At 56.9% G+C, this 57,671-nt stretch carries 46 protein-coding genes and 1 tRNA gene (1 of these 47 running past the window's edge); 20 read left to right on the plus strand and 27 right to left on the minus strand.

All coding sequences use genetic code 11. The features are described from left to right. Window positions 1–19: 19 nt before the first annotated feature. The 4 genes from BLQ12_RS17995 to BLQ12_RS18010 all read right to left on the minus strand — a co-directional run bounded on the left by BLQ12_RS17995 (window position 20) and on the right by BLQ12_RS18010 (window position 3,165). Window positions 20–95: transfer RNA gene (locus tag BLQ12_RS17995), tRNA-Val, on the minus strand. Between the two features lie 240 nt (window positions 96–335). Next, entirely contained in the window at window positions 336–1,151 is an 816-nt protein-coding gene (locus BLQ12_RS18000; RefSeq protein WP_092212644.1) for an SDR family NAD(P)-dependent oxidoreductase, read from the minus strand. Between the two features lie 68 nt (window positions 1,152–1,219). Further along, complete coding sequence (locus tag BLQ12_RS18005; RefSeq protein ID WP_092212646.1) at window positions 1,220–2,155, minus strand: glycyl-radical enzyme activating protein; 936 nt, start codon at window positions 2,153–2,155, stop codon at window positions 1,220–1,222. Between the two features lie 104 nt (window positions 2,156–2,259). Then, window positions 2,260–3,165, minus strand: a complete 906-nt coding sequence (locus tag BLQ12_RS18010; protein ID WP_092212648.1) for a sulfite exporter TauE/SafE family protein — start codon at window positions 3,163–3,165, stop codon at window positions 2,260–2,262. Between the two features lie 154 nt (window positions 3,166–3,319). On the opposite strand from BLQ12_RS18010, the gene BLQ12_RS18015 reads away from it, so the two are divergent. From BLQ12_RS18015 to BLQ12_RS18025, 3 genes are all read left to right on the plus strand, one after another. Then, the gene (locus tag BLQ12_RS18015; RefSeq protein WP_092212650.1) at window positions 3,320–4,369 is read left to right on the plus strand and encodes a TOBE domain-containing protein; all 1,050 of its coding nucleotides are present in this window, start codon (window positions 3,320–3,322) and stop codon (window positions 4,367–4,369) included. Window positions 4,370–4,460: 91 nt separating this feature from the next. Next, complete coding sequence (locus tag BLQ12_RS18020) at window positions 4,461–5,150, plus strand: DsbA family protein (RefSeq protein ID WP_092212652.1); 690 nt, start codon at window positions 4,461–4,463, stop codon at window positions 5,148–5,150. 443 nt (window positions 5,151–5,593) lie between these two features. Further along, on the plus strand, window positions 5,594–5,941 hold the full coding sequence (locus tag BLQ12_RS18025; protein ID WP_092212654.1) for a hypothetical protein: 348 nt from the start codon (window positions 5,594–5,596) through the stop codon (window positions 5,939–5,941). A 6-nt stretch (window positions 5,942–5,947) separates the two neighbouring features. On the opposite strand, the gene BLQ12_RS18030 is transcribed toward BLQ12_RS18025, so the two are convergent. Next, a complete protein-coding gene (locus tag BLQ12_RS18030; RefSeq protein ID WP_175469915.1) occupies window positions 5,948–7,081 on the minus strand; it encodes an amidohydrolase in 1,134 nt (377 codons plus the stop codon). Between the two features lie 271 nt (window positions 7,082–7,352). Between BLQ12_RS18030 and BLQ12_RS18035 the strand changes: the two genes are divergently transcribed. Continuing rightward, complete coding sequence (locus tag BLQ12_RS18035; protein ID WP_092212658.1) at window positions 7,353–9,278, plus strand: AMP-dependent synthetase/ligase; 1,926 nt, start codon at window positions 7,353–7,355, stop codon at window positions 9,276–9,278. Here BLQ12_RS18035 and BLQ12_RS18040 read toward each other — a convergent pair. The 11 genes from BLQ12_RS18040 to BLQ12_RS18095 all read right to left on the minus strand — a co-directional run bounded on the left by BLQ12_RS18040 (window position 9,248) and on the right by BLQ12_RS18095 (window position 22,519). After that, window positions 9,248–9,742: an Lcl C-terminal domain-containing protein gene (locus BLQ12_RS18040; RefSeq protein WP_092212660.1), complete on the minus strand. Its 495-nt coding sequence runs from the start codon at window positions 9,740–9,742 to the stop codon at window positions 9,248–9,250. The genes BLQ12_RS18035 and BLQ12_RS18040 overlap by 31 nt on opposite strands. 122 nt (window positions 9,743–9,864) lie before the next feature. Beyond that, window positions 9,865–10,659, minus strand: coding sequence for a DUF3786 domain-containing protein (locus BLQ12_RS18045; RefSeq protein WP_092212662.1), 795 nt, complete (start codon window positions 10,657–10,659; stop codon window positions 9,865–9,867). 189 nt (window positions 10,660–10,848) lie between these two features. After that, a complete protein-coding gene (locus BLQ12_RS18050) occupies window positions 10,849–11,751 on the minus strand; it encodes a universal stress protein (RefSeq protein ID WP_175469916.1) in 903 nt (300 codons plus the stop codon). 466 nt (window positions 11,752–12,217) lie between these two features. After that, the gene (gene hmcF / locus BLQ12_RS18060; RefSeq protein ID WP_092212668.1) at window positions 12,218–13,603 is read right to left on the minus strand and encodes a sulfate respiration complex iron-sulfur protein HmcF; all 1,386 of its coding nucleotides are present in this window, start codon (window positions 13,601–13,603) and stop codon (window positions 12,218–12,220) included. Between the two features lie 43 nt (window positions 13,604–13,646). Then, window positions 13,647–14,324, minus strand: coding sequence for a sulfate respiration complex protein HmcE (hmcE, locus tag BLQ12_RS18065; RefSeq protein ID WP_092212670.1), 678 nt, complete (start codon window positions 14,322–14,324; stop codon window positions 13,647–13,649). Between the two features lie 148 nt (window positions 14,325–14,472). Next, window positions 14,473–15,411: a cytochrome c3 family protein gene (locus BLQ12_RS18070; RefSeq protein WP_092212672.1), complete on the minus strand. Its 939-nt coding sequence runs from the start codon at window positions 15,409–15,411 to the stop codon at window positions 14,473–14,475. A gap of 628 nt (window positions 15,412–16,039) precedes the next feature. Then, on the minus strand, window positions 16,040–17,425 hold the full coding sequence (gene hmcF / locus BLQ12_RS18075; RefSeq protein ID WP_092212674.1) for a sulfate respiration complex iron-sulfur protein HmcF: 1,386 nt from the start codon (window positions 17,423–17,425) through the stop codon (window positions 16,040–16,042). 91 nt (window positions 17,426–17,516) lie between these two features. Then, on the minus strand, window positions 17,517–18,194 hold the full coding sequence (gene hmcE / locus BLQ12_RS18080; RefSeq protein WP_092212676.1) for a sulfate respiration complex protein HmcE: 678 nt from the start codon (window positions 18,192–18,194) through the stop codon (window positions 17,517–17,519). Between the two features lie 55 nt (window positions 18,195–18,249). After that, entirely contained in the window at window positions 18,250–19,188 is a 939-nt protein-coding gene (locus tag BLQ12_RS18085; RefSeq protein WP_092212678.1) for a cytochrome c3 family protein, read from the minus strand. 677 nt (window positions 19,189–19,865) lie between these two features. Continuing rightward, on the minus strand, window positions 19,866–20,489 hold the full coding sequence (locus tag BLQ12_RS18090; RefSeq protein ID WP_092212680.1) for a hypothetical protein: 624 nt from the start codon (window positions 20,487–20,489) through the stop codon (window positions 19,866–19,868). Window positions 20,490–20,707: 218 nt separating this feature from the next. After that, window positions 20,708–22,519 (minus strand): acyl-CoA dehydrogenase, encoded by a 1,812-nt coding sequence (locus tag BLQ12_RS18095; RefSeq protein ID WP_092212884.1) that lies wholly within the window; start codon window positions 22,517–22,519, stop codon window positions 20,708–20,710. A 274-nt stretch (window positions 22,520–22,793) separates the two neighbouring features. Here BLQ12_RS18095 and BLQ12_RS18100 point away from each other — a divergent pair, with 274 nt between their 5' ends. Next, window positions 22,794–23,615, plus strand: a complete 822-nt coding sequence (locus BLQ12_RS18100; protein ID WP_092212682.1) for an SDR family NAD(P)-dependent oxidoreductase — start codon at window positions 22,794–22,796, stop codon at window positions 23,613–23,615. 276 nt (window positions 23,616–23,891) lie between these two features. Here the strand turns inward: BLQ12_RS18100 and BLQ12_RS18105 are convergent, their stop codons facing one another. Together BLQ12_RS18105 and BLQ12_RS18110 are read right to left on the minus strand one after the other, a co-directional pair. Continuing rightward, entirely contained in the window at window positions 23,892–24,680 is a 789-nt protein-coding gene (locus BLQ12_RS18105; RefSeq protein WP_092212684.1) for an alpha/beta fold hydrolase, read from the minus strand. A 500-nt stretch (window positions 24,681–25,180) separates the two neighbouring features. Further along, window positions 25,181–28,009, minus strand: a complete 2,829-nt coding sequence (locus tag BLQ12_RS18110) for an FAD-binding and (Fe-S)-binding domain-containing protein (protein ID WP_092212686.1) — start codon at window positions 28,007–28,009, stop codon at window positions 25,181–25,183. A gap of 458 nt (window positions 28,010–28,467) precedes the next feature. Here BLQ12_RS18110 and BLQ12_RS18115 point away from each other — a divergent pair, with 458 nt between their 5' ends. After that, complete coding sequence (locus BLQ12_RS18115; protein ID WP_092212688.1) at window positions 28,468–29,748, plus strand: 3-dehydroquinate synthase; 1,281 nt, start codon at window positions 28,468–28,470, stop codon at window positions 29,746–29,748. A gap of 473 nt (window positions 29,749–30,221) precedes the next feature. Here the strand turns inward: BLQ12_RS18115 and BLQ12_RS18120 are convergent, their stop codons facing one another. Continuing rightward, window positions 30,222–30,662, minus strand: a complete 441-nt coding sequence (locus BLQ12_RS18120; RefSeq protein WP_092212690.1) for an acyl-CoA thioesterase — start codon at window positions 30,660–30,662, stop codon at window positions 30,222–30,224. A gap of 416 nt (window positions 30,663–31,078) precedes the next feature. Here BLQ12_RS18120 and BLQ12_RS18125 point away from each other — a divergent pair, with 416 nt between their 5' ends. The 9 genes from BLQ12_RS18125 to BLQ12_RS18170 all read left to right on the plus strand — a co-directional run bounded on the left by BLQ12_RS18125 (window position 31,079) and on the right by BLQ12_RS18170 (window position 42,088). Continuing rightward, window positions 31,079–32,872: a sigma 54-interacting transcriptional regulator gene (locus BLQ12_RS18125; RefSeq protein ID WP_217640349.1), complete on the plus strand. Its 1,794-nt coding sequence runs from the start codon at window positions 31,079–31,081 to the stop codon at window positions 32,870–32,872. A gap of 477 nt (window positions 32,873–33,349) precedes the next feature. Continuing rightward, a complete protein-coding gene (locus BLQ12_RS18130; protein WP_092212692.1) occupies window positions 33,350–34,783 on the plus strand; it encodes a hypothetical protein in 1,434 nt (477 codons plus the stop codon). A gap of 108 nt (window positions 34,784–34,891) precedes the next feature. Then, window positions 34,892–35,602, plus strand: coding sequence for a nuclease-related domain-containing protein (locus BLQ12_RS18135; protein WP_092212694.1), 711 nt, complete (start codon window positions 34,892–34,894; stop codon window positions 35,600–35,602). 23 nt (window positions 35,603–35,625) lie between these two features. After that, the gene (locus BLQ12_RS18140; RefSeq protein WP_092212696.1) at window positions 35,626–35,985 is read left to right on the plus strand and encodes a hypothetical protein; all 360 of its coding nucleotides are present in this window, start codon (window positions 35,626–35,628) and stop codon (window positions 35,983–35,985) included. Between the two features lie 752 nt (window positions 35,986–36,737). After that, a complete protein-coding gene (locus tag BLQ12_RS27095) occupies window positions 36,738–37,049 on the plus strand; it encodes a hypothetical protein (RefSeq protein WP_139164022.1) in 312 nt (103 codons plus the stop codon). A 150-nt stretch (window positions 37,050–37,199) separates the two neighbouring features. Next, window positions 37,200–38,651 carry a 4-hydroxyphenylacetate 3-hydroxylase family protein gene (locus BLQ12_RS18150; protein WP_092212700.1) on the plus strand — a complete coding sequence of 484 codons (1,452 nt, stop codon included), beginning with the start codon at window positions 37,200–37,202 and terminating at the stop codon, window positions 38,649–38,651. Beyond that, on the plus strand, window positions 38,644–38,991 hold the full coding sequence (locus BLQ12_RS18155) for a hypothetical protein (RefSeq protein WP_092212702.1): 348 nt from the start codon (window positions 38,644–38,646) through the stop codon (window positions 38,989–38,991). Before BLQ12_RS18150 ends, BLQ12_RS18155 begins: the two co-directional genes overlap by 8 nt. A 9-nt stretch (window positions 38,992–39,000) precedes the next feature. Next, complete coding sequence (locus BLQ12_RS18160; protein ID WP_092212704.1) at window positions 39,001–40,299, plus strand: acetyl-CoA hydrolase/transferase family protein; 1,299 nt, start codon at window positions 39,001–39,003, stop codon at window positions 40,297–40,299. Between the two features lie 634 nt (window positions 40,300–40,933). Next, window positions 40,934–42,088: a uroporphyrinogen decarboxylase family protein gene (locus BLQ12_RS18170; RefSeq protein WP_175469917.1), complete on the plus strand. Its 1,155-nt coding sequence runs from the start codon at window positions 40,934–40,936 to the stop codon at window positions 42,086–42,088. 103 nt (window positions 42,089–42,191) lie between these two features. Here the strand turns inward: BLQ12_RS18170 and BLQ12_RS18175 are convergent, their stop codons facing one another. Further along, window positions 42,192–43,556: an acetyl-CoA hydrolase/transferase family protein gene (locus tag BLQ12_RS18175; RefSeq protein WP_175469918.1), complete on the minus strand. Its 1,365-nt coding sequence runs from the start codon at window positions 43,554–43,556 to the stop codon at window positions 42,192–42,194. A 308-nt stretch (window positions 43,557–43,864) separates the two neighbouring features. After that, a complete protein-coding gene (locus BLQ12_RS18180; protein ID WP_092212710.1) occupies window positions 43,865–44,467 on the minus strand; it encodes a hypothetical protein in 603 nt (200 codons plus the stop codon). Between the two features lie 528 nt (window positions 44,468–44,995). Between BLQ12_RS18180 and BLQ12_RS18185 the strand changes: the two genes are divergently transcribed. From BLQ12_RS18185 to BLQ12_RS18200, 4 genes are all read left to right on the plus strand, one after another. Beyond that, on the plus strand, window positions 44,996–45,196 hold the full coding sequence (locus BLQ12_RS18185) for a cold-shock protein (RefSeq protein WP_092212712.1): 201 nt from the start codon (window positions 44,996–44,998) through the stop codon (window positions 45,194–45,196). Between the two features lie 571 nt (window positions 45,197–45,767). Continuing rightward, window positions 45,768–45,968 (plus strand): cold-shock protein, encoded by a 201-nt coding sequence (locus BLQ12_RS18190; RefSeq protein WP_092212714.1) that lies wholly within the window; start codon window positions 45,768–45,770, stop codon window positions 45,966–45,968. A gap of 347 nt (window positions 45,969–46,315) precedes the next feature. Further along, the gene (gene dctP / locus BLQ12_RS18195) at window positions 46,316–47,344 is read left to right on the plus strand and encodes a TRAP transporter substrate-binding protein DctP (protein ID WP_092212716.1); all 1,029 of its coding nucleotides are present in this window, start codon (window positions 46,316–46,318) and stop codon (window positions 47,342–47,344) included. Between the two features lie 302 nt (window positions 47,345–47,646). Next, window positions 47,647–48,207: a rhodanese-like domain-containing protein gene (locus tag BLQ12_RS18200; protein WP_175469919.1), complete on the plus strand. Its 561-nt coding sequence runs from the start codon at window positions 47,647–47,649 to the stop codon at window positions 48,205–48,207. A gap of 49 nt (window positions 48,208–48,256) precedes the next feature. Here the strand turns inward: BLQ12_RS18200 and BLQ12_RS18205 are convergent, their stop codons facing one another. The 4 genes from BLQ12_RS18205 to BLQ12_RS27525 all read right to left on the minus strand — a co-directional run bounded on the left by BLQ12_RS18205 (window position 48,257) and on the right by BLQ12_RS27525 (window position 54,198). Next, window positions 48,257–49,099, minus strand: a complete 843-nt coding sequence (locus tag BLQ12_RS18205; RefSeq protein ID WP_254782078.1) for an HAD family hydrolase — start codon at window positions 49,097–49,099, stop codon at window positions 48,257–48,259. Between the two features lie 507 nt (window positions 49,100–49,606). Next, window positions 49,607–50,506: a DUF302 domain-containing protein gene (locus tag BLQ12_RS18210; protein ID WP_092212720.1), complete on the minus strand. Its 900-nt coding sequence runs from the start codon at window positions 50,504–50,506 to the stop codon at window positions 49,607–49,609. Window positions 50,507–50,938: 432 nt separating this feature from the next. Continuing rightward, window positions 50,939–52,174 carry an McrC family protein gene (locus BLQ12_RS18215; RefSeq protein WP_092212722.1) on the minus strand — a complete coding sequence of 412 codons (1,236 nt, stop codon included), beginning with the start codon at window positions 52,172–52,174 and terminating at the stop codon, window positions 50,939–50,941. 2 nt (window positions 52,175–52,176) lie between these two features. After that, window positions 52,177–54,198 carry an AAA family ATPase gene (locus BLQ12_RS27525; protein WP_254782082.1) on the minus strand — a complete coding sequence of 674 codons (2,022 nt, stop codon included), beginning with the start codon at window positions 54,196–54,198 and terminating at the stop codon, window positions 52,177–52,179. Between BLQ12_RS27525 and BLQ12_RS28055 the strand changes: the two genes are divergently transcribed. Continuing rightward, complete coding sequence (locus BLQ12_RS28055; protein WP_254782083.1) at window positions 54,094–54,870, plus strand: hypothetical protein; 777 nt, start codon at window positions 54,094–54,096, stop codon at window positions 54,868–54,870. The two genes, BLQ12_RS27525 and BLQ12_RS28055, sit on opposite strands and share 105 nt — an antisense overlap. Before the next feature lie 710 nt (window positions 54,871–55,580). On the opposite strand, the gene BLQ12_RS18225 is transcribed toward BLQ12_RS28055, so the two are convergent. Together BLQ12_RS18225 and BLQ12_RS18230 are read right to left on the minus strand one after the other, a co-directional pair. Continuing rightward, window positions 55,581–55,970, minus strand: a complete 390-nt coding sequence (locus BLQ12_RS18225; RefSeq protein ID WP_092212724.1) for a hypothetical protein — start codon at window positions 55,968–55,970, stop codon at window positions 55,581–55,583. A gap of 142 nt (window positions 55,971–56,112) precedes the next feature. Beyond that, window positions 56,113–57,671, minus strand: the 3' end of a protein-coding gene (locus tag BLQ12_RS18230; protein ID WP_092212726.1) for a reverse transcriptase domain-containing protein. Its footprint extends 2,287 nt past the window's final position; 1,559 of the gene's 3,846 nt are visible here — the last part of the coding sequence; its start codon lies beyond the right edge, outside the window — the gene reads right to left on this strand; it ends in the stop codon at window positions 56,113–56,115.

Below are 57,671 nucleotides of genomic sequence, written 5' to 3' on the forward strand. Positions count from 1 at the left end.
ACTGAGTTAACGACCCGGGTGGTGGGCGAAACAGGGCTCGAACCTGTGACTTCAACCTTGTAAGGGTTGCACTCTTCCAACTGAGTTATTCGCCCGAAGAACGAGGAAACTTTTACAGGACCATCCCATGCATGTCAACACCTGAAAGCCATATTTGTCGATGCTTTCAGCCTCAGCGGACTATGGGACCGGAATATCACCTGATATTGTACCACCATTTTAAAACGGTTGATAATCGAAAATGGGTTTCGCCCGCCAACACCCCTGTCGGGGACGTGTTGAGCCCTCCTGGGACCGGCTGGAACCCCCCTTTTTGTTGCCGGGACAGTTCCCTGTCAGCTCCCCCTGGTGGCCCCCACCATGGCGGTGAAATCCGCCCCAAAGCGATACAGGGGGCCCGGCACGAGGCGACGCACCCAGTAAAGGAGCTTGGTGCGCACACCGGGGACAATGAGGAACCGCCCTTTTTCAATGCCCCTGATCAGTTTTTCGGCGGCCACACCCACAGGCAGGACACCGGCAAAGTCTTTCAGGGCCCGGGTCTCCTTGGGGATGGTGGGCTTTTCCCTTTCCAGCATGGGAGTATCCACCTCCGACGGGCAGAAAAGGCTGACCTGGACGCCGAAGCGTGTCAGTTCGCAGCGCAGCACCTCGGCAAATCCCATGACGGCAAATTTTGAGGTGCTGTATGCCGAGTACCCGAAGACCGGGATAAACCCCGCGGATGAGGCGATGAGAACAAGGGCCCCCTTGTTCTTTTTCAACCAGGGCACGGTGGCCGCGGCGACATTGCGACTCCCGGAGACGTTGATGGCCAGTACCTTGTCAAAGGCCTCGGCGTCGATGTTCTCGAAATGGTCGGCAATGCCCACCCCGGCACAGTTCACCACCACGTCCGGTGCCCCGAATGTGGTGACGGTCGTACCGATCTTGCGGTGGACATCCGCCCAGTCGGACACATCCATGGGCAGAGAAAACACCTCGGGCTGATCCGATCGTGCACTGAACGCCTCGGCCACGGCGGTCAAGGCCTGCTCCCCCCGGGCAAAAAGCGCCACCCGGGCCCCCTTGTCGAATAGCTGCCTGGCCGTCTCCAGCCCGATACCGCTTGAACCGCCCGTCACATATACCGTGATGCCCTTCCAGTCCATGATCGTCTCCTTCTATAGTAAGTGGGTTGTTACAGGTGGCCTGCGTGTTATCCCTTCCTTAATACAGATTACAGTGTCGTAAGCCCGCGCTCTTCAAAATACCCGCGCCAGTGCTTTACCTCCCCGTTGTCCATGAACCTGCCCAGGGATTCAGAGGGTGCCGCCCCATGGCCCCCCATTTTTTTGATTTTTCCGTGCCAGAGGGGGTTGTAGGGCAACACCTGAACCGTGTGGGCGTCCAGGGCGTTGAGATGATCGGCGATGGCCGTGATGTTCTCCACGGTTGCCGTGATTCCCGGAACCAGTGGGACCCGCGGCAAAACGTCAAGGGCCCCAGACCGGTGCAGCGTTAGAAGCTTTTCGAGGTTGGAGAGAATATTTGAATTGCTCACCCCGCAATGATGCCTGTGGGCCTCAGGGCTCATGAGTTTGATATCGCAGTAGACCGTGTCCGTGTGGTCAAGGATGTGGGATTCAAATGCCGACCAGGAAAAGTGGCCGCAGGTCTCAAGGAGGGTGTGCATGCCGCGGGCCTTGAATTGCCTCAGGAGATCGCCGCAAAACGTGGGAAAGAGGGTCGGCTCGCCCCCTGAAAGGGTGACCCCGCCGCCCGAGGCATCGAAAAAAGGGAGGTCCCTGGCCACCGTTTCCACCACCTCCTCCGGGGTCATGGCCCGTCCCACCGGCTCCAGGGCCTTTGCCGGGCACACCTCGGTGCATGCAAGGCAGAGGCTGCACAGCGACCGATCCGGCCCCTGCCCCGGTGTAACGGCGCCTTCCCCGCACACCCTGAGGCACTCGCCGCAGCGGATGCATTTGCCTGCATCAAAGGAGAGCTCCTGGCCCACGGCCTTGCTCTCGGGGTTATGGCACCAGGTGCAGGAGAGGGGGCATCCTTTTATAAAAACCACCGTCCTGATGCCCGGGCCGTCATCCAGTGACGCGCCCTTGATCTCCAGAATCAGGGGCGCGTCGGGTGGGGCAGCCGTAGATGGGGAATTCATGGGGCACCTTCATGTATGGGGTGAATCCATCTGTTTTTATGTCGAATCGGCCATATCGGGCCTGGATCACCGTAACGATGTTTACAAAGGCGGTCAATCTTTATCTACGCGAGGAGATGCAGGACAAACCCGGCAATGTATTTTCCGGCGGTGCCCAGAAGAACCAGGCAGAGGAGCCACTTAAGCCCCCGCTCAGGCATGAACTTCTGGCACCGGGCGCCCATGTAGATCCCTGCGATACCGCCCAGGCCGAAGAGAAGCCCCAGGCCCCAGTCCGGTGCGATGTGCATGGTGGGAAAAAAAGGGGCCATGCCCTGGTAGAAAAGCACCCCGGTAACGGAGGTCACAAAGGTGCCCATGAGGGTGGCACCTGCGATGGTGTAGATGGGAAGCCCGTAAAACGAAACAAAAAACGGTGCGATGATGGCCCCGCCGCCGATGCCGTATATGCCACCGATGATGCCCACGATGAAACTCATAAAGGAGATGCCCGGCACCGAGAACCGATGGGTCCTGCCCCGGAACGTGTAGGCCATTTCACGAAGGTTCCAGAAAAGAACCGTGGTCGTAAAGTCGTCCCCTTCCCCGTTGGCCCCTTCAGCAACGTCTTTCTTTGGGCCCAGGAGTTCCCGAATCATGCGGAACCCGATGTACAGAAGTACCATCCCCACAAACACCTTGAAGTGAAGTGGGTCCGGCAGGTAGAGCACACGGATCACCGCCCCGATGATCACCCCGGGCATGGTGCCGATGACCACCACCATGGTCAGGGGCCAGACCATGCGCCCCTCTTTGATGAAACGCCACACCCCCGAAGGAATGGCCACGATGTTGAAGAGCTGGTTGGTGGCGCTCACCGAGGGGTGCACATAGCCCAGCACGGACATTTGAAAGGGAAGAAGGAGAAACGCGCCGGAGAGTCCGGCCATGGAGGCGACAAATGAGACGGCGAAGGCCACGAGGGGGGGAATCCAGGGGGCCACGTCGATCCCTGCGGTTTCGAAAAACATGGTCACCTCCTAATGGAAATGTGGGGTTGTCACGGGCATGCCGATGAAGCTGACACGGTTTTTATAATTTTCATGTCATACGTAGCATTCGCATTCCCGTAGTGTCAACCCGATTTCCTTTGATTTTAATGGATCTATCGCTATAATGCCATCCATGAAAACACAGGCACACGCATCCACCAACCCCTCCTCGATCCTCGCACCCTCGGAAGAGGACCGGTACCTTGACCCTGTTCAACTGGCAGAGCTGGAAACGGCCTTCCGGGACTGGCTCACGGCAGCCGGGCGGCCCGATATCCGCAGATCGCGGGAGAGAATTTTCTGTATCTTCCTGCTCATTCGTTACACCGGTGCCCGCCTGGGGGAGATCCTGGGTATCGCCTCGACCCGCCAGGTGGATTTTAAGGGGCACACCGTCCGCATCGGAACGGAGGCCGCCGGGTTCAGGGAGGTCCAGATACCTCCCCATGTGGCCGATGAAATCCGTACCGCCCTGCCCTCCTCAGCCGCCGATCCCTTTGCGGTGGATGCCGGCCATGTGAGGCGAAAGTTTTATGAGCGGGCCGAGGCCTGCGGCCTGCCCAAGGGCATGGGAAGCCCCAACGTTATCCGTCGGTCCCGGGCCGTGGAGCTGTTGCGTAGCAACCTGCCCCTGCCTGTGGTCCAGAAGATGCTCGGCCACAGCACGGCGGGCCTCACCGCCTCCTGGCTCGATTTTTCCGATAAAGACATGAAACGGGTGGTGGCGCATGTCACCCGTCGTGAAAGCAGGATCAAAACAAGTGCGCGCAACAGCTTCACCGGCAAAGTGTCCCGCATGATCCCCGGGGACATCCAGACCGTGGTCACCCTGGACACCCTGGGGGGATACCCGGTCACCGCCATCATCACCAACGAGAGCGCCGAACGCCTTGCCCTGGGTCCGGGAACCCTTCTCACCGCCGAGGTCAAGGCCCCCTGGGTCCTCGTGGCCGCCGGTCCCGTGGCCCCCGTCACCAGCTGCGCCAACACCCTTGAAGGGACGGTCACCCGTATTATAAGGGGGGCGAGCACCACCGAGGTGATCCTCACCCTCAAAGACGGCACCGAGGTCTGCGCCCTCATGACCCGATCCGGGGACGATACCCTGGAGCTGCACCGGGGTGATGCGGCATGGGCCCTCATCGATGCGTTTTCCGTGATTCTCCGTATGGGGGATGCGTAAGTGGATTGATGTATGGTATAACGGCCCCTGCGATCATGAATCAAGGGCAGCTATTTAGCTTGCCACGATACAAAACCGGAGGATGTAACGCGTGAGCCGGACGACGGACAAAGAGATCATTTATGTGGGCGACCCCATGTGTGCCTGGTGTTTCGGATTTGAACCGGTCCTTGATGCCCTCATGGAGCGTTTCGAGTCGACGGTTCCCTTTCGGTTTATCATGGGGGGGCTCCGGGTGGAGGATCCTTTTCCCATCACCGAGGCCTTAAAGCCCAAACTCCTGGAAAACTGGCAGGGCGTCACCCGGACCACCGGCCAGACCATCAACGGGCACCTGCTGGCGGACGCTCCCGGATTTCTCTACGATTCCGCACCGGCCAGCCGGGCCTTTGTGGCTGTCAGGCGCCTGAACGAAGCCCTTGCCCTGCCCTACTACCGCGCCCTGCACCACGCGTTTTACCTTGAAATGAAGGATATCACGCAGGCCGGGGTCCTCTGCGGGCTTGCCGCAGGGATAGGTGTCTCCCCGGATCAGTTTACGCGCCTTGCGCAAAGCGAGTCCGTCCGCCTCGAAGCCCAGAATGATTTTGACCTGGCGCGGGATTACAATGCCCAGGCCTTTCCCGCCCTGGTGCTCAAGGAGGGCCCCCATGCATCGGTTCTCAACCAGGGGTACAAAGAGCTCTCAGCCCTCACCGGGATCCTTGATGACTGGATCAAAGGGGACCTTCCCACCTCCGAGATCACCCCGGCCCTTCTCATCTTCGGTCGCGCGTCCTGACATGCCGGGCCGCCATGGCCCGGGGGCCTGTCCCGAGGCAATTCGCGGCGGTGCCGCACCGTCGCAACGTCTCAATATTCATATCAATGTTCATAAAAATAACGCTTCATATTCATCCCGTCCCATGACATAATTCAATCATCCGTAAAAGGTCAGACACTCCCTCGCCTCGACATCCCTTTGCGTTTTTCAAACAAAACCAACCTCACCAAGCCCTCAGACCGGAGGCGTTCGGGCCAGGGCCCGACAACCCCGACAACAAAACAGCCCACCAATCGGACCACCCACTGTGCGTTTCCTGTCGGCACAGGGACCCTGGGGTGTGATCCGGCCTGAATCGGATCGGATAACGTATCGGTTTTTTCCTTGAGACCCATGGGGTTTCAGGGGTGCAGGATGGGTTGCGAATCGCTGTTTTTCACCTTAAAGACCAGGAGAATTCCATGCTCAATCCATTTTCAACAAACCATGACATCGAGCGCGAGGAAACGGATTTTTCCGTGACAAACAGCGAAAGCAAGTCTCGCGGATTCGCGCTCTTGGACAAGGACATGTCCGGGCAGACCGAAGGCAGGCACCGCACCTGCTTTGTCCGTGCCCCGTTTTCCCTTCTGTTCAAGGGGGCGGAGTGCACCTGCTCGTCCCGGGGAGCGGTGGCCATACACCACCCGGAGAGAGGGGACGACCCGGGTTTTAAGCCCGAAGAGACCCCGGAGGCGGCCGGCGACCAGGGCCAGCACCTCCGCTTCCAGGCTGTTTTCAACTCCCGGTCATCACTCTGGAGCACCTGACACGCCTTACATGGGTGTGCTGCGTAAAAAGTGCCGGACAATGGCGGAAAACAGGACGACCCCCGGCTCAATGAGGGCATCGGGGAAGTTGTAGTCTGCATTGTGAAGCTGGGGGCCCTCGCCTGCCCCCAGCCCCACCATCACCCCCGGGTACCGGTGGGTGAACCATCCAAAATCCTCACTCCACCGCATGGGCTCGGATAGGGATGCCACGTCGAGGCCGACACGGCTGGCCGCCTCGACAACCTCGGCCGCCACCTCCGGGTCCACGGGCGTGCCGGGAAATTCATTGGTCACCATGACCTCGCAGCCCAGCCCCAAAAGCCCGGCCCTTTCTCCCATCTTTTTTTTGATCAGGGACATCCGGTAATCCAGGTATGCGTCGGCCTCCGCCCTCAGGGTGAGCTGGATCCTCGCCTCCCCGGGACTCACCCCGAAGCCCGGGCTTCCCATCTGCAGATGGGTGACCGTGGTCATGAAAAACGGTCCCCCCTGTTCCCGGCCCAATAGCTCTTCATCGGAAAGGAGTGCCTGGACGATGGGCATGGGAGAATGCCCATGCTCCGGCCAGGCCGCATGGCTCGGGGTACCGGACAGGTGGATATCCATGCCGAGGGAGGCGCAGGCAAAGAGCCTGTCCGGCACGCACACCTGGCCCAAGGGCTTGCCCGGCAGGTTGTGCAGGGAAAAGACCCGGTCCGGGATAAACCCCTGGAACCGCGGGTCCTGAATCACGGCGTCGGCACCTGCGCCGGTCTCTTCGGCCGGTTGGAACAAAAGCACCACCCGTCCCCGAGCCGGAGGAACCTCGGAGAGTGTCCGGGCCAGGCCGCAGAGGATGGCCATGTGTCCGTCGTGGCCGCAGGCATGGGCAAGCCCTTTATGGGTCGAGGCATAGGGACTCCCTGTCATCTCGGCCACAGGCACCCCGTCAAGATCGGCCCGGAAGAGAAGGGTCTCCCCTGTGGCCGGCCCGTCAAAAAACACCGCCACGCCGTGGCCCCCCACATCCGTCACCATGCCGTGGTGATCGCACCCGCCGAGCCACTCGGCCACCCGCGCCGCCGTTTTTATCTCCTGCCCCGACGCTTCGGGTATACGATGCAGCTCATGCCTGAGGCGTATCAGTTCATCATCCATGTTCATGACATCCTAAAATAAAACGGACACCCCGTGGTGTCCTCGTTGATCTCCCCGGAGAAAAGGAGCGCCATGCCCCTTCAGGAAGGAACAACCGGTTCGCATCACCCGAAAAAACAGACCGGAGGGCGCAAACATCTGGACGCCCACCCCCGGATATGCAATGAAAATATACGCGCAATCGCCAGAATTTGTAACCATTCAATTCGCCTTCATAGTGACCAGGATGTCAACCGCCGTTTGACCCGCCACTGCACACCCGGGAGATTCCATGACCAGCACATCCGATGAAAAATGGTACATCACCGAGCAGACCTTTCCCGAACTCCTGCACCGAAACGTCACCCAATTCGGACACCGCACCGCTCAGCGGTGGAAAAGCCACGGGTCGGGGGAGCTCTCCTGTCTTACCTACGGTGAGCTCGGGGACGTCATTCGGGAGATCAGTTGCGGACTCATGGCCCTTGGCGTTGCCGGGGGCGACCGTGTGGGGATCATGGGAACCACCTCGCCCCAGTGGATGCAGGCGGATTATGCCATCCTTTGTGCCGGGGGCATCACCACCTGTGTCTACCCCAGCCTCACTGCCGGGGAGCTGGCCTACCTCATCAACGACTCAGGCAGCACGGTGTTGTTTGTGCAGGACGCCTCTTTTCTGGAAACGGTCCGCGCCGCCCGGAGCCAGATGCCCGACCTGTCCCAAGTCATTCTCCTTTCCGGGGACGAGGCACCGGACAAAACCGGGGCCCTTACCCTTGAAGGCCTTAAAAAACGCGGGCGGGCCTACCACGAATCCTCACCGACAAACTGGGAGGCAAGGTGGCGATCCGTGGCCCTTGGGGACCCCATGACCATTGTCTACACCTCGGGGACCACCGGCAACCCCAAGGGGGCCGTCCACACCCACGCGTCCGTGAACGCGGCCTGCAGAAGAGACCTTAACGCCATTCCCGTCCTCACGGACCAGGACCTCCTGCTCTCCTTTCTGCCGCTGTCCCACACCTACGAACGCGAGTGCGGCCACGGCATCGCCATGCACGCGGCCCTGCCCATCGCCTACTCTTCCCCGAAAAACCTGGTGGCGGACCTTTCGGTGTTCCGCCCCACCCTTTTCATGTCCGTGCCGCGGATTTACGAACGCATCTACATGGCCATGAAAGAAAAGGCTTCGGCCTCTTCCCTTAAACGCCGCCTCTTTTTTGCGGCCATGGAGACCGGGCGGCGCGTGGTGGATGCCCGGGCCGACGCCAAGGGGTTCGTGGACATGTCCGAAGGCGCCGACCTTCTCTCCGGGGCCGGGCCCCTTCTCTCTTTTAAATACAGGCTCTTCGACCGGCTGATCTTTTCAAAGGTCCGCAAGCGCCTGGGCGGACGATTCCGCTTCGCTTTTTCCGCGGCAGGGAGCCTTTCGGCTGATTTGTGCAAGACCTTCATGGCCATGGGGGTGCGTATCTTTGAAGGGTACGGCTCCACCGAAACCTGCAACACGGTGAATTTAAACACCCCGGGGGCCATTTTACCCGGATCGGTGGGGGCCCCTTGCGCGGGCGTTACAGGGCGCATCGCGGACGACGGGGAGTGGCAGGTCAAAGGGGACAATCTCTTTGTGGGCTACTGGAACAACGAAGAGGCCACCCGGGCGGCCTTCACCGAGGACGGATTCTACCGAACCGGAGATATCGTGGAAAAGGTGGCTGGAGAGCACATCCGCATCGTGGATCGCAAAAACGGGCTTCTTGTCCTGGACACAGGAAAAAACGTGCCCTCGGCCAAGGTGGAGAGTCTTTTTGCCCTCTCTCCCTACATCGACTCGGTCATGGCCGTGGGCAGCGGCGAAAAGTTCATCACCGCCCTGGTCATTCCCGATTTCGACGCCCTGCTCTCGGTGTTGGCTGCCGAAGATCCCGAGGCCGAGCAATACGCCCTCTCCTACGCAGACGGCCTCTGCACGGAGGTGGTGCGGGAGATGCTTGAACGCCCTTCGATCATGGACCTCATCCAGGGCGAAATCGATGCGGCCAACCACCACCTGGAGCCCCACGAACAGATCAAGAAATTCCACGTCTCCAACCGACGGCTCACCGAAGACGCAGGGGAACTGACCCCCACCTTCAAGGTCAAGCGCAAGGTGGTGATGGCTCATTACGCCCGGGACATGGAGGCGCTTTACCGCAGGGTGCGCACGGCCCGAACATAGTAGTGGTTGGCTTTGTTGCTGATGTTGACGTAGCCGACGTAGTAGAAATCAATGCGCCAGGCGTAACCGGGGTTGGCATCGTAGGTTGTGGCGGACCAGTATCCTGAAGAGGCTGTGTCCGGAAAAATCCGGGGATCGACAACGGGGTTGTAGCTCTGGTGGTGGACAATGCTCTGGAGTTCCAGGGAATGGGGAAGGCGCCAGTCGTCAAACCCGGCAAGGTCAAGCTTTTTGCAATAGGCCACCGCTTCGTCCCAGGTCAGGGCTTCGCCGTTGTTGCCTGTCTGACGTTGCCACATGAGCCCTGTGGCCGTGTCGGTCACAATGCCTTTTTCTTCATCGACCTTAAACTCCGCCAGGGCGACTCCCTGAAGCACCAACATCAGAAACAGCATCCCCCCCAGGGCTTTTCCAAGGGCTTTCAGGTTTTTCCCCGTCTCTCTTTTTTCTCCTTTTCCTGTCATGGCTCACCTCCATGCAGCTGCATTGCAGGAAGGGGCCCTTTCCCCTCGACCACCGGAAGGAAACGACCTCTCCCATCCTTATAAACTATCAAAGGCCCCTTGATCCGTCAGCCTTTTTCCTGTCACGATCCATGGCGAAGGGCCAGGCGCTCCAGCATGTAGGTGAACCCCACCCCCAGGTAAAACAGGGATTCGGCGTCCACGTTTTCGATGGCGGTGCGGTCGTAAAAAACATTCAGCGAAGACCCCAGGCCGTCCTGATCGTTGCAGTAACAGATCATGAAAGGAACCGTGGGAAAAAAGTGGAGAACCACCGAGATGTCCGACTGGAACTGGGGCGGTACTTCCCTGGCATTGAACAGATGCACCAGGTCGTCAAAGAGACCGGTGTGGCCGTCGGCAAGGCGTTTGAGGTTTTCTTCACATCGGCGGTGAAACAGGTTGTACTGCTCGCGTCCCCCCGGGATGTCCCGGTAGGAGACCCACTCCCCTTTGGCCGGGACCCCCTTGCCATGGAGCACGTGGTTGAGAAAAGGAACCCCAAGGTAGGGGGTCACATGCAGGGTCGTGTGAAACTTCCCCTCGCGGTCCACCCCGAAATCCTTGCCCAGGACCTTGAGAATCAGCGTCTCTTCGGACACCGTGCCCCCGATGCGGCGGGACGCTTCGGCAAGGTCGCACTCTTTCATCTCCTGCTGGAGGGCGGAAAGGTAGATGTCCCCGTTGTCCCCCGTCTCACCGGCCCCGCCTTTAAACAAGGCGCGTGTGGCGTCGTCCACCCTGGGGCAGGCATCGATGGGCTTGGCGCCGGTAAACACGGCACCGGCAAAGGCCAGGCAGCTTTTTTCGCCGCACTCCCGGCAGTTGGATTTTTCCAGGTGCTTAAATATCTCCATAGCGTTTTTGGGACGGGACACAGGTATACCTCCGTGTTGTGGGTCTGCTGATCAGGAAAGGCGCAAATGGGCTCGGACAACACAAGACGACAGAAACGGCCGGGCGGCAGCAGGCCGCCCCGAAAAAAAGGGCCTTCTTCATTCATAGCCCAAAGGCGGACGATAACAAACCAAAATATGAACCATGCCGGTGATTCCCGGCTCGCCGGTTTACCCCTTGTCGTGGTGGTTGACGCTCACCACCGGACAGGAGGCCCGAATCACCACCTGTTCCACGGTGCTTCCCATGTCGGGATCCTCTCCCGAGGCTTTGCCGTGGTGGGCCATGACGATGAGATCACCGTTGCAGCGGCGGGTCAGCTTTAATATTTCCACGTAAGGGACCCCTTCGCACACCTCAATGTCCAGGTCGGTGAAGGTCCCGGCCCGGGGCAGGAAGCGGCTTTTCACGGCTTGCCGCGCCTCCTTCAGGCGAATATCCATGGCGGCGGGGTCCTCCGGGGTGCCGGGTATATCAAGGGCGTGGAACAGGTGAAGCCTGGCCCCAGATTCCCGGGCGATCTTCACGGCAAAGTCAAAGGCGGCATCGGAAGCGCGGGAAAGATCGGTGCCGAAGACGATGTGCTTGAAATCCCAGTGGTGCAGGGGGCAGAAGCGGTTGATAATAAGAACCGGTGCCCTGGCACTCTTGGCCACCTTCTGCATGGTGTTGCCCACGATGTTTCGAAAGGCCAGGGCCGCCCCGGTGCAATCCAGCCGGGTGTGGGTCCCCATGACGATGAGGTCACTCCCCCATGCCCTTGCCACCCGGAGAATTTCCGTTGCGGGAATCCCGGGTTTGACCACCACCTCTGAGTCCATGGAGCTGTCCGCAAGGTGCTTGTGGGAGGCCTGGATCTCCCGGGCCAGGAGCGTTTCGTAATCCGCATCCGGGACCTCCTCGCCTTCGGATCGAAATGCGTTGACATGGGCCGTAAACCCGTGGGAGGGCAGCCCGTAGACATGGAACACCTTTAACCCGGAGTCGTACTTTTCTGCCAGGTTATAGGCAAACCGGGCGGCTTCGTCGCAGATGGGGGACGCAGTGGTGGTAAAGAGAATGTTTTTGAACATAAGGAACCTGCCTGTCTGAGGTGTCAACATCGAACTCTCTGTTGAGAGTATCGCCGGAAGAGGTCAGGGAAAACGGGAAGAGAGAGGCAAAGGGGTCGTGGTGCAGAAAGATCAGGGACCCAGGGGTGCGAAAGGGCCCGCTAAAAAAAGGGGAGACCGAAAAAACAGCGGCGTTGGCCCGGCACAGCATCGCGGATCGGAGGGAGGATCCCCCGCAGACCGGCACGTCCGATGCTGTCGCTGCCATTGGCTTCATGTCCCTGGCTCCTGATTTTAGATGCCATGCCGTTGCGTCCCCCGGATGTGGTGCCCACAGCCGGGGGACGCAACGCATAACTAACTACTAACTAAAGCAGTTATTTTTTCAAAGTTCAATCAATTAGCGCGCAGGGCGTGTTTTTTCCTTAATAGAGGGGCGGATCCCCATGCAAAAAAGGGTAAAAAACCGAAGTCCAGACACCTGTTTTTACTCTTCAATGTGCTTCAAATGGTCCGGCACCACCACCATGGGAATAAGAAGAGGTTTCAGGAAGGACCAGCGGATCCCGATGTGATAGACCTCTTCCAAGTCCCGGATGGCATCCCAGCAGTTGTGGCAGGGAGAGATCACCAGTTTGGCCCCGGTCTCAAGGATCTGGTCTCGCTTGACTTTCAGGCCGATGTTTCTCTGCTCCCTGTACCTGCCGATGCCGTTCATGCCCCCTCCCCCGCCGCAGCAGTAGTTGTGCTCGCGGTTGGGGGTCATCTCACGAAAATCCTCGGCGATCTGACTCATGATGTACCGGGCGTCGTCGGCCAGACCCGCGTTTCTAATGTAGTTGCAGGAGTCCTGGAAGGTGACGGGTTCCTTGATGCGTTTGGCCGGATCGATCTTGAGCTTTCCGGTGCGCAGGGCTTCGGCCACCCACTCCACATAGTGCAGGCTGTCCACCGGGACCTTGCCCGATTTGATCCCTGCCCAGTAGGGCCCTTCGGTCACCGTGGCCCGGTACGCGTGGCCGCACTCGGTGACCACCATGCGCTTGGGCTTCAAGCGATCGATGGCAGAGTAGACGGATTTCACCTGCATGGTCGAAGCTTCCCAGTCCCCTGCGAACATGGCCAGACTGGTCTCTTCCCATCCTTCCGAGGGCACGGTCCAGTTTTCGCCTGCCAGGTGAAAGAGCACGGCGGCATCGGCCAGGTCTTCGGGGTAGTGCTTGGCCTCCCGGGCGTTGACCGTGTAGATGATGTCGGCGTTTTCCTTGTCCACGGGGATCTCAAGGCCCGGCCACTCCTCCTCGGTCTCCTCTTCCATCCACTGACAGGTATCCACCCAGTCCTCGGTGGTGATATCCATCTGGGCCCGGTAGACCCGGTGCATGCCCGAGCCGATCTTCATCTCCCACGGAACAAACCCCTGGGAGAAGAGCACGCCGCGCAGGTAGGAGAACATCACCCCCATGTCGATGCCCATGGGGCAGTACATGGCGCACCGGTTGCAGCAGGTGCACTGGGACCAGGCCACGTCCATGCAGTGCATCATGAACTCGGTGTCCACCTCCCCTTTCCGGCGAACCAGCTCGCCCAGGGTGGACTGGATCTTGTAGGAAGGCACCTGGGCGGGGTCTTTGTCGTTGGCGATATAAAGAAAACAGGAGTCGGCACAGAGTCCGCATCGCATGCACGAGTTCAGCCAGGTCTTGAGCCGAGACTTTAAGGTTTTTTTCAAGAGGGCCTTTAAAGCGGGGACGTCCACGTCCAGGCTCTCCATCTCTTTGTAATACTCAGCGCCGCCTTTGTCCCCCAGGATCTCCTGAAGCTGCGCCTTGGTTCCGACGGGTATTCTGTTGCACAATTTTCCTTGCTTCATGGTCTTGTTTCCTTACGCACTGTGGTCAAAAAATAATGGGTGTTTACCAGGGGAACCCGGGGGCTTTCAGCCCGCCGCGCTTGATGCTGAAGTCCATGCCGATCTGGATGCGCGAGCAGAAAAAAAGCACGATATGGGAGAGCTTGGTAAAGGGCACGGCCACGAGGAACAACTCCCCGCTGAGGATGTGCGCAAGGGTCCAGAAGGTCACATCACCGATCTGGTGATAGGCCATAAGCGCGGTGGCAAAGGGAGCCACGGAGATGAAAAGGACCCCTATATCCCGGGGCCTTGTCAGCTGACGCACCTCGGGGAGCACCATGCGGCGGATGAGCAGACCGCAGGCCCCTGCAAGGACGCAGATGGTGAGCACATCGGCCACCGCATCGGGCATGGACGGCAGGGAGATGCCCCATCGGTACTTCAGGAGAATCCCGTGGGCCGAGACAAACAGCGGAGCGGCCACGGCCCCCACGTGAAAGAGGTAGAACAGCAGGGTATGGACAGGGTTCTGTCGCCAGCAGCGGGTCCCGAAGGGCGTCAGCCAGAGCACAATGGAACGAATGGCCCCTTTCAGCCCGCTGGCGATGCATGTGTTGTAGGCCACCCGGTCCAGGCGGGCGTCAAGATCTTTGATGTAAAGGCCCACATGGACAAGGCAACCGATGAAAAAGATGCTGAGGGAGAGCCACAGCAGCGGTCCGGTGATAAATTGATACATGGTGTTTCCTCATTTGTTCATTCCGGTGAGAATGCAGCGCCCCGCTGCTCTCCCCCGACAGGTCCGCCATCGGGGATAAAAAGCTCGGGGACCCGGGCAGACAGGGTCATCGTGACACCCGGGTGGTGTCCGTCCGAATCGTTTACGCTTAAGGGGTACCGCCGCTGAACGGGGCATGGCAGCCGGTGCAGTCATCCACCTCACCTGCCCCCATGGCATCGTGGCACCCGATGCAGCTTTGCTCTGCTTTCCGGTTGTGCATGGCCGCGTACAGAGAAACCCCGCCGCCCTCGGGGGCGTTTGCACCTGTGTGGCATTCGGCGCAGGCCGTATCGGGTTCTTTGTGGTGGCAGACGTCGCACGACACGTCAGCGCCCTCATGGAGGTCGTGGTCAAAGAGCACCTCACCGCCATGTGTGGCAACACGCGGCATGGAGGAGGTGTCGGACGGGTCGTTGTGACAGGCCGTGCAGGTGACGGGACCGCCGGGTTCACCGGAGTCCAGGGTGGAGACATGGCAGTTCACGCACAGGTCGTGGGAGACGCTGCGTTGCGACACGGCCGGGCCGCCCGCCGCATCGTTCCCATGGAGCCGGTCGTGGCAGGTCCGGCAATCCAGGGCTGCCGTCTCGGAGTGAATGCTGTGCAGGGTGTCGTCGAAAGGGACGTCGTGGGAAGAAGGGGGTGCGGTCTCGCCTTTGACGTGGCAGCCGCCGCATACCTGGGGACCTGTGGACTGTTTTTCCGCAGCGGCATCGGCATGGCACTGGATGCACTGGGCGTGATAATAGTCCCTGGCCTCCATACCGGAGAGCCCCTTGCGCTCTTTAAACGCCAGGGAGATCCCGCCGTCGGGCCGCGCTTCGTGGCACTTACGGCACGTGGCCTTGTCGGCAACGGGCACATGTTTGTCGTGTGGGAATTGTACCTTGGGACGGTCAAGCTGACCGTACGGTACGATGGTGTCCATGGAGATGACATCCGCCCCTTGGCTTTGTCCGCCGGTGTCCCCGGTATTTGCAAGACACAGGCCGAAAAACAAAAGTACAAGGAGAAATGCCAGGCTTGCCCCGACTCGTTTGTGCATAACTGCTCCTTACCAAACCCTCAAGTTAACAGAAAACAATGGCTATATCCGTACCGGGTCGTTGCGACGCCGATTACAATACCGCGCAATTATTCCTAAAAATAAATTTAGAAATAGTGTCTCTTTGTTTTCCTGCCATATGAGAGCCGGCACCTTGGTGCAGAGGGTGCAGTCTGTCAGGGCGTGGGGAATACTACCCCCACCGCAGGCGTAATAACGCCCGCTAATATGTTACACTTTTTACTAGATAATAACTCCAAGCTCACTGCGTATGAGCAAACGCACTTTACCATGAGACGGTTTATTGTCAAATATTTTTTAACGATAAACCGTGAGCATGCTCTGGGATCACCATTTTTTTACACATAAATTACAATATATTACACTCTTAAAAATTTTCGTATTTCGTTTACTATACCATATCAGTATAGATCATTATGGTCTGTTAAATTTTATTGAAGACATTGCTCAGTTAGACTTTTGCGTACCCTTTCATCACTTCAGCTGATCGTTATGAGCAAAAAAAACCGGCGGGCGAACATCTCGCCTGCCGGTTTCAGCCCGGTGTGCTCCATGGAAAATCAAAGGGTGCTCAAATCAAACACCCCCGGGCCAGCCATGCCCCCGCCTACTCTTCCACGTGGGTCAGGTGCTCAGGGACAACCACCATCTTGATGAGCAGCGGCTTGAGAAACGACCACCGAATCCCGATCTTGTAGACCTCTTCAAGGTCCCTGATGGCATCCCAGCAGTTGTGGCAGGGCGTGATCACCAGCTTGGCCCCGGTGGCCAGGATCTGGTCCCGCTTCACCTTCATGCCGGTGTTTCGCTCCTGGCGGTAGCGCCCGATGCCGTTTAGGCCCCCTCCCCCACCGCAGCAGAAGTTGTGTTCCCGGGTGGGCGTCATTTCCCGGAAATCCTCTGCGATCTGTGCCATGATGTACCGGGCGGCGCTGGCCAGGCCTGCGTTGCGGATGTAGTTGCAGGAGTCATGGTAGGTCACCGGCTCCTTGATCCGTTTGGCCGGATCAATTTTCAATTTACCGGTTCGAAGGGCCTCTGCCACCCATTCCACGTAGTGGAGGGTCTCCACCGGAGGTTTTCCGTCTTTGATCCCGGCCCAGTAAGGCCCTTCGATGACGGTGGCCCGGTAGGCGTGCCCGCACTCGGTGACCACCATGCGCTTGGGCTTGAGCCGGTCGATGGCCGAATAGACGGACTGGACCTGCAGCTTGGCTGCCTCCCAGTCTCCTGCAAACATGGCAAGGCTGGTCTCTTCCCACCCTTCGGAGGGAACGGTCCAGCTCTCTCCGGCCAGGTGAAACAAGGTGGCGGCGTCGGCGAGGTCTTCCGGGTAGTGCTTGGGCTCCCTGGCATTGACCGTGTAAATGATGTCCGCGTTCTCCTGGTCCATGGGGATCGAAAGACCCGGCCACTCCTCCTCGGTCTCCTCCTCCATCCACTCGCAGGTGTCCACCCAGTCCTCGGTGGTGATGTCCATCTGGGCGCGGTACACCCGGTGCATGCCCGAGCCGATCTTCATCTCCCAGGGCACAAATCCCTGGGAGTACAGCAGGCCGCGCAGGTAGCTGAACATCACCCCCATGTCGATGCCCATGGGGCAGTACAGGGCGCATCGGTTGCAGCAGGTGCACTGGCCCCAGGCCACGTCCATGCAGTGCATCATAAAGGCGGTGTCCACCTTCCCTTTCCGATGCACCAGCTCACCCAGGGTGGACTGGATCTTGTAGGAGGGGACCTGTTTGGGGTCCTTGTCGTTGGCGAGATAGAAGAAGCAGGAGTCGGCGCAGAGGCCGCATCCCTGGCAAGTGTTGAGCCAGGTCTTCAGCCGGGACTTGAGGCTCCGTTTGAGCTCGGCCTTCAAGGCAGGGACGTCCACCTCAAGGGAGGCCATCTCTTTGTAGTACTGGGCGCCTCCCTTGTCGGTCATGAACGCTGAGAGTTCGTCTTTGGTATCAATGGGTTTTCTGTTGCAAAATGTTCCTTCCGGCATTGTCTCTTTTCCTTCTGTGGTCGTGTTCCATGCAAATCTTTACGCCCCGCAAGGGGCATCATCGTCTCCCGGGGTGCTTTCTGACCTTTGCTCAGACAGGCATGCCCGCCGACTTCATCCCTCCGCGCTTGACGCCGAAATCCATGCCGATCTGAATGCGGGAGCAGAAGAAGAGCACGACATGGGAGAGTTTGGTAAAGGGGATGGCCACCAGCAGCATCTCCCCTGAGAGGATATGGGCCAGGGTCCAGAAGGTGCTGTCCCCAATCTGGTGGTAGGCGATGTAGCCGGTTGCAAAGGGAGCCACGGCGATAAAAAGGGCCCCCAGCTCACGGCTTGTGGTAAGAAGGCGCACTTCGGGAAGGACCACCCGGCGGATCACCATGGCCAGGGCGGCCACCATGACCCCCACGGTCATCCAGTCCGCCACCGCATCGGGAAGGGTCGGCACGGCAATGCCCCAGCGCAATTTCAGGATCACGGCATGGGCGCAGAGGAACAGGGGCGCGATCACCGCACACAGGTGAAAAAGATAGAAGATCACGGTGTAAACAGGCTTGACCCGCCAGCTTCGGGTGCCGAAGGGCAGCATCCAGAAAAAAAGGGAGCGAAAGGCGCCCCGGATCCCCCAGCCGATATTCGAGCTGTAGGAGACCCGGTCCAGGTCCTGGTCCAGGTTCTTTACGTAAAGAACCACATGCACAAGGCAGCCGATAAAAAAAACACTGAAGGAGAGCCAGAGAAGCGGCCCGGTAATAAACTGATACATGGTGTTTCCTCCGAACATGAATTCGAATAAAAATGTGAGGCGCGTGTGGCGTGGTCTACCTGGGCTCTGTGCCGAAAGGTGCGTGGCACCCGGTGCAGTCGTCCACCACCCCGGCCCCCATGGTGTCGTGGCAGCCGATGCAGCTGCGCTCTGCATCAAGGGAGTGAATGGCCGTCTGCAGGGTGACTCCGTCTCCCTCGGGCGAACCGTCCCGGGTATGGCACTCGGCACAGCCGGTGTCGGGCTCTTTGTGATGGCAGATATCGCAGGAGATGACGGACTCTTCATGGAGGTCATGGTCAAAGGCAACCTCGCCGCCGTAAGCGGCCATGGCAGGCAGCTCGCCAGAGTCGGAAGATGAAAGGGGCTTTGCGTGGCACCCGGTGCAGTCAAGGGGAGCATCGGAGGTGGCGATGTCCAGGTGGCAGGTGATGCACAGGGTGTGGGAAGTCTGGGCCGTATCGCCGCGGCCTTGACTTGACGCAAGGGCGTCATGGCACGTTTGGCAGTCAAGGGCGGCGTCATCGGTATGGCGCACGTGGAGACGGGCATCAAAATCAACGGCGTGTGACATGGATGACGGGTTGGGGGCGTGTTTTACGTGACAACCGCTGCAGACCTGGGGGCCGGTGGGCTCTCCGGTTGCCTCACGCTCGGCATGGCAACCGATGCAGTGATCGTGGTAAAAATCCTGCACAGCCAGGCCTGAAAGGCCCTGCCGATCTTTCAGGGCAAAGGAGATGCCGGGGCTGTCCCCGGGGGCCGGATCATGGCATGCAAGGCAGCTTGCTCCCTCGTCCGTGGCCGCCACGTGCAGGTCATGGGGAAATCGCACGGCCGGACGTTCCTGGGAGTCCAACGGGGCAAGGGCATCAATGGTAATGAGATCAACGCTTTCTTCCGGAGATGTCCGGTGGGCAGTGTACGCCAGGCGCAACCCCACACAGGACAGAATCAGAAAAACAGCCAGGGTTGCCTCGACTCGCTTTCGCATAACGGTTCCTTCTCATGGCTCAGGTTAACAGAAAACAATGGATATATCGGGCCCAGTCGTTTCGACTGTGGCTTCGGTCCCATAAAAAATCTCCCGGCAGCGCTGCCTGGAAATGCGTTCTCTCTTGATACCTGCTGAGAAGACGAGGTTTCCCATCAAGGAAATCCTGTGGACGTGTGCCTCATGAAAGCCCACCACAAAAAAATTGCCCCGTTATGTGTCACACGTTCGATTACTCATTAATACTCCATGCCCACTGCGTATGAGCAATGAAACACTACGCTTCACGCAAGGGCATTGTCAATTATTTTTTTCAAGAGCCCCACTCATCAGCAGTTTTCGCGCTTCTATTTGTCATGATTCTAATATATTGAGAAAGGTGAAAATTCGCCCCTCCGCTATTTACCCCAAAACTTGAAAAGAAATAAAAACTGCGTCATCAATTATACTGATCAAGTCTTTCAATAGAATTGCGAGGGAGGTGAGAGGTCACGGATCGGTGTTGAGAATGAAACACACGTCACCCGTGGTGGGTGAACATGGGGTGCCCTTGTCAAGGGTCTGGTATGGGCTCGGGAACAAGCTGGGCTCAAAGGGAGGAAACCATGATGGCGTCCCCCCTGGGTGGGGGTGTCGGGCAGGCAATGGGGGGGGCTTTGCGTGAAACGGGACTGGTTTTAATACCGCTTGACCCGACGGATGGACTCGCCGTGCCAGATGCTGCCGCCCAGGGCGCAAAACCAGGCGGCGTTATCCCCGGAGACAACGGCTTCTCCATGGGGTGCTTCCAAAAGAGCCTCGGCCAGGAGGTAAAGGGGGCTGGCCCCATGGACCTTGAGCTCATCGGCGTTGAGGCTCCCTTTTTCCATGGCCGCCTCAAGGGCCTTTCGGATCATGGGAAGCGTTACCACGTGGCAGTTATGAAAGGCATCGGATTTTAAACGCTGTTTCACGACCTGGTCCGGTTCGGTGCTGAGGAGCACCTCCACCGAGGCACAGCGCCTGCGCATGGCCTCGGCCATCTGCACCACGTCGTCCCGGGAGGTAAGAAGAATCAAGGGGGGCTCTTTTTTTGTCTTCGGGGGCCGTCCGCTTTGGCTGAACACTTTTTTCACCGCCGTCCAGCGCTCATCCAGGCGCATATCAAGGAGGGTTCGGGTCAGGGCGTCCCTGTCTTTTTCCTGCAGGGTCTCTGCGTGGACGATGCGGTAACGCTTGGTTCCGCTGTAAAATCCCTTTTCCACCACAACCACCCTGGCTGTTCCCTCATCCCTTTCCAGATACGCCCCCAGAAAAAACATCCGTGCCTCCACAATCAACAAACAGAACAAAGGCCCCGGCAAAAAAATCATGTTTTTTTGCCAGAGCCCCAATACGCCGGAACCATGGATGGATATCTATACCTGGAGACCCGCGATGTCAATCATGGAGGCAGCCAGGAACAAGACGTTTCACTCAACGCTGAGCCGCCTGCGATTTGCCCGGAGAGCAAACCACAGACGGCATGTTCACTGACACATTACCCGAAAAAGGCCGTCTCCGGGATGGTCATGGCGGCATCCGACCCCTTGAGGATGGCGCGCATGCGCCCCTGGGCCACGGGCAGTTCCGTCTGGATGTAGTGGGCTGCCGAGGCCAGGACGCCCCCGTAGAAGTCCTTGTCCCGTTTTTTTGTTTTTTCAAGGCCCGCCGTGGCGGTAAGGGCCCGCCAGAGGTGCATCCAGGCAAAGACCACATCCCCTGTAACGGTCATGAAAGGATGGGCGTTGGCAAAGGCGTTCATCACCTCCGTGCTCATGGCGGTCTTGCCCATGTACATGGCCACCTCGCCGAGTTTGCCCACGGCTTTTTCAAGCTCGTCGGCAAGGGGAGCAAGGGCCGCGACCTCCCGGGCCCCGGCGATGGTTTTCTGCATCTCGGCCATGAGATCCATGACGGCCTTGCCCTTTTTCATGCCGAGCTTGCGCCCCAGAAGATCCATGGCCTGGATCCCGTTGGTGCCTTCATAGATCATGGTGATGCGGCAGTCCCTGAGGAGCTGGGCCTGGGGGTACTCTTCGATGAACCCGTATCCCCCGTAAACCTGCATGCCGTGGGAACAGACATCGTAGGAACGGTCCGTCACGTACCCCTTGCCGATGGGGATGAGCACGTCGATGATTCCCTGGAGTCGCTCTTTCTCGTCCTCGGAGTCACTCACCTTTTTGAGGTCGGAACAGTAGCCGATGTAAAAGAGAAGGCTTCGCATGGCCTCCACGTTGGCCTTCATGGCGATGAGCTGGCGGCGAATGTCCGGGTGCTGGATGATGGGTACCGCGGGCGGGTTTTTGTCCATCATGGTCATGAGGTTGGGGCCCTGGACCCGCTCTTTGGCGTAGGTCAGGGCGTTGGCATAGGACGCACCGGCCACGCTGAGACCCTGGATGCCCACGAAAAGACGGGCTTCGTTCATCATCTGGAACATGGCCCGCATGCCCTTGTTGGGCTCGCCGAGGAGCTCGCCCACGCACTCGCCCTTCTCCCCCAGGGCAAGGGAGCAGGTGCAGTTGCCGTGGATACCCATTTTGTGCTCGATGCCGGTGCAGACCACGTCGTTGAACTCTCCCACGGATCCGTCATCGGCGACCCGGTACTTGGGAACCGTAAAGAGGCTGATCCCCTTGGTGCCTTCCGGTGCGCCCTCAATGCGGGCCAGTACGGGATGGACGATGTTCTCCACCATGTCATGCTCGCCGCCGGAGATAAAAATCTTGTTGCCCTTGATGCTGTATGTGCCGTCGGCGTTGGGGGTGGCCGTGGTGGTCAGGGCGCCCACATCCGAACCGGCACCGGGTTCGGTAAGAAGCATGGTGCCCGTCCACTCACCGGAGTACATCTTGCGCAGGTACTTCTCCTTCTGCCCCTGGGAGCCGAAGGCCTCCACGAGGTTGGCGGCACCGTGGGTCAGGGCCACGTACATGTACATGGCCATGTTGGCACCGGAGAGGTATTCGGTACACGCCATGGACAGGGCGTGGGGCATGCCCTGCCCGCCCCAGCCGGGATCTTCACTGGTGGCGATCCATTCACCGTCCCGGTAGAGCTCCCAGACCCGCTTGAACTCATCGGGGATCTGCACGTGGCCGTTTTCAAGGGTGCATCCGGACTGATCACCGGGGGCGTTGGTGGGGAGCACCTCTTTTAAAGCCAGGTTCCGCGCTTCGGAGATCACCAGGTCGATGGTTTTTTTATTGAATTCTCCGTAGGTTTCGTGGTTGCTGAGATCACTCAGGTTCAGCTGCTCATGAAGTACAAATTCAACGTCACGTCGGTCTGCAAGTTGGTGTGCCATCATGCCTCTCCTCTGGGTTGAAAACTCGGAATAAACGAACATGCAGCAAGGGCTCCGGCCGGTTGCGCGGGGCGTTGGGTACCCCCGGGCATGCCCCTTCCGCAAGGGTGCCTGTCTCGGGATGCTGCGCATAACGTTAACGTCAGCTTTAATCAAGACACCCCCTCCGTGTCAAGATGATTGTATCCATACGTGAACTTTGTTACCATCAAGAACAAACAACCGCACCCCCTTCCCTTTCTTTTTCCCATTCCCAGCCGGGAGGCACAGTGACATGAAACGGATTGCATGCATCACCGGATGTTCATCGGGCATCGGCAAAGCCCTGGCCCAGAATTTCCTGAAGGCAGGATGGACCGTCTACGCCACGGCCCGCAAACGCGAAGCCCTGGCCCAACTGATCTCCTTGGGGGCCCAGCCCGTGGCCCTGGACCTGACGGATCAGGCATCCGTCACCGCAGCCGTGGACCACATCCTCAGCCGCGAAACCCACGTGGACATGCTGATCAACAACGCCGGATACGGCGCCATGGGCCCCATGGCGGAAATTCCCGTGGATGAGCTGAGAAGGCAGTTCGAAGCCAACCTCTTCGGTCAGGTGGCCATGATCCAGGCGGTTGTCCCCTCCATGATCGAGGGCGGCGCAGGACATATCATCAACATCGGAAGCGTCTCCGGGATCCTGCCCACCCCGTTTTCCGGTGCCTATGCCGCCAGCAAGGCCGCCTTTCACACCGTGAGCGACGCCCTGCGCCTGGAACTGGCCCCCTTCGGCATCCAGGTGGTGACCGTGCAGCCCGGGGGCATCGCCTCCCGCTTTTCCGCCAACGCCGAGGCACAACTCAAAGAAACCACGCGGAACCTCAACCACTACGCCCCGTCCATGGATGCCATCGTCCGGCGCACCCGCATCTCCCAGGAGAGCGCCATGCCCCTGGACCAATTCGCCGAAAAGCTCACGGCCCTCCTCCTTCGAAAAAACATCCCCCCCGTCATCCGCCTCGGCACCCACAGCACCCTGCTCCCCTTCCTCAAGAAATGGGTGCCCACGCGGCGACGCGATGCCATCTTGATGAAAAAATTCAAGCTGAATTAAGCAGCCTTCTTGTGATCAGGAAAGGGTGAAACACAAAAAAAACAAAACCATGCCTCCGGCGGCGAGGTGTGCCACCTCGAAAGCTGGTTGCCATTGCGCTTCGCCCTTCGTTCCTCAGGGCAAATCGCAATGGCATTTGCTGCGGGCTCCGCCTTGCCGATATGCAAAATCAAACCGTGGATGACACACGTCACATAATCTGGCGGCATCTCACATGGAGTCGGAGCCTGTTTTTTTAAGGCCTGTTTGTTGAACTTTTTAGACGCTTAGTCCCCGTCAGGGCCGCCGGAGGCTTCTTTTCAGGCATTCGTAAAAGGGGGCCCTGGCCTCCATTTCCATCCAGGGTTTGTGGCCGCAGTGCGTCAGGAGGACAAACCTGAAATCGGCAAGGGCTTTTGCAAGGGGGACCCGCACGCCCTCGGCCGGATGGGGGTCGTAGTCGCCGTGGATGGCGGTTACCGGACAGGCAAGGGCGGAGGCCGCAGACAGCAGCGAGCCGTTTCGGCGCCACTCGGCGGCCTCGGGCCACACCGCGTTGAAGATGTCGGCGGAGCAGAAGATGTCATCCGTGTCATCGTGGATGGGATGAAAGGCATCGGCCCTGGAGAAGATCCGGCCGAAGCGGCTGAACACCTCGTTGCGGACACGCTCCGACGGATCCTTGAGATCCGGCATCAATCGCTTTACCTCGGCCTGTTCATCGGAGGTCAGCCGCCCCATGCGCACCGCGTCAATGCCTGCGGCATCGGCTTCGCGGAAGGGCCCGCTCCCCACCAGGATCAACCGGCTGACAAGCTCCGGGTGCCGTGAGGCCAGGATGACGCTCAGCCAGGCCCCCCAGGAAAACCCGATGAGGGCCACCGGGCCGGGGGCATGGTTCGACAGGGCGGCAAAGAGTTCCTCCACCTGTCCTTCCAGGCTCCGGGCCGTCTGAAGCGGCTCCAGAACGCCCCACTCCCTTGAGAGCTCCCGGGCCACCGGGGCCATCTCCCCTGCCCCGCCCGGCCCGCCATGTACAACCGCCACCTCAAAGGGTGCCTTCCCGTATTTTCTTACGTTTTCCATACCGTTCAAACCTTTCCATGGAATCCTCAGACGCAAAACAGCCCGTAATACAGGAACTACCCATATCACGGGCTGAAAAAACATACAAAAGTGATGCCTTCTTGGCTAAAGTCGGATGGATCACAGGGTCAAGGGGGCTCAGAAAAAACAAAAGCAATGCCTCCGGCGGCGAGGTGTGCCACCTCGAAAGCTGCTTGCAAATGCGCTTTCCCCTTCGTTCCTCAGGGAAAATCACATTCGCCTTTCATTCAAGGCATGGTGAGGGCATCGTGCTACACAGCTGTTTGTCAAACTTTTCAAACGTTTGGCCCCCGGCAGGGCCGCCGGAAGCATCTTTAACTTGGCTGCCTCCGGCGACAAGGTGAGCCACCTTAAAAAGCTGCTTGCCTCAGAGCTTTAAACCTCGTTCCTCGGGTTAAAGCTCTGAGGCATTTATGGTTGACTTGTCCATTTTTTTTTTGTCTGAGCCGTGCCTATTCTCCTATCACCTATGCCCTCCCCTACATCTCCCTCGTCTGCACAATACGCTCCGTGCACCGGTCCACAAGGTAGAGGATGGATGAATAGTTGATGCCGCCGTGCAGGGAGAGGCCGATCTCACAGGTGCGGCTGGTGGAGAAACCCTCGCGGCAACCGGCCACCTGGTCCTTGAGACCGTCCAATGCGGCCTCGTTGAGCTCGGGGACGCTGAAGCCCCGGTCTCCGGCAAAGCCGCAGCAGTTGATGTTTTCCGGAACAACCACCCGGTCAGCGCAGAGTTCGGCCAGCTCCTTGAGCTTGCCCTCAAGGCCCAGTTTCAGGGTAGTGCAGGTGGCATGGATGGCGATCCTGTCGTCGCTGCGGTTAAAGATGAGACGTTTTTTCAAGAACTCCAGGATAAAGGCCACGGGCTCGTACAGGGTAAGGGATTCGGAAAGGGTCTCTTTCATGTGGTACAGGCAGGGGCTGGTATCCGCAAGGATGGGATACTCGCCGTCCCGGCTTGCGGCCATGAGGGCTTTTTCCAGCTCGGCGGCTTTTTTATCGGCCTGGCGGGTATAGCCCTTGCTGGCAAAGGGGAGTCCGCAGCAGAGGGTGCTGATCCCTTCCGGGATGATGACATCGTAGCCTGCCTTTTCAAGGACAGAGAGGGTGACGTCCCCCAAGGGCCTTTTGTCCTCCATCTGCAGGGCGGCCCCGAAGCTTCGACTGATGCATGAAGGAAAGTAGACAACCTTCAGGGGATTCAGGGATTTCCCGTTCAGCTTTCTCATTTTTCTGGCCGCATCGGGAAGAGCCCGGTTCCACATGGGCAGAGTGTTCAGGGAGAGGCGGTGGGCATGCATGGCCACAGCCTCCATGATGCCGTCCCCGGCAAGCTTGTGAACCATATGGGCCCCTTTGAGCCCTGCCCGCACGGTACGGGTCGTTCCGCCGTAATGATCGGCCAGAAGGGAGGCGGTGCGGTTTCCTATCTTTCCGGTGGTCTCGGCGCGCTGCTTTTTGGTGAAGCTGCCGGTGTTAATCCCCACCGGGCATCGCTGGGCACACAGGCCGTCTGCCGCGCAGGTCTCAAGGGCCGGGTAGTGATACGCCCTCTTCCATTTCCGGGCACCCTTATCGTTTTCAAGGCGCTTTGCTTCCCGCCAGGCCGTGATGCGATGCCGGGGGGTAAAGGTCAGGTTCCTGGAGGGGCAGACAGGCTCGCAGAAGCCGCACTCGATGCATTTGTCCACGATCTCGTCGGCTGCGGGCATGGGTTTCAGGTTCTTGATGTGGGCCTGGGGGTCTCCGTTTAGAATCACCCCGGGGTTTAAGATGCCTTCCGGGTCGAACAGGTTTTTGATCTCCCGCATGAGGCCATAGGCCTCCTTGCCCCACTCCATCTCCACGTACGGAGCCATGTTGCGACCGGTGCCGTGCTCCGCCTTGAGGGAGCCGTCGTAGGTCCTCACCACCATGGTGGCCACCTCATCCATAAAATCCCGGTAGCGATCGATCTCGGACTGCTCTTCAAAGGCCTGGGTGAACACAAAGTGAAGGTTGCCCTCCAGGGCGTGCCCGAAGATGATCGCCTCGTCGTACCGGTATTTTTCAAAGAGGGCCTGCAGCTCCAGGGTGGCCGAGGCCAGGGTGTCCATGGGAAAGGCCACGTCTTCGATGATCACCGTGGTGCCGGTCTCCCGCACGGCCCCCACAGCCGGAAACAGCCCTTTGCGAATGGCCCAGAGGCGCGTGAACTCCTCCGGGTCCGGGGTAAACACCGTGGGAACCACCTGGGTGAGATCGGCCAGGGAGGCCGTAACGGCACTCACTTGGGCGGCAAGGGTCTCCCGGGTTTCGGCCCGGGTCTCCACCAAGAGGGCGGTGACGCCCTCGGCAAGGCCCTTGATGGCCTCGGGCATGCCCTCTTTGTCCTCCACAGACCGAAGGGCCGCCCGGTCCATCAGCTCCACGGCGGCCACGGGCTGCTGTTTCAAAACCACCGTTGCCCTGCAGGCGGTCTCGATGTCGGGAAACAGGAGAAGGGCCGAGGCCTTGTGGGGATGCTCCACCACCGTGTGGTACGTCACCGACGAGATAAACCCCAGGGTCCCCTCCGATCCCACCAGGAGGTGCTTGATGATCTCGAAGGGGTCCTCGAAATCCACCAGGGCGTTGAGGCTGTAGCCCGTGGTGTTTTTGATCTTGAACTTGAGGCGGATCCTGTCGGCAAGGGGCGGGTTGGCCTTCACCGCATCGCGCATGTCGCAGATCCCTTTGAGCATCTCCGGGTGCTCCTCTTTAAACCGGCTGCGGCTGGCGTCGTCTTCCGTGTCAAGCACCGTGCCGTCGTAAAACACCGCCCGGATATCCGCGATGGTTTTGTAGCTGTTCTCCGAAACCCCGCAGCACATGCCGCTGGCGTTGTTGGCGACGATCCCCCCGATCTGGGCGGTGTCGATGGAGGCGGGGTCCGGCCCGATCTTTTTGCCGAACTGCGCCAGCCTGCTGTTGGCCCAGCTGCCGATGACCCCGGGCTGGAGCCTTACTTTCCCTGCGTTATCAAAAATAGCACACCCCTGCCAGGTGGCCCCCAGCCTCACGAGGATGGAGTCGGTGACGGCCTGGCCCGAGAGGCTGGTCCCGGCGGCGCGAAAGGTGACGGGCACGTTGCGGGCCCCGGCTTCCCGAAGGATCCTCACCACCTCCATCTCCTCTTCCACGGTGATCACGATTTTCGGCACCATGCGGTAAAAACTGGCGTCCGTGCCGTAGGCCAGGGTGTAAAGGGGATCGGTGGTGATCCGTTCCGGAGGGATCACCTGCTTCATGGATCGCAAAAAGGCTTTATACTCTTTTGTCAGCATGGCGGGTCCTCGCTGATTTTTACTGGGGATGAAAATCACCGAAGCGTTGAAGGGAATGCAAAGCGATGGGAATGATAAAACGAGAGAAAGGAATGGTGCATATCCGCCAGAACAGCCGCGGCATCTTTTTTACCATTATGGGTAACCCGCCATTTGGTGTCAACGCATATCCCGCAAATCCATCTGCATTGCCGGGGTGTTACGGAAAAAGCGGAGTCATTTCGCGGCATCGCAGGGCCGCAATCCGTCGCTGTCAATCCTCCTGAAGGATTCACATTCACAAATTGTCATCAAGAAATGAATATGCTATGTTTTTTGTGATTTTTTGCTCCAAGGAGTTGCCCACACCTATGGTGAGCCTTCGACAACACTGTTATTCCTGATTCTCATCGTTTTTTCCGACCACAGATTATTGTTCCCGATACACAATCACAACAACCCTTTCAAGGGAGGTTTTGATGACTCGCAACCGTTTTCAGGTTTTTCCCACCTACACCCAGGAATTTCATACGCACCACAGTTATCCCGTTTGTTTTACGAACAATCTGTTTACCGGCACCAATCAGACCATTCGCCGGACCCTGACAAAAATGGGGCACGATGCCCCCGTGCGATGTGCCATCCTCGTGGATTCGGGTGTGGTGGCTCGCAACCGCAATTTGATCAAGCAGATCATCCGCCATTTTCAAAAAGAGCATCCCTTTTTTGAGCTGTGCCACGCCCCCTTTATCATGTGTGGCGGAGAGGCCGTGAAAAACAGCCAGCGCATGGTGGAAGAGACCGCAACCATCGCCCATGCTCACGGTCTCTGCCAGGAGAGCCTGGTGTTCGTGGTGGGGGGCGGCGCTTTTCTGGATGCGACCGGTGCAGCCCTTGCCCAGTGCCGGGGTGGCATCAAGACAGTCAACGTGCCCACCTCCACCCTCTCTCAATGTGCTGCCGGTGTCGGGACCATGCGGTACATGAACACACGCGGGATTAAAAATTTCTCCGGCATCGCGGCTCCGCCCTACGCGGTGTTCATCGATTTTTCCCTGCTCAAGACCCTGCCCTTTGAGCATCACATCAGCGGCATGGCCGAAGCGTTCAAGATGGCCCTGTCCGCCGACCCGGACTTTTTCTCCTACCTGGTGAGAAAGGCCCGGAAACTGCGCCAGAACGATCCGGCCACCGTGGAAAAGGTCGTCCATAAGACCGCCACCCTGCACCTCGACCGGGTCCGGGCCTCAACCGACCCCATCCTCGACGGGGCAAGCGAAGGCACCAGCCTCGGTTGCCGGGTGGCCCACTGGCTGGAGACCTGTTCAGGGTACAAGCTCCCCCATGGACACGCCCTGTCCGTGGGCATCGCCTTGAACGCAAGCTATGCCCGCCACACGGGTTCCCTTTCCGAGGAGGATTTTTCGAAACTGATCCACGGGCTCATGACCTGCGGGCTCCCCGTGTGGAACCGGTTCCTGGAGGCCAGAAACGACAAGGGGATTCCGGAGCTGACAGCGGTGCTGGCCCGCTCCCTTCAAAACGCCTCCGGGGCCGGGGCCGCTCTCATGGTGCCCGATGGCATCGGCGTCCTCAAGGCGGAGTCCCACCTGGATTTTAAAGCCTTTGAAAAGGGGGTTGGGGTGCTGCGGGGGTTCGCCAGAAAAGAGATCTCCGACGAACGGCGCATTTTTGTGGTGAGCCCTGGAAAGCAACCAAAGGAAACCAGCATGATGCATGAGGGCATGACCAGGGAGTAACGCGCAGCCGGAGTGGCGGTTAGCCCGGATATTTCACGAGTCGAGTGCGCCCATAGTCAAGGCATCAGAACTGCGGATGCAGCGTTCTGCCTCAACGCTCTGATAGCGCAAAGATGGGTGCGCTCGGCTGAAAAACGAGCCGAAAACGGAAATCACATTTTGCATTCTTGAAATATCGTAACTATTCAGGTTATGCCTCCGGCGGCCCTGCCGGGGGCTAAACGTTTAAAAAATTTAACAAACAGGTCTTAAAAAGACTCCTTGAATGAATATTACTTTAACGGCGGATGTGATTTGCCCCGAGGAACGAGGGGCAAAACGCATCCGCAACCTGCTTTCAAGGTGGCACACCTTGCCGCCGGAGGCTGTTTTTTTGAGCTGAATAGTTACGAAATATCTACATATTCTCAAATAACCATTTGCAATAATATCTTATTGGTTTGGCCTGGTCGTTTTCCCATGACATATCCGGGTCAGTCGCCGCTGCCCATGGCCCTGGCACGCTCTTTAAATGCCGAGGGTAAAAACGCGATGCTCCGGGACGCGTAGTTAAAGGCCACGAGCCCTGTCTCCGCCACGGCCACGGTTTTTCCGGCGCCGGTCACGTGGTAGTGGATCCGGAACCCCGCCTCTCCGACCTCACCGAAGGCACATCCGACGGTGAGGATGTCGCCGAGGAAGGCCTCGGCCCGAAAATTCACGATCAGGTCATCCATGACGATGCCGGTCTTCCCGTCCCCAAGGTCCCCTTCATGGACCCCCATGGCCCGAAAAAGCGCCACCCGGGCGTCATGGAGGATCCCCACCATCTCTGAATTTCCCACATGACCACCGTAATTCAGGTCACCGACCCGGACCTGGATCTCGCAGGTGAACGGGTACTCTTTTTCCAACGCAAGTTTCATACGAGGCATAATACATCCTGTGCAAAGTATCTCGAAACACGACCCATGCGGGCCCTTCGGACACGTGTTTTTTTTCTATCTAAAACGCTGCAGGACCACAGTGATAGCCGAAAACATCCGAAAAAGAAACCTGAAACCGCGACCGCCAGCCCCCTGTTCCCTGCCCTCAGAAAAGGATTGATCCCGTCATCTTTTGCCTGTTACAACACATCATGTTTTCCAGACACACCCATGGCATCCCATGGATTTCCAATATCACAGGCAGTACGACGGTGTGCCGCCGTGTGACCAGATGATCCAGGTGAACCAAGCCCGGACATTTTTCGAGCCTGGTGCGATGAGGGGTACCCCATCAACGTTGATGCGGCCCAAAAGGCGTGCCCCTTGGAAAAGATCCCGGTTTGTTGCAGGTGGAGAGAGGTTGTATGAAGGAACAGACCCACCCCGAGGCCCGACGCGATGCTGGCGCATCATTTTTCCAGAACCTCATGCAGAACATCTCGGCACAGATCATTGTGCTTATGGACTCCATCCACAACCCCGTGGTGGGGGTCGACAGCCGCAGCCGAATCGTGCTGTGCAACCAAACCTTCACCCAGGTGGTGGGACGCTCCCGGGACGATGTCATCGGAACGCCCATCGCCTCGGTCATCCCGGAAACCCGGCTCACCCACATCGTGGAAACCGGAAAAACCGAGGCCGCCAAAAAGATCCGCATCGCCGGTAAAACCTACCTTGCCAACCGAACCCCCATCATCAACGACGGCAACGTGGTGGGGGCCATGGCCCTTCTCCAGGATATCTCCGGTATCGAAGCCCTGAGCAATGAGCTGAGGCACTCCAGCGACACCAACGAAGAGCTCCAGGCCATCATCGAGTCCTCCTTCGACGGCATCTTTGTCACCGACGGCAACGGCAAGGTCACCCGACTCAACCGTGCCTACGAGCGCCTCACCGGCATCAAGCGGTCCGAGATCATGGGCAAGGCCATGACGGAACTCGTCAAAAAGGGCTACTACAGCGAATCGGTGACCTTAAAGGTCCTGAAGAGCAAGCAGCCGGAGTCCGTGTTCCAGGAGGTCAAAAACGGCAAGACCATCATGGTCACCGGCACCCCTGTCCTGGACAAGGAGGGAACCATCGCGCGGGTGGTGACCAACGTCCGCGACGTCACCCAGCTCAACCGCCTGCAGCACGAGCTCTGCTCCATGCAGACCTTGCGCTCCCACTACGAGGTGGAGATCAACAGCCTGCGCCAGGAGCAGGGGGACGGCCAGTACGTGGTCCGGTCCAAGAAAATGCTGGAGATCAAGGCCCTGGCCATGCGCATTGCCCAGGTGGACTCCACGGTGCTCATCCAGGGGGAATCCGGGGTGGGCAAAGAGATGGTGGCTGAGATGGTCCACGCCAACGGCAAACGCAAAGACAAGCCCTTCATCAAGATCAACTGCGCCTCCATCCCGGAAGCCCTCCTTGAAGCCGAACTCTTCGGCTACACCCCCGGATCCTTTACCGGGGCCTCCCGAAAAGGCAAGGCCGGTCTCTTTGAGGCCGCCGACAACGGCTCCATCTTCATGGATGAGGTCGGCGAGATGTCCCTGCCCCTGCAGAGCAAGCTCCTGCGGGTAATTCAGGAAAAAGAGATCACCCGTATCGGAGACACCCGGCCCATCACCGTCAACGTACGCATCATCGCCGCAACCAACCGGGACCTGGAAAAGATGGTTCAGGAGAAGGGTTTTCGCAAGGACCTCTTCTTCCGGCTCAACGTGGTTCCCATTCACATCCCCCCGCTTCGGGAACGGTCCGAAGCCATCGTTCCCATGATCCGCCACTTCCTGGCCAAGTACAACAAGCGCTTTGACTTTGCAAAACGGATCGACCCCGAAGCCGTGGACATCCTCACCACCCACGCATGGCCCGGGAACGTACGCGAGCTGGAAAACGTCATCGAACGCCTGGTGGTGATCACCCCCGGAGAGCTGATCTGCGCCTCGGACATCCCCGACTCCATCCGTCACCCCGACGGAAAAGGGAGCCTGCCCTGCCTCACGGGCAAACCCCTGAAGGAGATCCTGGAAGAGGTGGAGGCCCGGGCAATAGAGGAGGCCCTGAAAACCCACGGCACCACCCGCAAGGCGGCAGACGCCCTGGGAATCAACCAGTCCACGGTGGTCCGCAAGGCCTCCCGCTACGGGCTGCGCTCTGAAGGGGCCTGATCCCGATGCATGGATGCATTCCGGTGATGCCCCTGGGCATCACCTCGCCATTACACACCGCTTAAAGAAGTATTCAGGCATGTTACAGAAACAACCACCCCTTATTCCGCCCACCGGTGATGCCGCCATGCATCGCCGGTGTACCGAGTCTCCGCTTCGTCAGCTCCTGTCCTCCGCCAAACATCCTTCTAACGTCGTGATGGCCGTAAGCCCTGTAAACATTGGACACGCAAAGAGCCCGCCGGGCAGTGCACGGCCATTTTTACCACCGGAGTAAGTCATTCTGACAGATTGGCATGCTCCTTGCGGAATACCACCATCGAAAGCCGGTCATGATCGGTCGACGGCAGGTGAATTCCTCGTCGGGTCCACGCCTGAACGCTCCGTTTTAGCAGGCGGCCCCGGTGGTTTGCAGGGAACACATACCTTGCCGTTGTCCAGAGCACTGAACGTACGATGTTGGAAGGAGAATGAAGCATGAGTAAATACCGCGAGCACGGTGGCAAGCAATCAGGGATCGCCATGGGCCCCCTAACGCTGAGGCTGCCCTTTATTCACTACCGTTTCGAATGGCCGGATTACCTTCAGGGACTGTTGATGTGCACTGTCTGCCTGGCCATTATTCCTGTTCTTACCGGCAAGCTGGGGATGTCCTTTGAGGTGGCCCTGGCCATCGTCATCATGAACGGCACCCTTTACCTTGCCCACGTCACCTTCGGCGACCCGGTGGTCCCCGGATGGGTCACACCGGCCATTCCCCTGCTCATCGCCTATGTGGAGACCTTTGCTCCAGGGGTGGAACGGATGCAGTGCCTCATCGCCTTTGAGATGATGTTCGGGGTTTTCTGTGTGTTCCTGGGGGCTTCAGGCCTGGCCAAGAAGTTTGTGGCCATCATCCCCAACGCCATGCAGTCCGGCATTGTGCTGGGGGCCGGTTTTGCCGCCGTCATGATCGTCTTTAAGCCCGGCAACGGACTGAAAAGCTTCGACAACTTCCCCTGGACCGTTGTCATCTGCGTGGGCCTTGCCTTCTATCTCCTGTTTTCAGAGCACTTCAAGAGCCTTCGGACCAAAAACAAGTTTTTCTTCTACCTTGCCAACCTCGGCATGATGCCCACCCTGGCCCTGGCCGTGTTTGTCGGGCCCCTCACCGGCGAGCTCTCCTGGCCCACCTTCACCGGCGAAATCATCACCTCACCTGATTTTACGACACTCTTCAGGGATTTTACCATCCTCGGAAACATTCCCCTGCCCTCGGGCCACATGTTTCTCTCCAGTATTCCCATGGTAATCAGTGCCTACCTCGTCATCTTCGGCGACGTCATCCAGAGCCAGGCCCTTTTAGACGATGCCCAGAAATACCGCCCCGATGAAGACATCGACTACAACCCCAACCGCTCCCACATCATCTTCGGCGTCCGTAACACCATCATGAGCGTCATCGGCCCGGATATCTCCATGTGCGGCCCCCTCTGGGCAGCCATGCAGGTGGTCCTGTGCGAACGCTACAAGCACGGACCGGAAGCCATGGACTCCATCAGCGGCGGCGCGGCCTCCTTCCGTTTCGGAACCTGGACCGGCTACTTTCTGGCCCCCATCGTGTCGGCGGTGAAGCCCATCCTGGGCATCGGCCTGGCCTCCACCATGCTCATCCAGGGTTATGTCAGCGTCCGTATCGGTGTCCTTAAGTCCCGGTCCTTCAACGACCTGGGTATCGCAGGTGTCACCGGCGCCATCGTGGCCACTCGCGGGGCTGCCTGGGGCCTGGGGGCTGCCATTGTCATGTGCGCCCTGATCTATCTGGGCGGAGACAAACGCAAAGCCTACATCAAAGAAGAGCCCATCTTCCCCGGGGACTCTCCGGACAAGATCAGCAAAGAAGTCGAAGAGCACCTGGGCAACGTCGCCTAACGCGCTCTTTCACCTAACCGAAGGACGTCGCTTCGCTTTGTGCCCGACCAGGCGCGGAGCGAAGCGACGCCACAAACCGGCACCCACAAGCGACAAGGAGTTCACGCCATGGCTTACATTCAAGGAAGTCCCGTTGACGGGCTCAAGCAAACCGTCACCCGCCACCTCTTTCTCATGGGAACCGTCACCGTGGTCCTTGCCGGGATGATGATCGCCTTTTCCGATGACCCCATGGCCGAGCTGGGCCCCATCGTTGCCATCACGGTTGTCTGCGCCGCCATCATCGGTTTTGTCTCCTTTCGCTCCAACCCCCTTGCCCTGACCATGCTTTTCAAAAAGGACCGGTTTAAAGAGGCTGTGGTCGAAGAAGAGGCCGCCATCGCCCACCTCGAAACGCTTTCCGATCACTGCTACGTCTTCAACAACCTCACCGTGGAGCTCTTTCGCATCGACCATCTTGTCATCTCTCCCTGGGGCATCTTTGTCATGGGACGGGTTCGCAAAGAGGGCGAACTCCGGGTCGAGGAAAACCTCCTGCACGCAGGCCCCGCGCTGCTGGACAGCCTCTGCACCAGCACCTGGCGCGTCTGCCATCTCCTGAACATTGTCATTCGCAAGGGCTGGAGCCAGGAGGTAATGCCTGTGCCCGTCATCGTGCCCCACTCCCAGTACCCGAGCCGGACAAAGGCTGTGGACGGCATCATGCTCGTGGAGGCCAAACACCTTGCCCCCTTCATCGAGACGGGCCGCAAAGAGACCCTCTCCGAAGAGCTGGTGGACTCCATTGCCGCCTACATCCTCAAACGCTACACCGCCTGATTTGCAAAAGGAGGGATCTGCCCATGAACAGCCTTCGTCACATCCAGCTCACCCGCTCCCGTAAAATTGCCCTGGTCGCCCTCACCGCGGCCTGGGCCCTGGACCTGGGCCACGGCATCTTTGTCCTCCACGGCCTGTCCCTCATCAAGATCACCCTCATGCTCCTCTCCTTTACCCTGGCCCTCTCCGAAAAAAGAAGCGGTGCCGCCGGGTGCGCCCTCGTCTCCCTGATCATGGTCCTTTTCTGCGCCGGTACCGCCGCCACATTGAGCGAACAGCCCCCGGGCTCCCACCTCATGGTTACCCTGGCTTCCCTGGCTCTCTTTCTCATCACCACCCTTGCCATGGGGGTGTCGGTGATAAAGCAAGGACATAGGACATAGGACATAGGACATAGGACATAGGACATAGGACATAGGACATAGGACGAAAGAAGATTCTTCAAGGCCTGTCAAGCCGGTTTTCGTTTTTTTGTGTATGTAACACGCCCCCTTACAAGCGTATCGCACCCAGCTTTTCCTAACCCGTCAAACCTCCCCCATAAAAATCCGCAGCACCAGCAGCCGTCATGCCGCGTATCCGCTCAGGGCACCGGCGGCTTTCATTTTGGTGCGTAGAACGCACCCTGCGGGCCCCGGCGTCTCCCCAATCTACATAAACCTGCCCGCGTCCCCACACCCCGTAGGGTGCATTTTATGCACCATGTCCGAGGCACCGCCACCCGCCAATTCACCTTTAAAATTCAGTGAGCTACACATCCACGAGAAAATCCGCAGCGCAGGCGGCCGTCATGCCGCATATCCGCTCAGGGCACTGGCGGCTTTCGTTTTGGTGCGTAGAACGCACCCTACGGGCCCCGGCATCCCCCCAGCCTTCATAACCTGCCCGCGTCCCCACACCCCGTAGGGTGCATTTTATGCACCATGTACGCGGCACCGCAATCCTTCAATTTACCATTAAAATTCAGGGTACTACGCATCACGAGAAAGTCCGCAGCGCTGGCGGCTGTCATGCCGCGTATCGGCACAGGGCACTGGCGGTTTTCGTTTTGGTGCGTAGAACGCACCCTACGGCCCCGACGTCCCCCCAATCCACATAACCCGCCCGCATCCCCACACCCCGTAGGGTGCATTTTATGCACCATGTCCGCGGCCCCTCCAACCTGCAATTCACCCATAAAATTCAATACACTAAACACGCCAATCCCCATTTACGAAAAAGCCATGCCCCCTCTGATGCATCAGCGCATCACAATGCACCCCTGCATCTCCCATCCAACCTGCTGTTTGCATATGATTTCCCTTCGTGGGCCTGTGTGTGCGATGCCGCAGCGCATCGCTGGGCAGCCTTTCGGGAAACAGCCCGCAACCCCGAGGTCGATGATTCATTATTGATAGCGACACCCGTATCCCCTTGTTTTTCCGAGCAATATAAAAATAACCAGTAATTTTCCCACAAAAAATTACTTCATGGCATGCTTCTTGGAATATCTCTCAACAGTCATTTTGGATGGCCGGCTTTCACCCCATTCAATCTCTTGTTAACGCCCTGATGTCGGGACGTTCCATCCATGAAGTTAGAACAAGGAGTATGCGATATGAAAACCGCAGCGGAATATGAAGCAAGTTTGAGAGAACTCAATCTGAACGTCTACCAGTTCGGCAAAAAAGTAGAAAATGTCGTGGACGATCCCATCATTCGCCCCTCCATGAATGCCGTCGCCGCCACCTATGACTGCGCACACAAGCCCGAGTACGAAGACCTGATGACGGCCACCAGCCACATCACCGGCAAAAAAATCAACCGTTTCACCCATATCCACCAGAGCACCGAAGACCTGGTGAAAAAAACCAAGATGTGCCGCCTCCTGGGCTCCATCACCGGCTGCTGCTTCCAGCGCTGCGTGGGCATGGACGCCATGAACGCCCTGTCCATGACCACCTTTGATATCGATGCCAAGTACGGCACCGAGTACAACAAGCGCTTCCTTGCCTACCTTGAGTTTGTCCAGGAAAACGACCTGGTCTGCGACGGCGCCATGACCGACCCCAAGGGCGATCGCAGCCTGCCTCCCCACAAGCAGCCAGACCCCGACATGTTCCTCCATGTGGTGGAAGAACGGGAAGACGGCATCGTGGTCCGGGGCGCCAAGGCCCACCAGACCGGCGCGGTGAACTCCCATGAGATCATCATCATGCCCACCATCTCCATGCGGGAAGAGGACAAGGACTACGCCATCAGCTTTGCCCTGCCCAGCGACGCCGAGGGGATCACCTACATCATGGGCCGTCAGTCCTGCGACACCCGAAAGCTTGAAAACGGCAACATCGACCGAGGCAACGTCCTGTACGGCGGACACGAGGCCCTGGTGGTCTTCGAAGACGTCTTTGTCCCCTGGGACCGTCTCTTCATGTACAAGGAGTGGGATTTCGCAGGTCAGCTCGTGGAGCAGTTCGCCTCCTACCACCGCCAGAGCTATGCCTGTAAAGCGGGCGTGGGCGACGTCCTCATCGGCGCCACCCAGACCATCGCCGAGTTCAACGGCGCCCAGAAGGCCTCCCACGTCAAAGACAAGATCATCGAGATGAACCACTTAAACGAGACCCTCTTCTGCGGCTCCGTGGCCTGTGCGGCCGAAGGCCACAAAGAAAAGTCCGGCACCTTCCTCGTCAACACCCTCCTTGCCAACGTCTGCAAGCAGAACGTCACCCGTTTCCCCTACGAGATCTCCAGGCTCGCCCAGGACATCGCAGGGGGCCTCATGGTGACCCTGCCTTCCGAAGACGATTACCGCTCTCCTGAAGTGGGCAAGTGGGTGAAAAAGTACTTCAAGGGCAACGACGAGGTGGACACCGAAGACCGCATGCGCATGCTGCGCCTCATCGAAAACCTCACCCTGGGCACCGCCGCCGTGGGCTACCTCACCGAGTCCATGCACGGAGCCGGTTCACCCCAGGCTCAGCGCATCATGATCTCCCGTCAGGTCAACCTCAAAGAGAAGCAGAAAGTGGCCAAGCGCCTGTGCGGCATCACAAAGGACGATGAATAAATCGCAGGAGGGGGCCGCAAGCGGCCCCCAGTCACTGCCGAGGCGTATCGGTCTCAAGTACTGCGGGGGGTGCGCCCCCCGCTACGACCGGGTTGCGCAGGTAAAGGCCATTGAACGGGAACTCCATGACCTGGTCACCCTGCTCTCCCCGGACGCGGAACGCCTGGAGGCCGTACTCATTGTGGCGGGCTGCCCCACCTGCTGTGTGGAGACCCGGGACTTTTGTCCCCTGCCCGTTCTCAGGATCCGCTCCGAGACCGACGCCCGCCGCTTTATCGACGACATACGATCAGAACCGAGCCGTGACCTGGCCGGAAGCACACTCTCAGTGGTTGGATGAGGAGAGCACATGAACTGGAACGCACATTACGAAAACCGGCAGATCACCCTTGAAGAGGCTGCAAAGAAAATTGAATCGGGAAACCGGGTGGTGGCAGGCCACGCCTGCGGCTCCCCCGAACCCATTTTAGACGCCCTGGTGGATCGGGCCGACGAACTTGAAAATGTCGAGATCGTCCACATGGTCTCCATGGGCAAAAGCGCGTACTGCCTGCCGGAATACGAGAAGAATTTCCGGCACAACTCCATCTTTGCAGGGGGCGGGTCCCGCAAGGCCATTGCCGAAGGCCGGGCGGATTTTACGGCCTGCTATTTCAGCGAAATCCCCCTTCTGTTCAGAAACGGGCACCTGCCCGTGGATGTGGCCCTCATCACCGTGTCCGAGCCGGACAAAATGGGCAACATGAGCCTCGGAATCTCCGTGGATTACACCCTGGAAGCGGCCCTGTCGGCAAAAATCGTCATCGCGGAAGTCTCCCCCCATATGCCCACCATCGGCGGCAACGCATTTCTCCACGCCTCCGACATCGATTTTTTCGTCAAGAGCGACCGGCAGATGATCGAGCTTCCCCTGCCCCGCATCGGGGACGTGGAAAAAGCCATCGGCTCCCATGTGGCCGGGCTCATTGAAGACGGAGACTGCCTGCAGCTCGGCATCGGCGCCATCCCCGATGCTGTCCTCACCTTCCTGGACGAAAAGAAAGACTTAAGCATCCACTCGGAGATGATCTCAGACGGGGTGATGAACCTGGTGGAGAAAGGCGTCATCACCTGCCGTCGCAAGCAGCTGCACCCGGGTAAGATCATCATCACCTTTGCCATGGGCAGCCAGTCCTTCTACCAGTGGCTGGACAACAACTCCATGGTGGAGATGCACCCCGTGGATTACGTCAACGATCCCTTTATCGTCTCCAAAAACGACAACATGGTCTCCATCAACTCCGCCATCGCCGTGGACCTCTTAGGTCAGGTGGCAGCGGACAGCATGGGGGCCCGACAATTTTCCGGACCGGGCGGCCAGGTGGACTTTGTCCGCGGTGCCCGGCGGTCGAAAAACGGCCGCAGCATCATCGCCATGCCCGCCACGGCGAAAAAAGGAACCATGTCACGAATCGTCAGTACCCTGGCTCCGGGCCAGGCCGTCACCACCTCGCGAAACGATGTGGACTACATCGTCACCGAGCACGGCCTCGCCCACCTGACAGGGAAAACCCTGGAACAGAGGGCCAAAGCCCTTATTGACATCTCTGCCCCCGAGTTCCGAGACACCCTCTGGTATGAATTTGAGGAGATCTACAGAGATAAATAAGGACGCCTTTGATTTCATATCTCACCCTTGAGTGCCTCCCTTGGCTCCGGCGGCGTTGATCCCTCCATCAACGCTGCCGGAGCCGGGCCTTAAGGCCTGCTCCGAATCAAAGCCATTGCCGAAAAGCCTTCAACATTCTTGCCGCCGGCCCGCCCCGTACGCTCCCACATCAGACGGGGCGGGCCGGATGGCAGAATAAAAACAGGTGATAGGTGATAGGTGATAGAAAAAATAAATTCCCGGCGTCTCGGCGAGGAAAACATCAATGAAAAAAACGCCATCCCTTTCCCCCGTATACATGATCCCCATCGCGCCCATCTTCATGAAAATCAACCCGCATCTTTCATTTTTGTAGCGCCATCGATACCCCCCCACACGGCTCCAGCCCCGACGTTTCGAGTATTCTCCCCAAAGTTTTCCCGCCCCATTTTGTGTCACGCTTTCTGGACGTCTGACATGCCCTTTTGCTTCCGTGCGCTCCCCATCCAATAACCGCTTATCTCACTATATGGGATCGTGGCGAAATGATCCCATATCATATTGACACGATAAGGAGTGTATGCCACCATCGTTAGCGCCACGGGTTAACTCTTCACGCATGCGATCCCACTTAAGTGGGACAAAGGAGCTGGACATGAACCATAAAGAACGCGCACTCACCGCCCTGAACCACGAAGAGCCGGACCGGGTCCCCATTGACCTGGGAGGCCGCAACACCACCTTGATGCTCAGCGGATATGAGGCGTTTAAAAAAAAGCTCGGAAAAGAAGAGATCCCCACCCAGGTCATGTCCAAGGTGTGGCAGACCGCCTATGTCGATGAGTATTTCCTGCAAAAATTCGGTGCGGATTTCCGCCAGGTACGGCCCCGCAATGTCGCGGTGCTGGGCAGTAACAAACCCAGAGAGTTCGCCGAAGACGGCTGTGAGATCTTTACGGATCAGTGGGGCGTAAAGCGAAAAGTGGACGGTGAGTACGCCACCATCTACGAATACAACCTGAAAAACCCCACCCTGGATGCCCTGGAAGCCTACCCCTGGCCCGACACAACCAAAGATTTTGATTTCAGTGGGGTCCGGGAAGAGGCAAAAAAACTCCACGATGAAGGGGAATATGCGGTGGTGGGCTGCATGGGCAACGCCGGGAACCTCTTTGACCAGAGCTGGTACCTGCGGGGCATGCCCGAATTTTTCATGGACATGATGAGCCGCAAGGATTTTGCCCACGCCCTGATGCGCAAGGTCTGCGATGTGAGAAAGGAGAACGCCCGCCTTTTCCTTGAAGAGGCCGGTGAGTTCATCGACGTGTTTCAATGCGCCGACGACCTGGCCATGCAAAACGCTCCCTTCATGTCCCTGCCCATGTACCGGGAGTTCATCAAGCCCTACCAGGCCGAACTCTTCGGCTACATCAAGGGCATGACCAAGGCCAAGCTCTACTACCACAGCTGCGGGGCGGTCACCACCCTCCTGGACGACCTCATTGAGGTGGGGGTCGACATCCTCAACCCCATCCAGGTATCCGCCACGGGTATGGAGACGGACAACCTGAAAAAGCGCTACGGCAAGCAACTCTCCTTCTGGGGCGGTATCGACACCTTTGAGGTCCTCCCCAACGGCAGCGTCCGGGACGTCCGCAACGAAGTGGCCAAACGCATCGGTGACCTGGCCCCCGGCGGCGGTTACATCCTGGGCTCCGTCCACAACATGCAGTCCGACGTGCCGCCTGAAAACGTCATCGCCATGCTGGAATCTGCCGTTGAGCTGGGGCAGTATCCCATCGCCTCCTGACCAAAAGAAAGGCGGAAGAGATGAACCCATCTCTTCCGCCGAACCCGCCTCGTTCAATCTGTTCCGAAGCAAGACCTTACATCATTAGTACTCGCCGCACTTGTCAGGCAACTTTGGTGGAGCCCTTCTTGTTGGATGACCTCCAGATCCCCATGGCTTCGGCATCCTTGATCAGGGTTTCCCGGAAGTCGGGGTGTGCAATGCCGATAAGGGCTTCGGCCCGCTCCCAGGTGCTCTTGCCCTTCATCTGGGCGATGCCGTATTCCGTAACGATCATATGGGTGGCGGTACGCGGTGAGGTGACGATGGCCCCGGGGGTCAGGGTGGGCTTGATACGGGAGACCGGGCCTTTGGGGGTGTTGAAGGTGGAGGTCATGCAGATGAAGCTCTGGCCGTTTTTGGATTTGTAGGCCCCTTCCACAAAGTCGAGCTGGCCGCCGGTGCCGCTGATATGCTTGGTGCCCACACTCTCGGAGCAGACCTGGCCGAAGATGTCCACCTCGATGCAGGCGTTGATGGAGACAAAGTCGTCGATCTTGGCCACCACCACCGGGCTGTTGGTGTAATCCACCGAATAGGAGATGACGCCGGGGTTGTCGTCGATGAAATCGTAGAGGTCCTGGGTGCCCATGGCAAAGGAGAAGACCTGCTTGTACTTGTCGATGTTTTTGTATTTTCCTGTAATTTTCCCGGCCGTGGTCATTTCAAGGTACGCATCCACGTACATTTCGGTATGCACGCCCAGGTCTTTCAGATCTGATTTGGCAACCATGGCTCCCACAGCGTTGGGGATCCCGCCGATCCCGAGCTGCAGGCAGCAGCCGTCGTAGAGCTTCTCAATAATATAGGAGGCGATTTTCTGCTCTTCGGGGGAGGGGTTTGCTGCAGGCAGGGTCGGAAGGGCCACGTTTGAGCTCTCAACCACATGGGTCACCTGGGAGAGATGAACACACTCCTGGTTCCCGCCAAGGACCCTGGGGCAGTTTTCGTTGACCTCCACAAGCACGTAATCCGCCATCTCAATGGCGGCCATGGTGGCAGGCGCACCGGAGCCGAAGCTGAAATACCCGTGCCTGTCCATGGGACTGGCCGTAAACATGCACACCTTGGCACCCGTGCAGTTGTTGCGAACCATAAAGGGTTTCTCATGGAACTTCATGGGCACGTAAGAGAGCAGTCCCTTTTTATAATACGTGCGATCCAGGCCGCCGCAGTGCCAGCTGTTCCAGTAAAAATGGTCCCCGGTGGGGTCGGCATCGTTTGTGTGGTGGGGCATGGCGCCGATGTCACATCGAATATTAACCCCCACCAGCTCATCCTTTCGTCTGGCAAGGGCGGCGTCAAGTTCATTGGGAGCATTCACCCCGAAGGCATACTCTACCCAGTCTCCGCTGTTAACCACCTTGACGGCCTCATCAGCTGATACCAGTTTCGTTTTATACTCATCCTTCGTAAAATCGATGATCATAAGTACCCCTTATTTTTCGTGATGATAATTAAATACAACCAACTATTCGGCATTTCAGGAGTTGTGCCAAACGTCGAGTATTTTTAGTAATCATTTGATTTAACAGGGGGTTTATACATGAACGATATTTTTAGGCGAGACATATGTTCATCGCAGTGGATGGGGTTATTACGCCACACCCCAACCACCGCAAAATGATAACATGCTGAATACAAGAGACAATCAAGGGATGAGTCTGAACCACACCAAAGTGTTGCGAATCGGTAACATCTTTTATTCAGAACGCCCCATGGCAGGCGCCGACGGGGTCACGATTTCTCTACGGAGACAGCGATGGCCTCGGTGTACCGGGCATGGATTGAATGCCCCACCTGAAGGGTATCGAAGGTCTTCACCGAGGTGTCGACACGCGTGGTCATCACATGCCCGTCCGGCAACTCCAGGGTGACGGTACGCTTTTCCCTGTCGATGGCCTTGATCTTGGCCGAGACATCCACGGTCTCCACCATAATCCCTGCGGGCTTCTCCCCCTTTGCCGCCCTGCCGGTCACCCGGCCGGTGTTAGCGGCGGGCTTCAGGCCGTGATCGCCCAGGTACAGGGCCACTGAGCCGTAGTACTCCACCCGGACCCGGTCCCCGATATCGATCTGATCAAAGTTGCGTGCCTCATCGCTCACCTCATAATAGACCACGTTGCCCTCGGGCCCCAAAAGCATGAGCACACGATCGGCGTAATCGATCCCTACAACCTCTGCGGTGGTGACCATGCCGCTGCCCAGTTCAAAGCCGGGCCCCATCTCCGGTGCGGGAGCAGCCTGCTTCCCCTCGGCTGTGGCATGGATGGGAACCGAAAGGGTTATCAAGGCTGCAAGGGCGATGGCCATCAGAAAAGCAGGTACCTTGGTTTTCACGTCTTCTCTCCTTTACATGCGTACTTGTGTCGTTAATATTGTTATCGCTATCGAAACAGGCAACTGAACCGTACCACTGGTATTCGCGACAATTCAACAAGTTATTGCAAAGCGATAACAGGAGTTAGAAGCCCGTCAGCCCTGACGGAAGGTGCATTTCTGCTGGTAGAACACGCCCCCGGGGCGAAAAAGTCCGCGTCATGCCTGGGATGACGATGGGGCCAGGTACCCGGACGGGTACAAACGGCAGCCCAGGCAAAAAAAACTTACATAATCAAGCCGTTCCGCCAGAGACCCTGCCGTGAACATGGCCCTGCATTGGGCCCTTTTGGGGCCTACGACGGCCAATTATTTAAAAAAACTAAAAAAAGCCTTGACCAATCGAGCGAATTCGTAGAGTATACGTTTCCAGTGCCTCACCGGAGGCTTTAGTGTTTCGTTATCTTAAGGAATATCCATTTCAAGAAGTGGCAGAACCTGAAGTATCGAACAAAAAAACAAAAATATACAAAGTAAGGAAACGTCACAATGGCTAATGGAATTGTAAAATGGTTTAACGAATCTAAAGGTTTTGGTTTTATTGAGCAGGAAAACGGTCCCGATGTATTCGTACATCACTCAGGCATCAACGCCACCGGCTTCAAAACCCTCAATGAAGGCGACCGCGTTAGCTTTGACATTGAGCAGGGCCAGAAAGGTCCCGCTGCTGTCAATGTAACCGTACAGTAGAGCTTTAAAGACCCTTTACCCTTCGGGGCAGATTGGTTTTTAGACATATTTAAGGCCCTTCGACTTTTCAAGTCGGAGGGCCTTTTTTTTATATGGATGCCCGTCGTTCCCTGTGGTTTATCCGGACCGCCCCTCTCCCCCTTCCGGATACCGAGCACTGTACCTCCCTTTCCCTAACACATCTTCTGCCCAGAACAACCCATGCCATGAGCCATTTGAGTCAGTATTTCACCCACGGAGCCCGCGATGGCTTCGGTATGTCACCCAGGCCCACAAGAGGCCACGCCCAAGCCCATCAATTACAAAAAACCACTTAAATTCAAAGTCTTTAACCCGCCTCCACACAGGGGAAATCGCCTCGTATTCGGCCCTTCGGGCACGTGCGCAGACCACTCGGTTTTCAAAAAACTAAAAATAAGGCTTGACCAATTGAGATAATTCGTAGAGTATACGTCCTCAGTGCCTCACCGGAGGCTTTAGTGTTTCGTTATCTAAAGGAATTTCCATTTCTACAAGTGGCAGACCTGAAGTATCGAAAAAACAAAAATATACTAAGTAAGGAAAAGTCACCATGGTAAATGGAATTGTAAAATGGTTTAACGAGTCTAAAGGTTTTGGTTTCATTGAGCAGGAAAACGGTCCCGATGTATTCGTACATCACTCAGGCATCAACGCCTCCGGTTTCAAGACCCTCAACGAAGGCGACCGCGTTAGCTTTGACATTGAGCAGGGCCAGAAAGGTCCCGCTGCTGTCAACGTAACCGTACAGTAGATATTTTAAAGGCTGTCCCCCTTCGGGAATCGGCAGACTTTTAAAAATATTTTAGGCCCTCCGGCTTTTTCAGCCGGAGGGCCTTTTTTTATGCCATCCTTCCAGGGCTTTCTTCTGCGTCATTCAAGGCTCTTTTGATAAAGGCACACCCTGCACCCCACGTCCGCGAACTTGATTTTATCACCGCAAACCGGATAAAATAGGGTTTTCTTTCAGTCACGCTTGCCCCGGCAGCCTCCCCCGTCTGCGCCACACCTTCCACGACCTGTTTCTAAGCTGCGTGCCATCCCTTCGCCTCAAACGAAGTTGCAGTCTTTCTTTTAAGAACCCCCTAAAGGAGCACTCCCATGAACAGGTTTTTAAACACGGCCGCAGCGATCCTCGTGGCCCTGGGCCTTTCCGCAGGATGCAGCAAAGATGATACCGAGACACCGGACAAAGCCACACCCGTGACCCTGCGCATGGCCACACAATTTCCCGAGAATCACCCGGCGCATGCGGCAACCTTGCGAATCAAGGACGCTGTTGAAAAAGGAACCGAAGGCCGGATCAACATCACGATCTTTCCGGAGAGCCAGCTCGGCAGCCCGGAGCAGGTCTATGACGGTGTGAGCAGCGGCTCCATCGATGCCGCCCACATCCGCATCCCAGACCAGGCGGACCCGCGCCTGGGAACCGGTGACCTGCCCTACATTGCCGCGGACTACAGGGAGCTGAAACACGTGTTCGCCCCGGAAGCCTTTATCCCCGTTCAGGTCGCAAAGCTCCTGAAAAAGAAAGACGTCAAATTTTTTGGCTACTACATTGAAGGGTTCGTCGGGGTGGGAACCACCGGGGAAGCCCAAAACCTGACAAACCTCGGAACGGACAAAGGCATCGTCGTCAGCGTGTCCGGCCTTGAGGCCATCAAAACAGGGATACAGGCCCTTGGTTTTCGAACCACCGCCCTGCCCTATACAGACGTACACGCAGCCCTTCAGGCCGGAGTGGTGGACGGCTGGGCCGGGGGCCCGCCCAGCCTCAATTATTCAGGCTTCAGCGATGTCATCACCACCTATTACCAGCTGAACTGCAACGTTCAAAGCTCCCAGTACATCATGAGCATGAAAGCCTTTAAGTCGTTCAGTGCCCCGGATCAGGAGGTGATAGCCAGGGCTTTCGCAGCCGAAGGCCAGAACAGTTTTGACATCGCTGAGCAGGAGGACATTGGATACAGACGGAAACTGACGGAGGCGGGCGTTACAGTAAATGAATTTTCAAGGCATGAACTACGCGCCATGGCCGATTACGTACGCGACAAAACCTGGCCCGAACTGGACAAAACCCTGACGCGCAAATGGATGGAAGGCCTCAAAGAGTGGTACAGCGCACAATAGGCCTGGGCTGATGACAATCTAAAAAGCCATTTCAAGCGCTCTCAAAGGTTCCAAAGCACCCGGAACCTTTGGGGGCCGGCGGGTTTCCCCGACACGACGGCACAGAGGATACCGGTCAAAACCACAGCATGCCCTCGGCTTCCGGGTGTCGCCGGCTATTGTACAGCAAAATGGTCAAGAATATCGGGTTGACACCACTGCCGCAATCCCCCACAATGGGTCCCTTTAACAGGAAGCCAACGTGTAAAAACGTTACGGGGCAGGCCCGCCCCTTTGATATACGTAACTCAACAGGAGTACCCATGCGCCAACGATTAGCCCATGTCATCGCCTTCGTTCTTATGATGGTAGCCCCCATCACCTCGTCCCTTGCCGATTCACCTGCGGTTCCCTTGATGAAACAGACAAGCTTGGGGCTTTACATCACGGCCGCCGATGCCTGGGCCGAATGGCAGGCGAACCCCAAAACCACGACAATCCTGGATGTCCGAACCCAGGAGGAGTACATGCTCATCGGCCACACCACCATGGCCCGTAACATCCCTGTCATGGTCATGGAGCCCATTCGGGAACGCATCTCCATGGCCCCCAACCCGGATTTCGTTGCCCAGGTCAAAAAACACTACGCCCCGGACACCCGCCTGTTCATCCTCTGCCGATCCGGCGGCCGCAGCGCCATGGCCGTCAATATCCTTGCCAAAGAAGGCTTTACCCAGGTCTATAACATTGTGGACGGATTCGAAGGGGACACGATAAAAGAGACGGGCCATGCAGACTACGGCAAGCGAAAGCTAAACGGATGGGTAAACGCCGGTGCGCCCTGGACCTACGATTTGAACCGGGAGCTGCTCTACCTGCCCTGATCCAAACAGGCCGCACAGGTCTTTTGGCCTCTTCCTCGACACCTGTGCGCTATACCTGTTTTTGTGCCAGCTCCTTAAGGCTCGCATTCCCCACGACCTTGTCGATCATGGCCTTGACGCTGCCGTCCATGCGGCTGCCTTCCGTATAATCCGCCGGGGCAATGAGGGTGGCCCGCCCGTCGGCCAGCAAGCTGGCCGCCCGGCTCCTGGCGCCCCGTTTCCCCGGGGCATAGGCCGCGATGGCATGGCCGCCCATACTCGTCACCACCCGCATGCACGGGATGTCCGTCTCCCCGTCTCCGATAAAAACCATGTTGGAAAACGGAACGTCCCGGTCTTCCGGGGAGACGCGCTTGTTGATCAACGAGTGGTCATAGACCTCCAGGCTCCCCTTGTTGATGCGGTAGAGGTACTGGGTCTTGGTGGTGTAGTTCACCGCCAGGGCCGGCCAGCTGGCGATGCCGTGGTGGTCGTACATAAACCCCGAGGCAAAGATGGCGTCAAAACACTCCGCGATCACCGTCCCCCGGATCATCTCCCGCAGCCCGGACGAGACAATGTAGTGGCTGACCTTCACCCCCTTCTCCCTCCCATAGGCGTTGATTCGGTCAAACCACCCCTCCACCCCTTCAAACAGCTCGATGCCCGCCCCGAAGGCATGGAAATCCTCCCGCCTCACCGGCACCTCGTTCTGCTTGGCCTTTTTCAACATCAACCCCATGTACGCCAAAATCTGATCGGCATCGTGCTCCCGGGCGTATGCATCCACCTCCGCCCAGAAATCCCGGGATGCCACCTTCAACCGCGGAATAAAATCATACTCCTGCATGTTCCCCGGAGACAGGGTTCCATCAAAATCATACGCAATGGCCATGGGAATCGACTTGGACACAGGGGACCTCCATTGAGAAAATCAAAAAAAAACAGACGGGAACACAATAAAACAGGCGGGGGCGGGAACGCAAGGGGCATCCAGAGCCGCCCGCCGTGTGTCACCCCGTAGGATGCAAAGCGTCAGCGTGCCCATCTTTAACCAATGAACCCACACCATGCATCATCACCGAGGGTACCTCGCAGCCCGGCAAAGCCCCCTCCCATGCTTGACTCACGGAGAGCAATACACTCACCAATCACGTCCGCAGGCGAATTGGTCACAACCTCCTGAAAATGAGTCCACAACACATCCATACTACGCAGCACAACAAAACGCCACGTCACCAGGCTTGTAGACAAAAATTGGGTAATCGGAAGACCGCTCCTGCGCCATAGAATGGCCACACACCCGTGGAGCAAAATGTCGACACAAAAAAAGCCGCACAGGAGTGCGGCGCTCCATTGCGGCTCTTTTATCCGGACTTTTTCAGGTCACGGTCCCATTCCACACCGACTTCCAACCCACCTATTCGTTCAACTCAAGTGCCCGTTTAAATGTCTCTGAAAGCCTTCCGTTAAGCATGTGATGGGGCTTGATGCTGTTCCCGTAATGCAACTCGGCAAAAAGGACGATGTCGTTGTACGCCACCTGGACCTCCTCTTTTCCATTCTCATACACCAGAACCTTCTGGCAGAAAGCATCAAGGCCCAGCTTGGGAAATTTTGCCATGGCCATGCCACCCGGAGCCGGACCCCCGAAAAGCAGGAGCTTCATCCGGGGCAGCTCATCGCCCAGGCTCATTGCATCCTCTTTGTAATCGACAACGGTAAACCATTTGGTGTCCCCTTCGGCCATCACATTTTTCTGCAGGCGCTCAATGGTCGCCTCGAAGCCAAAGGGGGAAGATAAGAATTGGATCCCATATCCCGGGGTGACGCCTTCACCGTCAACCTCGGACACAAGCTCCGGCGGAACATGTGCCAATGGCTTCGTCAGGGCCTCGGTGTACGCAGCCAAACTCACCGAGGCATCAAGCCCATGCCTTTTCCTTATAAAATCGGCAGATGCATACACCGCTTTTGCCGTCTCTCCCTGCATATCTTCACTGTACACGAGAATCCGAAACGGAAGGTCCAGCCCCACAAGGGGGTTGTGTTTTAGCAAAGGGGTGTTCACCCCGGGATCTGTGTAGATGGTCACCTGGGACGCCGGCATCTCCACCCCCTTCTCCTCTGCCAACCGCGAATGATCAATGACCAAAACAATCTCTTTTTCGGGAATTTCCGCATCAATTGCCAAGCTGAGTTTATCCACCGCACTGAACCGATCCTGGGGCTCACCCCCTGATTTACACCCTGAAAGAAAAACCGATGCCACACCAAAAAGGCCAACCACAACCCATGCACTTAATGCCGGAGTTCTCATGGAACCTCCTCGGGGCCCCGCCCCTTTTAAAAATCGGTAAAATGATGCTCAAACCTGTGGGCCACACCTTGCCAGAGAACAGGAACGTATAAAACATGCCCGTTGCCCTGAGGGCATTGGGTAGACCGCTTTTTTAGGAAATCACCTTACATGGAAAGAATTGCCCACCTGTGTGGGGGCTGGCGCCCTTGGATTCACCCGGGCTTTTCAAGACGTGATGATCTAATAGATTACACACAACACCCATAAAATACAATTTTTTCAAACCCATGGAGCCCCCCTTCTTCTTTGGAGCGCCGCACTCCGTGCGGCATGACCGACGACACAAAAAAAGCCGCACGGGAGTGCGGCGCTCCGGTACGGCTCATTGCATTTTCAAGGGAACGGCCAAGGCTCCACAGCAAAGCTATTCAAGCCCCCTATGCCATGATCTTACGGAAAAAAGACGTCAGTATCTCCACTGGGTATCACGTCTATGGGGATAATGCGGATGGTGACACGGACATCCCCCTGGAGGCGAAATTCGACGGGTGATGTCAACTTCGCCTGACGGGGATAAACCAAGGCCAGCTTATCAATGCCATACCGGGCAGCATAGGCACTGACCTGATACAGGTCGCCCTGTGTGATTCCAAGGTTTCTCCCGTTTTCGTTCAGGATTTTCCATTTGGCATCGGCAAGGGCTACGGGCGTGCTCTCATCCAGAAAGACCATGTCGGGTTTCATCAAAAACATGTCATTGCCGGTGTCTGAACGAGTCGCCATGTATTTTTTGGGGCCCTGCTCACGCAACCGCAACCCCCTTTTTCCTGCATTCTGACGCATGATATCCGAGACATACGCTTCAAACAGCCTGTTCATATCAAAGACAAGGGCCAGGCACGGCAGATCACCGGCCACCACATCCGGGTGGAGGCCCTGCAAAAACATGCGGCACAGGCCAAAAATCTCTTTAAACCGACACGTCGTGCGATCAAAGGCAAGGCTGTCGTAAAATGCGAGATCTGCCGGGATGTCTTTGATATCGGCAAATTGCATAAGAAGCCGTGCAATCCGCTTTCGTGCTGTTGCGCCCGATGCGAATGTCCGCATCCGGCACAACACCGATTTGATCATTTGATTGTGGGGGGTGTCGATGCTCATTTCGTCGTAGCAGCAATAGAGACGCTCCCCGTGGGCCAGGTTGTGCTTGAACTGCATGTCGAGCTTGATCCTGCCCCTTAAAACATGGAGGTTCTCCTCTTTTTCCACATACCCCCGAAGCATGCCTTGAATCAATTGGGCCTGAAGAAGATCACAAAAATAGATCAGGAACACGTCAAGAAGCACCTCGGTTTGGCGGCCCATGGCCCCCTCACCCACTGGCGTTGTCCTGAGGCGCCGTGCCCGTTTCAAAAGATAAATCAATGCCGCCCTGCAGGCCCCCGGGCTCTCCTCCCGCCCATGGATTTTTGGGAGAATCTCGATGCAAAGATCTCCCAACGACACCACCCCGCAATGCTGAGCGAACGTGATGACATGATGCCCCCAGGCAAACGTTCGTTTAGGCAACCGGGCTTCAAGGCGGGAAAGGGCTTCGGCATGGGCCTCCGTAAGCACATGCTCGCCCTCACGACGGGAAGCCCGGATCGGAATGCGCTCATGTTCGATGACGCTTAAGATTTCCATGCTCAATTGACATCTTCATATATTTTTCGAATGGCATCCGGGGCGATGTTGGCCTCATCCTCAACACGGTACTCGATGAGATCGTCATGGCCTGCAACGTCAAAGCCAAAAGCCTCTTCTGGTTTGACAATCCGATGGCAGACAATCTGTGGGTCGTGATGTTGCCCATCTTCCCCCACATCGTGAAAAACCTTTTGAATACTGCGCCAGTCTTCATAGAAATACTCTTGAAGCAAGGGGATAACCTGGTTCAGGAGCACCTCTTTAAGATCAGCAAACGTCCTCACATTGCAAAAATAAGCATGGCCCAGGGTCATGTCCCGGTTGAGCAGGAACCGGATCCTCAGGTTCATGGCATCAAGCATCTTACGAAGATCAATGACCCCACCGTCACCATCATCAATGGTTCCATCCGCGGCACGTCCGTTGATGACCGCCGAATTCGGCATCAATTCTTTAAAACGAAACCTGCGCCGCAGTGCAGTGTCGATGAGGGCAATAGAGCGGTCCGCCGTATTCATGGTGCCGTATATATCGAGGTTCACCGGCACACCGAATGTTTCGCCGGAGTAAGGAAGCGTCAGCTCCAACCCTTTGGTCAGGTGACCTTCGCTGTCGGACTCCGCCCGTTTATCAACCTCCATCAGGGTAATGAGCTCCCCGAAAATTTTGGCTATGTTTCCCCGGTTGATCTCATCAATAAAAATAGCGTACTTCTGCTTGGGATCTGCCTTGGCCTTCTTGACGATCCGCTTAAAAACCCCGGGAACCACCCTGTACGAAAACCCGTCACCATCCTCGCCTGCGTCAACAGGCCGAATCCCTTCCAGGAAATCCTCATAACTGTACGCCTGGTGAAATGTAACGAATTCATATCTCTGTTGCTGCGTCCCCGCATCGGGCCCTCGCTCCCAGGAATCCGCCAAAGCGGGAATGTCATCACACGTTTCCTGCCAGCCATCCGTAAAGGACCAAACCGAGTCACGGCTCTTTTCAAACACAAAGGGTGCGCACCGGTTCCGGGTCAGCACGGTCGTGCACGATTCCGGGGTGTGCTGCTGAAGCGTGGCCCAAATGGTCTGCTTGATATGGCTGGTACGTTCCATAACACGCCCTTTGAGCCCTACAAACTCATGGGTGGCAATGTCACCGACCTTTGCCCTGCCCCCCAGCTTGTACAATGCCGCAGCGATCACATCAAACCATCGCACATCAGCAAGTTTCTGCATCAACCATACGTCACGCTGGATAGGCGTACTCTGTGTGGCATATCGTTCTTTGAGCCGATTGAGTTCGTAGGTTTTCCCCGTGCCGGGAGGCCCGTAAAAAATGAGGTTTCGGGGGCGCATTGCAGGCAAAGTGGGCTGCTCTGGTTTCGATACTTTTTCGACTGTGTCTTGCCAGAGCTTCTCCAGCATTCCGGCAGCCTTGGGTTTTATTTTGATACCTGAAGCCAGCGGAGACCACGCCTGATCGTCCGGCACCGCCTTTTTCAACTCTTCCTGAGAAACCATGGGATCCCCTTGGTCGGGATCCTGAATGCGTGAAAAAGCAATATCCACGTACCAGATCTGCTTGTTCCCGCTGCCTTGGGGCTCATCCCAGTGATCTGCTTGATAAGGCGCCGTCACCACATTGCCGATGGCGATAACCCCGCGTGGTTCCGCGCCGCTCCGGGTCAGGTAGACCCTGTCCCCCACATGGATACCGGTGTTGGCACAATTCCAGCGCAGCGTCACGGTTTCCCCGTTATGGGTAGCCCGGCGATCGGCGGCCAGGGTCTCCCAAGGCCATTTGGTGGAGTTCCAGCTGAAAAGCCAGGAGTTGTGGGGAGACTCGAACCATAGGTTCCGCAACGGAGGCGAATAAAAATCGAGTTCCTCTGTTCCATAAGAGGCCTCCTGCTCCTTGCAGATTTCGTGGAGTTCCCCATCCAGGTCACTCACCGTAATCTTGTTGACTTGGGCTGGCCGGAGTTCCCTGAAAGCCGCAACGATGCTCCGCCGGTGCGTACCTCCAAACACCCGTTCACAGGCATCGGGAAAAAGGAGAAACAGGAACATGTGACGAAATTGACGGGACTCGTTTTCCTCCAGCGTCTCCAGCCATGTTGTCATGGCCCGGACATCCCCCAAAAGCCTCTTTCGTTCGTCAAGACCCATGGCCTTCAAGCCCGACATCAACCGGATAAAATAGATAAACTCGCGCCATCGATTGGTATTGTATGCGGTCCCGGCGCTGCCTGCCCCCACCAGATACCGGTCGGACAGCCAGGAGATGTCTTGAGGCAAGCCCGTCCCCGACCATCCCCAAATCATCCCAATTCCCTCACGCTTCTTTTCGGGGGTGATGTTGCTCGGGCAGAGAAACATCACCCAAAACATCTCCGCAGCCAGTTTTTTGACCTCGGGCACCGTGGGCTCAAGCTGGGATTCCAGCTTTTCATAGAAACTCCCATCACCCATATCAAGGTTCTGGATAAAATACTGATCCAGAGCACGGAAGTGCTCCAAAGACCAAAGGGTGTCATCAATAAACACAGCCCCATCGTTTTCAATGCACGCCCTTCGCCAATGCTCAGCCGCGTCCAGAATGGATTCGACATCGTGGGTTTTTTCGCCGCAATATCTGCTCATAAGGGTTCTCCTGAGTGGATCCGAATTTTTGCTACACCAGTGTTATATCCATTCTGGTGATTTTCCAAGGAGTAATGACGTCTTTTTAAGAACCAGGCCGATTTGGCTTAACGCAAAAGGCCATGCCACGTCGTCCACAGATGTTTCCGCATCGCCACACCGGAATGGCCGGTTCGCGCCGTGCCCGATGGGCACGGCACTACCTTTGCCCATCCTACGTATTTTCAAGTTATTGCTGCTGTTCGGCGTGTATCACCCTGTAGGATGGGCAAAGCGTCAGCGTGCCCATCATTGCTAAAGCAACCCACAACCTGCATCCTCCCCAAGGAGACCTCGCAGCCCGACAAAGCGCCCCGCCACGTCACACACACCCCGGCTTGATCCATAGATAGAGATATATAGATAGCAATTCGGTTTTCCACGCCGCTCAAGACGACATCGGTTTTAAAGCTTTAAAAACAATTCACAATATCGGAACACAATGCAGTACAACAGGGCACCAATACAGCAGCATTTGTAGGCAAAAAAAGGGTAATCGAAAACCAAAGGTGGAATAAAGAAAAACACACTATATGTGAGGAAGGCAGTTCATTGTGCCGTAAGAACGATGTCCGCAGAAGGAGATAGGATCAATTCATCCTGTGGAATTGGAATTGAGCCTCTCTTCTCTATTGGCCTTATCCACAGCAACATACCTGACAGGTCGTTCCAACTTGGTCACCTGCCCCTCTTCCATCGCCCTGTTGAGCCAAACCGTGAGTTGCGATTTTTTAACATCCAGAGTGGCCATCAGGTGGTCCATTGACACAGGTGACGCCAACGTTGTCTTTCAGGTGCTTTTTGTAACGTGCTGGATAATCGCCATCACTTCGACTCATGACCCAAGTGCCTTTTCGTTGCCACTCTTCGACTGAAAATCCCAGCTGAACACCCCTTGCCAGAAAGGTTTCAAGGCGATTCAAGGCAATCTTTGAGCCCTTGGCTGCTTCAGCCACATTCTCGGATTGAAGCAAATTGCACGGCCTCATCTTCATGGTCATCAACCAATGAACCAGAGCGGTGTACTCTTTCTGCGTCAAAGGTTTCTCAGAGCAATTTTTTCCAAACACCCCACACAGAAGGAGGATGGCTTTGGTGTCGTCTGTTAAAAAGTTGCTCATGGTTTGTTAATCCATCATTGGGGAGTTCAGGGATAGCGCCAATGGGTAAACGGCTTGGCAGCCTGCACTGCGGCTACGGTGAAGGTCCATTTTGAGTCTACCATTGTATTGATAAGAAAATAGAGCTATATCATAAAAATCCTCAAGCCCTTCCATTGAAACCCGCTGGTGCCGTCTTTCTCGCTATCGGAACCTTAGGATTTTTACGATTTTTAAATGCAAGAAGATCAACATCAAACAAACTGACCACAGCCTGATTATTTCCATGTACATGGGAAATCAATCGTACAAAATCCTTTTTGTAAGGTGCTTGCGCTGTTGAACCACCAAACTCACCTGTATTTGCCAATATAATATGTTGATACATATGATATTGAAGAGCTTTCACCATACTATCAAAAGTATGGATATCTGGATTTAAAGCCGCTATCAAAAGACCATCTGTTACTTCTCTAAGATCTGCCGCTATTTCAATATCCGTCGAGTCGTAACAAATAACACCTGATAAATTTGCCGATTTATTATCGGACCCTTTAAATTCAACAACAACTTGGAAAGGCCTATGGCCTGCAATACCATTTTTGACTTCCCAAGATGTACCATGCTGTTTACCCTGAAACGCTCGAATCAAACGACGCCCCGATTTACTCTCCTGCCTCAACAACCAAACAGCACGATTGATAGGCTTATTCATATAAGCATGATTGACAAAAGTCTGGCCTGCAAAAATAGTCGCGCCTGTTTGGTCTGATAACCGTGACAATAACCACATATCATCAGGATGAATTGCTAATTCTGGAAAAACAATCAAATCTAATTTCTCTTCTGACCCATATATTTTTTCAGATGCAGCGGCTTTTGATGATAGCTGTTGAACCACCAATCGACACATGGATGCCAGGTGTGCCCTGTGCCTTGCACGATACTCAGGCCTCCAGAAGGTGGGATCTTTCGAACAGAAATCTGATGCTAAAGGCATAATAGTTTGTACAATGCCAACTTTAAAAGCTGTTAAATCACTATTTTTTTTGCTACACACAGGCAATAAATATACCGGTAGATTTGATAGCTTACCAAAATATTTTGTTAAAACATCCTTGCGTTCTTTCACTCGTTCCAGCAAATCTGATTTACTTTTAACATTATCAAAATCAGTTGATGCGGCTCCTCCTATTTCCAACCCAGGCCATTGAAGCAACCACATTATCAACTCATTCATCCAAGGTGAAATCGGGGTTTCTTCTTCTCCTAAACCGCTGCCAAGGGGCATTAAACCCATTCGCCTTTTATACCAACTCCCATTTAAACCACGGAACCTGTTGCGTTCAATTTCACGAATCGGATAAAACCGTGTTGTAAAATCCTCTTCGCCTATTATCGATGACCTCAACAACCTTCCAAGATGATATGCCCACTGCATATCCTCTTGGCACCAAGCAGGTGTCTCGCACCATGGCATCTCTTGGGATATTTTCTCCCAACTTATAGCTATTTTTTTTTCTGGGTTCTGTATACTATTCCAATCTTCACATTCTATAAACAAGCTATGCAATGATAAATGATTATCAAACTCAACTTCATCCCCCTTCGAAAGAAGAGCTTCGGCTAACTTAATGAGCGCATTTTCTTGTACAAAGGGATTCTGAGGATGATTCGTGATTGCTGCAAGAGAAATTCTTTGGGTCCCCCAACTTGACAAAG

This window comes from Desulfoluna spongiiphila, assembly GCF_900101345.1.
GTDB classification, from domain to species: Bacteria; Desulfobacterota; Desulfobacteria; order Desulfobacterales; family Desulfolunaceae; genus Desulfoluna; species Desulfoluna spongiiphila.

What these genes read in the sequence shown, in the direction of transcription:
- BLQ12_RS18085 (WP_092212678.1), bottom strand. Translation starts at nt 19,188, where the DNA reads ATGCGAAAGCGAGTCGAGGCAACCCTGGCTGTTTTTCTGATTCTGTCC.
- BLQ12_RS18015 (WP_092212650.1), top strand. Translation starts at nt 3,320, where the DNA reads ATGAAAACACAGGCACACGCATCCACCAACCCCTCCTCGATCCTCGCA.
- hmcE (WP_092212670.1), bottom strand. Translation starts at nt 14,324, where the DNA reads ATGTATCAATTTATCACCGGACCGCTGCTGTGGCTCTCCCTCAGCATC.
- BLQ12_RS18090 (WP_092212680.1), bottom strand. Translation starts at nt 20,489, where the DNA reads ATGTTTTTTCTGGGGGCGTATCTGGAAAGGGATGAGGGAACAGCCAGG.
- BLQ12_RS18140 (WP_092212696.1), top strand. Translation starts at nt 35,626, where the DNA reads ATGAACAGCCTTCGTCACATCCAGCTCACCCGCTCCCGTAAAATTGCC.
- BLQ12_RS18135 (WP_092212694.1), top strand. Translation starts at nt 34,892, where the DNA reads ATGGCTTACATTCAAGGAAGTCCCGTTGACGGGCTCAAGCAAACCGTC.
- BLQ12_RS18155 (WP_092212702.1), top strand. Translation starts at nt 38,644, where the DNA reads ATGAATAAATCGCAGGAGGGGGCCGCAAGCGGCCCCCAGTCACTGCCG.
- BLQ12_RS18035 (WP_092212658.1), top strand. Translation starts at nt 7,353, where the DNA reads ATGACCAGCACATCCGATGAAAAATGGTACATCACCGAGCAGACCTTT.
- BLQ12_RS18150 (WP_092212700.1), top strand. Translation starts at nt 37,200, where the DNA reads ATGAAAACCGCAGCGGAATATGAAGCAAGTTTGAGAGAACTCAATCTG.
- BLQ12_RS18190 (WP_092212714.1), top strand. Translation starts at nt 45,768, where the DNA reads ATGGTAAATGGAATTGTAAAATGGTTTAACGAGTCTAAAGGTTTTGGT.
- BLQ12_RS18070 (WP_092212672.1), bottom strand. Translation starts at nt 15,411, where the DNA reads ATGCACAAACGAGTCGGGGCAAGCCTGGCATTTCTCCTTGTACTTTTG.
- BLQ12_RS18200 (WP_175469919.1), top strand. Translation starts at nt 47,647, where the DNA reads ATGCGCCAACGATTAGCCCATGTCATCGCCTTCGTTCTTATGATGGTA.
- BLQ12_RS18030 (WP_175469915.1), bottom strand. Translation starts at nt 7,081, where the DNA reads ATGGATGATGAACTGATACGCCTCAGGCATGAGCTGCATCGTATACCC.
- BLQ12_RS18095 (WP_092212884.1), bottom strand. Translation starts at nt 22,519, where the DNA reads ATGGCACACCAACTTGCAGACCGACGTGACGTTGAATTTGTACTTCAT.
- hmcE (WP_092212676.1), bottom strand. Translation starts at nt 18,194, where the DNA reads ATGTATCAGTTTATTACCGGGCCGCTTCTCTGGCTCTCCTTCAGTGTT.
- BLQ12_RS18160 (WP_092212704.1), top strand. Translation starts at nt 39,001, where the DNA reads ATGAACTGGAACGCACATTACGAAAACCGGCAGATCACCCTTGAAGAG.
- BLQ12_RS18005 (WP_092212646.1), bottom strand. Translation starts at nt 2,155, where the DNA reads ATGAATTCCCCATCTACGGCTGCCCCACCCGACGCGCCCCTGATTCTG.
- BLQ12_RS18110 (WP_092212686.1), bottom strand. Translation starts at nt 28,009, where the DNA reads ATGCTGACAAAAGAGTATAAAGCCTTTTTGCGATCCATGAAGCAGGTG.
- BLQ12_RS18125 (WP_217640349.1), top strand. Translation starts at nt 31,079, where the DNA reads ATGAAGGAACAGACCCACCCCGAGGCCCGACGCGATGCTGGCGCATCA.
- BLQ12_RS18105 (WP_092212684.1), bottom strand. Translation starts at nt 24,680, where the DNA reads ATGGAAAACGTAAGAAAATACGGGAAGGCACCCTTTGAGGTGGCGGTT.
- BLQ12_RS18040 (WP_092212660.1), bottom strand. Translation starts at nt 9,742, where the DNA reads ATGACAGGAAAAGGAGAAAAAAGAGAGACGGGGAAAAACCTGAAAGCC.
- BLQ12_RS18050 (WP_175469916.1), bottom strand. Translation starts at nt 11,751, where the DNA reads ATGTTCAAAAACATTCTCTTTACCACCACTGCGTCCCCCATCTGCGAC.
- BLQ12_RS18000 (WP_092212644.1), bottom strand. Translation starts at nt 1,151, where the DNA reads ATGGACTGGAAGGGCATCACGGTATATGTGACGGGCGGTTCAAGCGGT.
- BLQ12_RS18100 (WP_092212682.1), top strand. Translation starts at nt 22,794, where the DNA reads ATGAAACGGATTGCATGCATCACCGGATGTTCATCGGGCATCGGCAAA.
- BLQ12_RS27095 (WP_139164022.1), top strand. Translation starts at nt 36,738, where the DNA reads ATGCACCATGTCCGCGGCCCCTCCAACCTGCAATTCACCCATAAAATT.
- BLQ12_RS18210 (WP_092212720.1), bottom strand. Translation starts at nt 50,506, where the DNA reads ATGAGAACTCCGGCATTAAGTGCATGGGTTGTGGTTGGCCTTTTTGGT.
- dctP (WP_092212716.1), top strand. Translation starts at nt 46,316, where the DNA reads ATGAACAGGTTTTTAAACACGGCCGCAGCGATCCTCGTGGCCCTGGGC.
- BLQ12_RS18225 (WP_092212724.1), bottom strand. Translation starts at nt 55,970, where the DNA reads ATGAGCAACTTTTTAACAGACGACACCAAAGCCATCCTCCTTCTGTGT.
- BLQ12_RS18170 (WP_175469917.1), top strand. Translation starts at nt 40,934, where the DNA reads ATGAACCATAAAGAACGCGCACTCACCGCCCTGAACCACGAAGAGCCG.
- BLQ12_RS18130 (WP_092212692.1), top strand. Translation starts at nt 33,350, where the DNA reads ATGAGTAAATACCGCGAGCACGGTGGCAAGCAATCAGGGATCGCCATG.
- BLQ12_RS18215 (WP_092212722.1), bottom strand. Translation starts at nt 52,174, where the DNA reads ATGGAAATCTTAAGCGTCATCGAACATGAGCGCATTCCGATCCGGGCT.
- BLQ12_RS18025 (WP_092212654.1), top strand. Translation starts at nt 5,594, where the DNA reads ATGCTCAATCCATTTTCAACAAACCATGACATCGAGCGCGAGGAAACG.
- BLQ12_RS18185 (WP_092212712.1), top strand. Translation starts at nt 44,996, where the DNA reads ATGGCTAATGGAATTGTAAAATGGTTTAACGAATCTAAAGGTTTTGGT.
- BLQ12_RS18120 (WP_092212690.1), bottom strand. Translation starts at nt 30,662, where the DNA reads ATGCCTCGTATGAAACTTGCGTTGGAAAAAGAGTACCCGTTCACCTGC.
- BLQ12_RS18115 (WP_092212688.1), top strand. Translation starts at nt 28,468, where the DNA reads ATGACTCGCAACCGTTTTCAGGTTTTTCCCACCTACACCCAGGAATTT.
- hmcF (WP_092212668.1), bottom strand. Translation starts at nt 13,603, where the DNA reads ATGAAGCAAGGAAAATTGTGCAACAGAATACCCGTCGGAACCAAGGCG.
- hmcF (WP_092212674.1), bottom strand. Translation starts at nt 17,425, where the DNA reads ATGCCGGAAGGAACATTTTGCAACAGAAAACCCATTGATACCAAAGAC.
- BLQ12_RS18010 (WP_092212648.1), bottom strand. Translation starts at nt 3,165, where the DNA reads ATGTTTTTCGAAACCGCAGGGATCGACGTGGCCCCCTGGATTCCCCCC.
- BLQ12_RS18175 (WP_175469918.1), bottom strand. Translation starts at nt 43,556, where the DNA reads ATGATCATCGATTTTACGAAGGATGAGTATAAAACGAAACTGGTATCA.